General features: G+C 44.8%; 58 protein-coding genes and 1 riboswitch (2 of these 59 running past the window's edge). Of the genes, 19 read left to right on the plus strand and 39 right to left on the minus strand.

What is annotated here, in order from left to right; genetic code table 11:
- From AC27IJ_RS13215 to AC27IJ_RS13240, 6 genes are all read right to left on the minus strand, one after another.
- Nucleotides 1-998, minus strand: the 5' portion of a protein-coding gene (locus AC27IJ_RS13215) for a LysM peptidoglycan-binding domain-containing protein (RefSeq protein ID WP_312503880.1). Its footprint begins 307 nt before the window's first position; the window shows 998 of its 1,305 coding nt (coding positions 1-998); it begins with the start codon at nt 996-998; its stop codon lies off the left edge, out of view.
- Nucleotides 999-1,246: 248 nt separating this feature from the next.
- Nucleotides 1,247-1,435 carry a hypothetical protein gene (locus tag AC27IJ_RS13220; RefSeq protein WP_312447052.1) on the minus strand — a complete coding sequence of 63 codons (189 nt, stop codon included), beginning with the start codon at nt 1,433-1,435 and terminating at the stop codon, nt 1,247-1,249.
- A gap of 45 nt (nt 1,436-1,480) precedes the next feature.
- Nucleotides 1,481-1,816 (minus strand): hypothetical protein, encoded by a 336-nt coding sequence (locus tag AC27IJ_RS13225; RefSeq protein WP_487149263.1) that lies wholly within the window; start codon nt 1,814-1,816, stop codon nt 1,481-1,483.
- A 288-nt stretch (nt 1,817-2,104) separates the two neighbouring features.
- Nucleotides 2,105-2,668, minus strand: coding sequence for a DUF3793 family protein (locus AC27IJ_RS13230; protein ID WP_312447048.1), 564 nt, complete (start codon nt 2,666-2,668; stop codon nt 2,105-2,107).
- 420 nt (nt 2,669-3,088) lie between these two features.
- Nucleotides 3,089-3,541: an FMN-binding protein gene (locus AC27IJ_RS13235; protein ID WP_312503877.1), complete on the minus strand. Its 453-nt coding sequence runs from the start codon at nt 3,539-3,541 to the stop codon at nt 3,089-3,091.
- Nucleotides 3,538-5,520 carry a methyl-accepting chemotaxis protein gene (locus tag AC27IJ_RS13240; RefSeq protein WP_312447043.1) on the minus strand — a complete coding sequence of 661 codons (1,983 nt, stop codon included), beginning with the start codon at nt 5,518-5,520 and terminating at the stop codon, nt 3,538-3,540. The genes AC27IJ_RS13235 and AC27IJ_RS13240 overlap by 4 nt, the downstream gene beginning before the upstream one ends.
- A 303-nt stretch (nt 5,521-5,823) precedes the next feature.
- On the opposite strand from AC27IJ_RS13240, the gene AC27IJ_RS13245 reads away from it, so the two are divergent.
- From AC27IJ_RS13245 to AC27IJ_RS13310, 14 genes are all read left to right on the plus strand, one after another.
- Nucleotides 5,824-6,108, plus strand: coding sequence for a hypothetical protein (locus AC27IJ_RS13245; protein ID WP_312447041.1), 285 nt, complete (start codon nt 5,824-5,826; stop codon nt 6,106-6,108).
- A gap of 92 nt (nt 6,109-6,200) precedes the next feature.
- Nucleotides 6,201-6,569, plus strand: coding sequence for a carboxypeptidase-like regulatory domain-containing protein (locus tag AC27IJ_RS13250; RefSeq protein WP_312447039.1), 369 nt, complete (start codon nt 6,201-6,203; stop codon nt 6,567-6,569).
- 37 nt (nt 6,570-6,606) lie between these two features.
- Nucleotides 6,607-8,337 carry a motility associated factor glycosyltransferase family protein gene (locus tag AC27IJ_RS13255; RefSeq protein ID WP_487149267.1) on the plus strand — a complete coding sequence of 577 codons (1,731 nt, stop codon included), beginning with the start codon at nt 6,607-6,609 and terminating at the stop codon, nt 8,335-8,337.
- 29 nt (nt 8,338-8,366) lie between these two features.
- Nucleotides 8,367-8,594: a hypothetical protein gene (locus tag AC27IJ_RS13260; RefSeq protein ID WP_312447034.1), complete on the plus strand. Its 228-nt coding sequence runs from the start codon at nt 8,367-8,369 to the stop codon at nt 8,592-8,594.
- Entirely contained in the window at nt 8,551-8,853 is a 303-nt protein-coding gene (locus AC27IJ_RS13265) for a peptidase associated/transthyretin-like domain-containing protein (RefSeq protein ID WP_312447032.1), read from the plus strand. Before AC27IJ_RS13260 ends, AC27IJ_RS13265 begins: the two co-directional genes overlap by 44 nt.
- A gap of 20 nt (nt 8,854-8,873) precedes the next feature.
- Nucleotides 8,874-9,173: a hypothetical protein gene (locus AC27IJ_RS13270; RefSeq protein WP_312503874.1), complete on the plus strand. Its 300-nt coding sequence runs from the start codon at nt 8,874-8,876 to the stop codon at nt 9,171-9,173.
- Nucleotides 9,174-9,188: 15 nt separating this feature from the next.
- Entirely contained in the window at nt 9,189-9,446 is a 258-nt protein-coding gene (locus AC27IJ_RS13275) for a hypothetical protein (protein ID WP_312447029.1), read from the plus strand.
- 10 nt (nt 9,447-9,456) lie between these two features.
- Nucleotides 9,457-10,437 (plus strand): NAD-dependent 4,6-dehydratase LegB, encoded by a 981-nt coding sequence (locus AC27IJ_RS13280; protein WP_487149270.1) that lies wholly within the window; start codon nt 9,457-9,459, stop codon nt 10,435-10,437.
- A 27-nt stretch (nt 10,438-10,464) separates the two neighbouring features.
- A complete protein-coding gene (locus AC27IJ_RS13285) occupies nt 10,465-11,613 on the plus strand; it encodes a LegC family aminotransferase (RefSeq protein WP_312447027.1) in 1,149 nt (382 codons plus the stop codon).
- Nucleotides 11,614-11,634: 21 nt separating this feature from the next.
- Nucleotides 11,635-12,681 carry a nucleotidyltransferase family protein gene (locus AC27IJ_RS13290; protein WP_312447024.1) on the plus strand — a complete coding sequence of 349 codons (1,047 nt, stop codon included), beginning with the start codon at nt 11,635-11,637 and terminating at the stop codon, nt 12,679-12,681.
- Nucleotides 12,678-13,325 carry an acetyltransferase gene (locus AC27IJ_RS13295; RefSeq protein ID WP_487149273.1) on the plus strand — a complete coding sequence of 216 codons (648 nt, stop codon included), beginning with the start codon at nt 12,678-12,680 and terminating at the stop codon, nt 13,323-13,325. Before AC27IJ_RS13290 ends, AC27IJ_RS13295 begins: the two co-directional genes overlap by 4 nt.
- Nucleotides 13,318-14,313: an N-acetylneuraminate synthase gene (gene neuB / locus AC27IJ_RS13300; RefSeq protein ID WP_312447020.1), complete on the plus strand. Its 996-nt coding sequence runs from the start codon at nt 13,318-13,320 to the stop codon at nt 14,311-14,313. Before AC27IJ_RS13295 ends, neuB begins: the two co-directional genes overlap by 8 nt.
- A complete protein-coding gene (neuC, locus tag AC27IJ_RS13305) occupies nt 14,310-15,470 on the plus strand; it encodes a UDP-N-acetylglucosamine 2-epimerase (protein ID WP_487149275.1) in 1,161 nt (386 codons plus the stop codon). Before neuB ends, neuC begins: the two co-directional genes overlap by 4 nt.
- Complete coding sequence (locus AC27IJ_RS13310) at nt 15,470-16,198, plus strand: acylneuraminate cytidylyltransferase family protein (RefSeq protein ID WP_487149277.1); 729 nt, start codon at nt 15,470-15,472, stop codon at nt 16,196-16,198. The genes neuC and AC27IJ_RS13310 overlap by 1 nt, the downstream gene beginning before the upstream one ends.
- Here AC27IJ_RS13310 and AC27IJ_RS13315 read toward each other — a convergent pair.
- The 15 genes from AC27IJ_RS13315 to cysK form a co-directional block, all read right to left on the minus strand.
- Complete coding sequence (locus AC27IJ_RS13315) at nt 16,195-17,337, minus strand: M20/M25/M40 family metallo-hydrolase (RefSeq protein ID WP_487149279.1); 1,143 nt, start codon at nt 17,335-17,337, stop codon at nt 16,195-16,197. The genes AC27IJ_RS13310 and AC27IJ_RS13315 overlap by 4 nt on opposite strands.
- Before the next feature lie 35 nt (nt 17,338-17,372).
- The gene (locus AC27IJ_RS13320; RefSeq protein WP_487149281.1) at nt 17,373-18,389 is read right to left on the minus strand and encodes a glutathione S-transferase C-terminal domain-containing protein; all 1,017 of its coding nucleotides are present in this window, start codon (nt 18,387-18,389) and stop codon (nt 17,373-17,375) included.
- Nucleotides 18,390-18,401: 12 nt separating this feature from the next.
- Nucleotides 18,402-18,842 (minus strand): GNAT family N-acetyltransferase, encoded by a 441-nt coding sequence (locus AC27IJ_RS13325; RefSeq protein WP_312447012.1) that lies wholly within the window; start codon nt 18,840-18,842, stop codon nt 18,402-18,404.
- 13 nt (nt 18,843-18,855) lie between these two features.
- Nucleotides 18,856-19,812, minus strand: coding sequence for a glutathione S-transferase family protein (locus AC27IJ_RS13330; RefSeq protein WP_487149283.1), 957 nt, complete (start codon nt 19,810-19,812; stop codon nt 18,856-18,858).
- 32 nt (nt 19,813-19,844) lie between these two features.
- The gene (locus tag AC27IJ_RS13335) at nt 19,845-20,333 is read right to left on the minus strand and encodes a GNAT family N-acetyltransferase (RefSeq protein WP_312503861.1); all 489 of its coding nucleotides are present in this window, start codon (nt 20,331-20,333) and stop codon (nt 19,845-19,847) included.
- Nucleotides 20,326-21,348: a glutathione S-transferase C-terminal domain-containing protein gene (locus AC27IJ_RS13340; protein WP_487149286.1), complete on the minus strand. Its 1,023-nt coding sequence runs from the start codon at nt 21,346-21,348 to the stop codon at nt 20,326-20,328. Before AC27IJ_RS13340 ends, AC27IJ_RS13335 begins: the two co-directional genes overlap by 8 nt.
- 48 nt (nt 21,349-21,396) lie before the next feature.
- Nucleotides 21,397-22,161, minus strand: coding sequence for an amino acid ABC transporter ATP-binding protein (locus AC27IJ_RS13345; protein ID WP_312447007.1), 765 nt, complete (start codon nt 22,159-22,161; stop codon nt 21,397-21,399).
- Between the two features lie 17 nt (nt 22,162-22,178).
- A complete protein-coding gene (locus tag AC27IJ_RS13350; RefSeq protein ID WP_487149288.1) occupies nt 22,179-22,940 on the minus strand; it encodes an amino acid ABC transporter permease in 762 nt (253 codons plus the stop codon).
- 15 nt (nt 22,941-22,955) lie between these two features.
- Complete coding sequence (locus tag AC27IJ_RS13355) at nt 22,956-23,888, minus strand: transporter substrate-binding domain-containing protein (RefSeq protein ID WP_487149290.1); 933 nt, start codon at nt 23,886-23,888, stop codon at nt 22,956-22,958.
- Between the two features lie 73 nt (nt 23,889-23,961).
- The gene (locus AC27IJ_RS13360) at nt 23,962-24,786 is read right to left on the minus strand and encodes a MetQ/NlpA family ABC transporter substrate-binding protein (protein WP_487149292.1); all 825 of its coding nucleotides are present in this window, start codon (nt 24,784-24,786) and stop codon (nt 23,962-23,964) included.
- Between the two features lie 15 nt (nt 24,787-24,801).
- Nucleotides 24,802-25,470 carry a methionine ABC transporter permease gene (locus AC27IJ_RS13365; RefSeq protein ID WP_312447000.1) on the minus strand — a complete coding sequence of 223 codons (669 nt, stop codon included), beginning with the start codon at nt 25,468-25,470 and terminating at the stop codon, nt 24,802-24,804.
- On the minus strand, nt 25,463-26,512 hold the full coding sequence (locus AC27IJ_RS13370) for a methionine ABC transporter ATP-binding protein (protein ID WP_312446998.1): 1,050 nt from the start codon (nt 26,510-26,512) through the stop codon (nt 25,463-25,465). The genes AC27IJ_RS13365 and AC27IJ_RS13370 overlap by 8 nt, the downstream gene beginning before the upstream one ends.
- A complete protein-coding gene (locus tag AC27IJ_RS13375) occupies nt 26,505-27,686 on the minus strand; it encodes an amidohydrolase (protein ID WP_487149295.1) in 1,182 nt (393 codons plus the stop codon). The genes AC27IJ_RS13370 and AC27IJ_RS13375 overlap by 8 nt, the downstream gene beginning before the upstream one ends.
- A complete protein-coding gene (locus AC27IJ_RS13380) occupies nt 27,679-28,671 on the minus strand; it encodes a glutathione S-transferase family protein (protein ID WP_487149297.1) in 993 nt (330 codons plus the stop codon). The genes AC27IJ_RS13375 and AC27IJ_RS13380 overlap by 8 nt, the downstream gene beginning before the upstream one ends.
- 408 nt (nt 28,672-29,079) lie before the next feature.
- Nucleotides 29,080-30,012 (minus strand): cysteine synthase A, encoded by a 933-nt coding sequence (gene cysK, locus AC27IJ_RS13385; RefSeq protein ID WP_312446994.1) that lies wholly within the window; start codon nt 30,010-30,012, stop codon nt 29,080-29,082.
- A gap of 484 nt (nt 30,013-30,496) precedes the next feature.
- On the opposite strand from cysK, the gene rbr reads away from it, so the two are divergent.
- Nucleotides 30,497-31,090, plus strand: coding sequence for a rubrerythrin (gene rbr, locus AC27IJ_RS13390; RefSeq protein ID WP_312446993.1), 594 nt, complete (start codon nt 30,497-30,499; stop codon nt 31,088-31,090).
- A 142-nt stretch (nt 31,091-31,232) separates the two neighbouring features.
- Here rbr and AC27IJ_RS13395 read toward each other — a convergent pair whose 3' ends face one another.
- Both AC27IJ_RS13395 and AC27IJ_RS13400 read right to left on the minus strand, forming a co-directional pair.
- The gene (locus tag AC27IJ_RS13395; RefSeq protein ID WP_487149300.1) at nt 31,233-32,417 is read right to left on the minus strand and encodes a MalY/PatB family protein; all 1,185 of its coding nucleotides are present in this window, start codon (nt 32,415-32,417) and stop codon (nt 31,233-31,235) included.
- Nucleotides 32,410-33,564, minus strand: coding sequence for a trans-sulfuration enzyme family protein (locus AC27IJ_RS13400; RefSeq protein WP_487149302.1), 1,155 nt, complete (start codon nt 33,562-33,564; stop codon nt 32,410-32,412). Before AC27IJ_RS13400 ends, AC27IJ_RS13395 begins: the two co-directional genes overlap by 8 nt.
- A gap of 213 nt (nt 33,565-33,777) precedes the next feature.
- Between AC27IJ_RS13400 and AC27IJ_RS13405 the strand changes: the two genes are divergently transcribed.
- Nucleotides 33,778-34,209 (plus strand): RrF2 family transcriptional regulator, encoded by a 432-nt coding sequence (locus AC27IJ_RS13405; RefSeq protein ID WP_312446988.1) that lies wholly within the window; start codon nt 33,778-33,780, stop codon nt 34,207-34,209.
- Nucleotides 34,210-34,213: 4 nt separating this feature from the next.
- On the opposite strand, the gene AC27IJ_RS13410 is transcribed toward AC27IJ_RS13405, so the two are convergent.
- The gene (locus AC27IJ_RS13410; protein WP_312446987.1) at nt 34,214-35,122 is read right to left on the minus strand and encodes a LysR family transcriptional regulator; all 909 of its coding nucleotides are present in this window, start codon (nt 35,120-35,122) and stop codon (nt 34,214-34,216) included.
- A 111-nt stretch (nt 35,123-35,233) separates the two neighbouring features.
- On the minus strand, nt 35,234-36,541 hold the full coding sequence (locus tag AC27IJ_RS13415; RefSeq protein WP_312446985.1) for an O-acetylhomoserine aminocarboxypropyltransferase/cysteine synthase family protein: 1,308 nt from the start codon (nt 36,539-36,541) through the stop codon (nt 35,234-35,236).
- 223 nt (nt 36,542-36,764) lie between these two features.
- Between AC27IJ_RS13415 and AC27IJ_RS13420 the strand changes: the two genes are divergently transcribed.
- Nucleotides 36,765-37,400: a superoxide dismutase gene (locus AC27IJ_RS13420; protein WP_312446983.1), complete on the plus strand. Its 636-nt coding sequence runs from the start codon at nt 36,765-36,767 to the stop codon at nt 37,398-37,400.
- Between the two features lie 131 nt (nt 37,401-37,531).
- Here the strand turns inward: AC27IJ_RS13420 and AC27IJ_RS13425 are convergent, their stop codons facing one another.
- From AC27IJ_RS13425 to recQ, 13 genes are all read right to left on the minus strand, one after another.
- Nucleotides 37,532-37,723 (minus strand): hypothetical protein, encoded by a 192-nt coding sequence (locus AC27IJ_RS13425; protein ID WP_312446982.1) that lies wholly within the window; start codon nt 37,721-37,723, stop codon nt 37,532-37,534.
- Between the two features lie 106 nt (nt 37,724-37,829).
- Entirely contained in the window at nt 37,830-38,840 is a 1,011-nt protein-coding gene (locus tag AC27IJ_RS13430; RefSeq protein ID WP_312446981.1) for a GGGtGRT protein, read from the minus strand.
- Nucleotides 38,841-38,915: 75 nt separating this feature from the next.
- Complete coding sequence (locus tag AC27IJ_RS13435) at nt 38,916-39,608, minus strand: iron-sulfur cluster assembly scaffold protein (RefSeq protein ID WP_312446980.1); 693 nt, start codon at nt 39,606-39,608, stop codon at nt 38,916-38,918.
- 157 nt (nt 39,609-39,765) lie between these two features.
- Complete coding sequence (locus AC27IJ_RS13440) at nt 39,766-41,016, minus strand: C40 family peptidase (RefSeq protein ID WP_312446978.1); 1,251 nt, start codon at nt 41,014-41,016, stop codon at nt 39,766-39,768.
- 150 nt (nt 41,017-41,166) lie between these two features.
- Nucleotides 41,167-42,549, minus strand: a complete 1,383-nt coding sequence (locus AC27IJ_RS13445; protein ID WP_487149307.1) for an MATE family efflux transporter — start codon at nt 42,547-42,549, stop codon at nt 41,167-41,169.
- Between the two features lie 133 nt (nt 42,550-42,682).
- Nucleotides 42,683-44,071 carry an NADPH-dependent glutamate synthase gene (gene gltA / locus AC27IJ_RS13450; protein ID WP_312446974.1) on the minus strand — a complete coding sequence of 463 codons (1,389 nt, stop codon included), beginning with the start codon at nt 44,069-44,071 and terminating at the stop codon, nt 42,683-42,685.
- Complete coding sequence (locus AC27IJ_RS13455) at nt 44,071-44,961, minus strand: sulfide/dihydroorotate dehydrogenase-like FAD/NAD-binding protein (RefSeq protein ID WP_312503837.1); 891 nt, start codon at nt 44,959-44,961, stop codon at nt 44,071-44,073. The genes gltA and AC27IJ_RS13455 overlap by 1 nt, the downstream gene beginning before the upstream one ends.
- Nucleotides 44,962-45,223: 262 nt before the next feature.
- Nucleotides 45,224-45,715 (minus strand): dihydrofolate reductase, encoded by a 492-nt coding sequence (locus AC27IJ_RS13460; RefSeq protein ID WP_312446970.1) that lies wholly within the window; start codon nt 45,713-45,715, stop codon nt 45,224-45,226.
- A gap of 21 nt (nt 45,716-45,736) precedes the next feature.
- Entirely contained in the window at nt 45,737-46,360 is a 624-nt protein-coding gene (locus AC27IJ_RS13465; protein WP_312446968.1) for a hypothetical protein, read from the minus strand.
- A gap of 236 nt (nt 46,361-46,596) precedes the next feature.
- Nucleotides 46,597-46,670, minus strand: a riboswitch (Fluoride riboswitch).
- A 306-nt stretch (nt 46,671-46,976) separates the two neighbouring features.
- On the minus strand, nt 46,977-50,150 hold the full coding sequence (locus tag AC27IJ_RS13470; RefSeq protein ID WP_487149310.1) for an AAA family ATPase: 3,174 nt from the start codon (nt 50,148-50,150) through the stop codon (nt 46,977-46,979).
- The gene (locus tag AC27IJ_RS13475; RefSeq protein WP_487149312.1) at nt 50,147-51,316 is read right to left on the minus strand and encodes an exonuclease SbcCD subunit D; all 1,170 of its coding nucleotides are present in this window, start codon (nt 51,314-51,316) and stop codon (nt 50,147-50,149) included. Before AC27IJ_RS13475 ends, AC27IJ_RS13470 begins: the two co-directional genes overlap by 4 nt.
- A 609-nt stretch (nt 51,317-51,925) precedes the next feature.
- Complete coding sequence (locus AC27IJ_RS13480; RefSeq protein ID WP_312503831.1) at nt 51,926-52,828, minus strand: diguanylate cyclase; 903 nt, start codon at nt 52,826-52,828, stop codon at nt 51,926-51,928.
- 268 nt (nt 52,829-53,096) lie between these two features.
- A complete protein-coding gene (gene recQ, locus AC27IJ_RS13485) occupies nt 53,097-54,956 on the minus strand; it encodes a DNA helicase RecQ (RefSeq protein WP_487149314.1) in 1,860 nt (619 codons plus the stop codon).
- A gap of 233 nt (nt 54,957-55,189) precedes the next feature.
- On the opposite strand from recQ, the gene AC27IJ_RS13490 reads away from it, so the two are divergent.
- The gene (locus AC27IJ_RS13490) at nt 55,190-56,077 is read left to right on the plus strand and encodes a DMT family transporter (protein ID WP_487149316.1); all 888 of its coding nucleotides are present in this window, start codon (nt 55,190-55,192) and stop codon (nt 56,075-56,077) included.
- On the opposite strand, the gene AC27IJ_RS13495 is transcribed toward AC27IJ_RS13490, so the two are convergent.
- On the minus strand, nt 56,027-56,581 hold the full coding sequence (locus AC27IJ_RS13495) for a ClbS/DfsB family four-helix bundle protein (RefSeq protein WP_312446956.1): 555 nt from the start codon (nt 56,579-56,581) through the stop codon (nt 56,027-56,029). The two genes, AC27IJ_RS13490 and AC27IJ_RS13495, sit on opposite strands and share 51 nt — an antisense overlap.
- 264 nt (nt 56,582-56,845) lie before the next feature.
- On the opposite strand from AC27IJ_RS13495, the gene AC27IJ_RS13500 reads away from it, so the two are divergent.
- On the plus strand, nt 56,846-57,671 hold the 5' portion of the coding sequence (locus AC27IJ_RS13500; protein WP_312446955.1) for an ATP-binding protein. 692 nt of this gene lie beyond the right edge of the window; the window shows 826 of its 1,518 coding nt (coding positions 1-826); it begins with the start codon at nt 56,846-56,848; its stop codon lies beyond the right edge, outside the window.

Consider the following 57,671-nt stretch of genomic DNA (forward strand, 5'->3'; position numbering starts at 1 on the left):
CCCGGAACATAGGGGAGCGGCCAATCATATCCGAGTGTGGTAATTCCCAGGATAAAAATTTCAGGTGGCATAATACTAACTACGTAGTCTAATAATTCTCTTAAAACATTAACTGGAAAAATTGAGCTTGGGTAGCTATAAAATCTAGCCCAATCATAAGAAGCGAATAGAATTCCATCTACATATCCAGAAAGTTGTGAATAATCCAATTTTTCAAAACTGACGATAGGCCCATTAATATTCATAACTGGTGTTGTGGTAACTAATACTCTGTAACCTTCTGAATGAAATATCGCAGAAGCTTTTTTTATGTATTCTACAATATTGTTTATGTTGTCCGATGTGATATCTTCAATATACATATTTACTCCATAATAACCCTTTGTTTTCATCATTTGAAGAACATTATTAATGAGGCGATCTTGCACAGTAGGGTTATTTAAAATATTGTGGGTTACTTCACGAATAATTGTTCCTTCTTCCGTAATCGTAGAAACAAACATCATGGGCGCAACACCATAAGTTTTAGCCAACTGAATTACTTCAACGTCGTCAGCAATGGAGATAATTTCTCCTTCACTTGTGGCCCTATAATTGAATATAGTCAGATATGATAAAAAAGGAAGCGTTTTTATTAAAACAGATTTATCTATATATGAAAAGGTATAACCACTAGTGGCAATCGTTCTTAATTTATTCGTTTGATAATTAATAACAATAGTTTCACCGGTGTATAAAAATTCTCTATCGGAAAGATAGGGATTGTTTCTTAATAATTCCATTGGTGAAACACCGTGGTGCTCTGCAATACTCTCTAAAGAATCACCGGCCTGGACGGTATAAAGTGTTTCAGGTTGAACAATCACAATCGTTTGGCCTATTGCTAAATTGTCAGGATTTGTAATTCCGTTTTCCAATATTAATCTGTTAACAGGGATTTTGTAATACTCTGATATTGAATAGATGGTTTCACCGGGTTGGACAACGTGTATGATCATGGCTTCCCTCAAATGATCTAATTAATTCTATTATATGCTAATCCTACCTGTTCATAACATTTTAGTATAAATAAATATATACTTAGCCTAAGCAATCCTTGTTCAACAATTCTTAAAAATCTGTCCTTACATGAATGATTCTACAAAAAAGACTTAAAACTGAACTTTCGTCATAATTACATCAATCTTCTACATGTTATTGCATGGAACTCAGGCTACCTTCTCCTAATTTCAAAAGAAACCAGCCTTTATATCTTTTCTACAAGGCCACCACACACGTTGCTAAGTGGTTCAGCCTCCAACCCGTCTGGACTGGCAAAATAATTTCCGTCTATCTCTATGATTTTAACATCGGGTACTTCATTCCATATATCATTATACACTTTTTCTGTATCAATCTGCTTGCCATCTCTGTCTAAAAATAATTTTATTAACATTCTCTCAATCCTTTCTTCCGCATATTAACTGGTTTTTTATTCGAACTATTTTTTCAAATGTATATGTCCATATTGATCTATCTCAAATAAAATCTGCCCATCATTTACGTCTTTTCTAAACTGAACTGCTAATTTATCAGTCATTTGACTTCGGTTATAGTGTTCTAAAATTTCATTTTTCATATTAATCGTTTGATCCAAATCTCCATTTGTAAATGTTACTAATACCTGAGATGGTTTAGAAAACACTCTGTTTCTATTACAACTATCTATTTTATCATAACCATTTTTAGTGTGTTGTTTTGTTTTTTCTTCATTGCCTTGCAACCTAACTGTTTCTGATTTTATATATGACATGGTCTTCATTGTTATTTCTTCCATTATATTCTCCTCTTTTAAATTGCTATCTATCATTTCATAAATTTTACAAAATAATCATTCTATTCCATTTAATTGATTCTCTTATCTTCTTTAAAATACCCCTTCTTTCTTCAACACCTCCATTATACTATTTTCCCATTATAAAAGCCATCAGATTTTCGAAATCCAACGGCTTTATTTATCTTGTCATATTTATACTCTCCATTATTTATTAGGATATGCCATAACAAAATCGGGTAAGGGACTAACCATTTATTGATTAACCTCTTGCCCGATTTTCTTTTTTCTTTATTTTCCGGAAGAAGCCACGGTAAGCTGCCAGATAGTCCTGCCGTTCTGCCAGAGGTGTACATACATTGTCCTGCATTTCCGGTATCTGGCAAATAGTTTAACGGCCTCGCATTCATTGGAATACACCTTCCAGCAGCCAGTGCATTTGCAGTTCTTTCCCCCGTTTTGGATAAATCCCACCACATCTCCCAGAGGATAACCGAGAAAAACCCCGATCTCATGGGGAAATTCCCCTTCCTGGTTCAGCCTCTCCTTCAGCCTCTTAAGCGCCGCCTCCGCCTCTATATGCTCATAGCCGTAGGCCTGTAGAAACCTTCCCACTTCCGGCCGGCTTAAATCAGCCTGCAAATGAGCCTTCCGGTAGACATAGATAAGCGCTTTGTTCCCGCGCCTGCATAAGCACAGAAGGGATATTCCCTTCCCTCCCAGTTGTGTGTTCAAGCCTGCAATCTGGCTTTCCAGTTCCATTTCCGATAAAAAGGAATGGCTGAATAAGTTTGCCGTCTTAATGGAAGCCAGTGTGGGGGAACAATATTCAATTAGATTTTTTTCCAGAAGCATATCCGTACCTCCGCCTGCTTTCTTGCTCCATGAGCTTCCCTTCACAGGGATTTCTCTGTTATAAATATTATAAGCAGCATTGGCTTGGATACTTTTCCAATTTTTGTCAGAATTTCTTCATTTCTTTCATACTTTCTTTAGAACCTGGTCAAAATTCCTTCACAATTCTCCTGTAAAATAATATTATAAACATAAAAGCAAAAGAAAGCGGCCAGAGCGCTTACATATATGTTTTTACTAAGTCGGCAGAGTTGCCCTGAAAGGCCTCTTTGCCGGCTCAACCTAAAAACAAAAGCAGGAATTGCTGCCATTTCATTTCCGAAGCTTGAATAACACATATAATAAAAGGACCGCTGCCCCGTAGATGAGTAATCATCTGCGGGGCAGCGGCCTTTTTTTCTTTTGGCTTAAAACCGGAATTTATTTGTCAGATTCAACGATACCCAGAGAGTCATCTCCCTTTCTTGCCTTTTCCATGAGAAGGGAGGCCATTTTCTGAAAATTTCCTCCCGAAATCGAGGCTCCGGTTACAGCATCAATTCCCTTGTCGCTTTGGGCCGCCAGGAAATTAGCGGCATAGGTGCGGGTATAGCGGTTGGGGTATGTTCCTTTTTTATCGAGCATATTGCGCATATAGGGTATATCCCAGGATTTGATGAATCCGCTTGCATTCCTGGCATTGTACTCGACCGTAACGATTTTGTTGCCGCTGACCCGGATGGTAACAAATTCCTTCCAGCCATTGTTATAATCAGACATTTCTACTGTGTAAAATCCATCCTCCAGCCTGCTCTCCTGCTTTTTACAGCCGCTTAAGGAAAATACAAGCATAAGGACCAGACAAATCATTAAAAAGTGTTTTCTTTGATTCATTCTCCATCCCTCCCTTCGGAATCGGAACGAAGGCGGAAGCGTCCGGACATTTCTTCAAGACTTTGAGCCTGTTGTGCTAAATCCCCGCTTAAAGAAGCCACAGCGCCGCTTGATTCAAGGTTTTGACGGGCCAGCTGGGATATCTGGGATATGTCGAGAGACGCGTTTTCAAGACTTAGCTTCTCATTTCCTACAAGTCTTGCTAAGTCTTCTGTTATTTCATAGGTCTGCTTGGATATATCCGTCAGTTCATTTAAGAAATGGGCGGTAAGATTGGCATACCTGGCTCCCTCTTCAATGGCGTTTTGGGAATGTGCAATCATTTCGGCCGTACGCTTTGAGGAATCCGCACTTTTTTCGGCCAGGTCACGGATTTCATTTGCCACTACGGCAAAGCCTTTCCCGGCTTCGCCTGCATGGGCGGCTTCAACGCTGGCGTTAAGGGCAAGAAGGTTTGTCTGGAACGCTATTTCTTCAAGGAACTTTGTGATTTTAGTTATTTCAACCGCATTGTTGCTGATATTTTCCATTGCCTGAAGGGTATTATCCATATGTTCATCACCCATTGACAGCTTTTCCATGGACTGCCCCATAAGTTCACGGGCAGTTTTTGCATGTTCATCCACAATGATAATATCTTTGGATATAGAATCTGTCTCTTCCACAAGCCTGTCAATGGACATGGACTGATGGCCGGAAGATTCATTCATAAGGCGGGCGCTTTGGGATACCTCCTGAGCAGCTTGGTTCAAAGCTTCCGCCGACCGCTGAAGATCATTGATCAACTGGTTTAAGAAATCTGTAATATTATGAATGGAGTCCTTCATAACCACAAAATCTCCAGCAAACTGATCGTTTACGCTGACGTCTAAATTGCCGGCAGAAAGCCGTTCTAAGGCATTTTGAAGCTGGGAAATGTATCCGCTCACCTGTTCAATGGTATCCTTCAGAGAATTTGAAAGAGTCTGGGCCTCATCGTTTGTCATCATCACTTCCACAGGACTTGTCAAATCTCCCTGAGCCAGCTTCTGTATCCGCTCTGTTACACTTCCAAGGGATCTAGAAATTTTTCCTGCAAAGCGGGCAATAAATAAGATTGCAAGCAGGGTAAGGGTTATGGTGATTCCTATATTGATCATAACAGCAGTGTTTACTATATTCGTAAAGTCTGACTTGGGAGTTATGATGGCTAAATACCAGTTAGCGCCCCGTACAGGCGCATAAACTACAAGAGTGTCCTTTCCGTCCAAGGAGACAGAAGCTGATCCGATCCTCCCTGATTTCATCGCATCAAAAACTTCCAGAAGCTTTGCATTATCCTTATAAAGAGAATATACATTCTCTCCGCTCCTGATAAAATCCGTATCAGGGTAAGCCACCACCTGCCCGTTTCCATTCATAACAAAAGCGTGGCCGCTGTAGCCAATATGTATACTGCTGATCACATCGTCAAGCATATCATACTTATAACTTCCCACCAGATAATAGGTGTTATTCTTTTCTGTGGTTATGGGCATTCCCACGTATACTTCAAGTCCATTTTCTCCCACAGAAGTATCCCCGATCACAAGATTTTGGGTTTCTTCCATCATTTTAAATAAATCGCCGCCTGAAATATCGGCAGGGCTGTTTCGGTTACCAGTGTATCGTCTGCCATCCTGGGTGTAAAGGGCAAGCCAGACAAACTCTATGCCGGATGTGGCCTTGTCAAGAACCTGCTGTTTCTCCTCAAGAGTCGTTTCCTCCGATGATAATTCATGATTTTCCCCAATCATAAATATACGGTCAGCCATGATATGCAGATTGCTTTCAATGCTTTTTGAGGCAGTTTTGGCAAAAGGCATCAGGGTTTCCTTTAAGGTGACATTGGTCAAAGACATGGCGGATACTGACAATACAATGGTTGTAACCACGGAAATAATTATGGTAACAATCAATGTGTTTAAAATTATTTTCCGCCGAATTCCTTTTAAATTCATAAATCCTCCTTTGTACTGTTACAAATATAATTTATAACTTATAAAATAATATAACCCATTCTAAATAAAAAACAATAGTTTTGTTGAAATAAAAGCCATTATTGGGAAAAATTGTCACATTAGTTATAGAGAGCCGATAAATTAGATGTAAAAACTGAAAATTGTATCTCTTTTACCTTTGAACATCTAAAACACTGGTTCCCCCTACTCCACTGTCCCTCCTGACAGTCACTTCCTGCACCCGGGGACATACTATATATAAGAAATACGTATTTCTACAACTTGTTAAAAGGGGGCATTCTTATGGCTAATTATAAACCAATCGCGAAAACAATCTCAGCTGCTTCTGCTATTTCAGGAGTACTGGTTCCTGCTAATCTTTCTACAACAAGCTGGGGGTTACTTTTAGTAAGAGGTTCTGCATTATTCAGCAATACGATCTTAAAAAGCGGTGCTGTGGCAGTATGGGAAAGTACAAATCCTACCACTGCTGCTCCCAACCGGGAAACGTTTACTGATGCTAATGCGATTTATGGCATTACCTGCAGAGCCGGGGTAAAGCTGATATTTAAGTTCTATGCTCACTAACAATTAAAAAGAGTGCCTCAAAGGTTAAAAATCCAACATCACGCTCACCAAATACGAACAAATTCAAGCTAATATTAGAATATCTGGCATGTATGGGATTTGAAAAGGAACCTTTGAGGCGCCTTTCTTGCAATGAAACATCATTTTATAACAAAGGAGGGGGAAAATTGCTGCCAAAAATAATTTTAACAGGCTGTCAGATCATTTGCTCCGGAATAGTGACAGCAGATATTACCTTATCAAATAACGCGTATATATTAATCACAGGAACCGTATACAGCCCAACAGGAAAGCCTCTGCCAAATGCTGCTGTTGAAATACTTCTCGTAGATGATTCCCATATCCCTTCTGAGGAAAAAAGCTTAGGCGTAACCTTTACGCTTCATGATGGTACTTATGGAATATCGCTTCCCAGGATTGGTGAACAGCAATACAAACTTATTGCTTATTCGCCCGTATAAACGGGAAATAAAAAGGCCGATCAACACGGAGGTTATTATGAAAAAATATAAAACAATGGATGGATATCACGTATATCGGATAAAGAAAGAAAAGAAATTCTTTTATTTGGCAGACCGGCTTGATTACAGAAAAGAGATCAATCAATTATTGGCTACACTGGATGATTTAAAATTTGATTCCCTGATTTTTCTATTCGGAATTGATACAGGAGAATACCTTCATGATATGAAAAAATTATTATGTGATAAAAACAGAGTGATCATTTTTGAACCAAACCCTGCAATCTACAGAAAATTCGGTCCGAAAATAGCTGACAATATCAGCATTTTTCCGTTTGAAGAAAATCAGGTAAAACAAATTTTTGACAATACCATTCATTTTAAAAATATCAATAATATATACTTTCACGCATTCGGCAACTATTCCAGTGTTTATAAGGAAGAATACGACCGTTTGATTGAACATTTGGATTGGAACATAATCAATGCGGCTTCCCAGGTGGAACTTGCAAAGCGCTTTAAGAAAATTTTTATCCGGAATATGACTGCAAATATGAAGATTTTAAATCAGTGCACTCCCATTCACCACTACAGGGGTACCAATTTAAACGTCCCCGCACTTGTGGTATCCGGAGGCCCCTCCCTGGATTCAAACATTAAGGATATGCTCATTCATAAGAAGAAGCTGGACCAGTATTTTATCATTACCGGCAGCAGGACGGTTGAGGCTTTGACGAAAAACGGGATCCATCCTGATATGATCGTATCCGTTGATCCGGTTGATGCAAACTTTGATATGATGAAGAACTGCTTAAACTTAGAAGTGCCCCTTGCTTTTTATGAATACAGCAACAGGTATTTAGTAGGAAATTATAAGGGAGATAAAATCTTCATTTCACTCCTGTTCTCTCATACAGTGGAAGGCTTTGAACATTATCAGGGAGTGTTCTGCGGAGGTTCGGTTGCCCACGCCTGCATTGACATCGCAAATATGATGGGCTGCTCTCCCATCGTATTTCTGGGCCAGGATCTTGCCCATACCTATAACAAGCATCATGCGGACAGCGCGGTCTTTGATTATGATAAGAGCATTCCCTATGGGGCCACAGCCATTGTAAAGGATGTATACGGAAATCCGGTTGGAACGACCCTTACCCTGGATCATTACCGGCGAAGGCTGGAACATTACATTGCCATTTATAAGGACCAGAAACGGATCCGTTTTATCAATTGTTCCTATGGAGCGGAAATAAAAGGCGCTCCTTTTAAGGAGCTTTCGGAAGTTTTTAAGGAGGAAGCAGCAGGCAGTCCAAAAACGAATTGTATTCCAAATCAGGATATCCATATAGACAGCAGGAATACCATAGACTCCCTGCTTACTTTCATCGAAGAATACCGGATAAAGGCCAGTCAGGGTCTGGAATTATGCGAAATCATAAGCTCTGAGAACCTGACAAAATCCTTACTTAAGGTGGATGAAACGGACATTGATTTACAGCGGATCTTATATATCTTAAAGATTGTAAACGATTTCGAAAACGCTGCAAATACCAAATATTTCGGAGGCTATTTCAATGAATTCGTTTTTGAAATGAAGGAAAAAACATTTGATATGTCTGCAATGGATTATGAAAGACTGACCTCTGATCTGCAGCATCAGGCAAAGGCTTTTAAGATATATTTTGAAAAGATGAAAGAGATGCTGGAAGAAATAAAGGAAACCATTTTGGAAACGGTAACAGAATTCTATGGATCGCATATAGTTTAATAAAAAAAACCTAAAAAAGGGGATAGGCAATGGAAATCAATGATACCAAATACAAAGAGGTTGAAGTAAATAAAATGATCATCAATGGGAAAGAACAGGCGGGAAACATTATTAATGCTGAGGATACAAAGGATAAACAGGAATTAAACGTAACCGTATATACCCGCAGCATTACGGAAACAACGGAAAGCGGAGGGAGGCATAATAAATTATATGAACTGCTTCAGAAAGTCCTCTTTAAAAATAAACGGAGCTAAACTCCAGTCCCGCCCGGAATATCACTTTGACATCCAGCTGGAAAAGTCTATTTACCAGATCATCAATGGAACCGTATACAGCCAGGACCAGAAGCCCTGTGCAGGTGCCGTGGTCCAAATCACCCAGATCGACTGCAGGGATAACACCAGAAGCCTGTTAGGCTATACCCTGTCAGATGAAAACGGATACTATTTATTCTCTATTAAAGCAAAGGCCTGTATGAAGTATGAATTAGCGGTCTATGCTCCCCTTCTCTGATACAGAAAGGAGGAAACCCATTGAGCGGCTACACTGAGATCATCCTGTCACCAAAGCATTTTAAGAACCGGGACATTTTAAAGACAACCATTACCATGGAAAAATCCGATGAGGTTTTATTAACAGGCACTGTATATAATTCACGCCGGGAGGCTCTAGAAGGCGCGGTTGTCCGGGTCATCAAAATCACCGGGGAAGACCAGAGGGTGAGCAAAGGCTATGTGATCACCAACCAGTCCGGGGAATTTGCCATAGCCGTGGAAAAAGACAAGTATGCCTGTTATCAGCTGGATATTTACGAACCGCTGATAACCACTTAGGCGGGGTAGCGTATTATGGAACAGATTAATCATGAATATCATATGGAAGGTATATTAATAAAAGGTAGGGTCCGTTACAAAGATTCCTGCCCGGTTAAGGGCGCTGTCGTTATATTAGAAAAGCTTGTCCCTATATATAACCAACAGGAACAAGGATATGAAGGGACCTGCCTTGAGCATACGATGACCAATGACCGGGGAGAATTCTGCTTTTCTATTACAGATAAAATGAGCAGTTATAAAATAAAGGTTTTCGATAACCACCACAGGTAAGGGAGGAAACATGAAAAAGGTTCTGGTTACAGGAGCAGACGGATTTATAGGCAGTCACTTAACGGAAACACTTGTTGAACAGGGATATGAGGTAAGGGCGTTTACCTTTTATAATTCCTTCAATACCTGGGGATGGCTGGATTCTCTTCCAGATGAAATAAAGAAGGAAATCGAGATACAGCCAGGGGACATCAGGGATCCAAACGGCGTAAGAAACGCCATGACAGGAATGGAATCGGTCTTTCATCTGGCCGCACTGATCGCCATCCCTTTTAGCTACCACTCTCCTGATTCCTACGTGGATACCAATATAAAAGGAACGTTGAATGTCTTGCAGGCCGCAAGAAACCTTGGTACGGATAAAGTACTCATTACCTCTACTTCCGAGGTTTACGGCAGCGCCAAATACGTTCCCATTGATGAAGCCCATCCCTTTCAGGGACAATCGCCCTATTCCGCCACTAAGATCGGAGCCGACCGGCTGGCGGAATCCTTTTTCAGAAGCTTTTCCCTTCCGGTGACCATTGTCCGGCCATTTAACACCTATGGCCCCAGGCAGTCCGCAAGGGCTGTGATACCGGCTATCATCAGCCAGCTGCTGGCCGGGGCCAGGGAGATACGCCTTGGCAGCCTGACTCCCACCAGGGATTTTAACTATGTAAAAGATACGGTAAACGGTTTTATTGAAATAGAAAAGTCAGAAAAAACCATTGGGGAAGAAATCAACATTGCCAGCCAGAAGGAAATTTCCATTGGAGAGCTTGCATCGGAGCTGATCCGCCAGATCAATCCTCAGGCCGGGATCGTCTGCGAGCCGGAAAGACTGCGTCCTCAAAAAAGTGAAGTCAACAGGCTACTTGGATCTAATAAAAAACTAAAGGAGCTTACGGACTGGAACCAGGAATACACTCTTTCCCTTGGCCTTAAAAAGACCATTGACTGGATGGAGAAAAACTTGGATAAGTATAAAGCAGGCATCTATAATCTATAGATGCAGACCAGGAGCGGAGGAACGAATATGATACCTTTATCTGTTCCCAACTTAAAAGGGAACGAAAAAAAATATATATCAGATGCCCTTGACAGCGGCTGGATATCAACAGCCGGCAGCTATGTGGCAAGATTTGAGCAGGACATGGCCTCTTATTTAAACACCGCCGGCGCAGCGGCTGTTCAAAGCGGGACTGCCGCGATCCATCTGGCTCTGCTCTTATCCGGTGTCAAACCGGGGCAGGAGGTGATCGTCCCCACCCTTACTTTTATTGCCTCAGTCAATCCAGTGGCCTACATAGGTGCTTTCCCTGTTTTTATGGATTGTGACGACTCTCTGAATATAGACTGCGATAAGCTTGAGGAATTCTTGAAAAAGGAATGTGCCATGACCTCTTCCGGGCTGGTAAACAAGAGCACAAACCGGGTCATTAAGGCGGTCGTTGCGGTCCATATCTTTGGCAATATGGCGGATATGGAACGGTTAAAAGCATTGTCTGAACAATATGGAATTCATTTGATTGAAGATGCTGCGGAAGCATTGGGGACCTTCTATAAACAGGGGAAATACCAGGGACAATTTGCAGGGACAATCGGCGATTTCGGTGCCTATTCTTTTAACGGCAATAAGATCATCACCACAGGGGGAGGCGGGATGCTGACAGCAAAGGATGGCAGCGCCCTGGAAAAAGCGAAATATCTTGCCGCCCAGGCAAAAGACGATCCCTTCTATTATATTCACAATGAAGTGGGTTATAACTACCGCATGACCAATTTACAGGCAGCCCTGGGAGTTGCCCAGTTAGAATGTCTGGAGGATTTTATCCGGATCAAGGAAATCAATTATGATTACTACGAAAATGCCATAGCACCAATGGAAAATTTTGAACTGCTTAAGTTTAACCTTAATGCAAGAAACAACCGGTGGTTCTATTCCCTGTTCTTAAAAAATCATGGATTGGACCGTAATACAGTCATGAAGCAGCTAAAGGAAAAGGATATTGAAACAAGGCCCATCTGGCAGCTTGCCCATACCCAGAGGATGTATGAGAACAGCCAGGCTTATTTCATAGAAAAGGCTCCCTTTTACTGGAACCGGGTAATCAATATCCCATGCAGTACCAGTCTTTTAAAAAAGGAGATGGATCATATCATTCAAGCATTGAGCCGCATTTAGCAGTCTGAAAGAGGGATAGGCATGGAAGTTGGTAAATTTATTATTGCACCGGATGTTTCTATTCGGGATGCAATCAGACAATTGGACCAGACAGCAAGAAAAATCCTTGTTGTTGAAGAAGATAATAAGCTGGCCGGTGTTCTCACAGATGGGGATATCAGGCGGTGGATTTTAAAGAATAAGGATATTTCCATGCCGGTGAGCCTGATCATGAATACCGCTCCTGTTGTTATAAAAAAAGAAAAAAGCCATCTGGCCCTGGAGATCATGAAAGAAAAACAAATCGAAGGGCTGCCCCTGGTAAATGATAACAATGAGGTGACTGATATCCTGTTTTGGAATGAACTGAACGATCATGAGCCTGGACGACAAAAGAAGACCCAGACACCGGTAGTCATCATGGCAGGCGGCAGGGGGTCCCGGCTGTATCCGTATACAAAAATTATTCCAAAGCCTTTGATTCCGATCGGCGACACCCCCATTGTAGAACGGATCATGAATCAGATGATGGAGTACGGGTTTTATGAATTTTATCTTACCATAAACTATAAAAAGGAACTTATAAAGGCTTATTTTAATGATGATCATCCTTATCATCTGCACTTGATTGAGGAGGATCAGCCCTTAGGGACAGCCGGTTCCTTGAACCTGGTGAAAAAGGACATAAAGGGGAGCTTTCTTGTAAGCAACTGCGATATTTTAGTGGATGTCAATTTTACCAAGCTTCTCATCCATCACCAAACCCATAAAAACAAGATCACCGTTGTCACCGCCATGAAAAGCTATGAGATTCCTTATGGGGTGGTTACCTTGGGGGAAAGCGGATCCATTGATGCCTTAAACGAGAAACCCAGATATGAGCTGTTAGTGAGCACCGGGCTTTATGTATTGGAGGAGGAAATACTAAAATACATCCCTCAGGATCAATATTTTGATATGACAGACTTAATCCGCAGATGCTTAAAAAACGGCGAACTGGTGGGTGCCTATCCGGTCATGGACAGCGCCTGGCTGGATATGGGAGAATTCAGTGAAATGAAAAAAATGGCTGAGAGAATGAAACTATGAAAGAGGAACTGATCCTGATCGGCGGGGGCGGTCATGCGGAAAGCATCATAGATACCATCAGAGGACAGGAAAAATATAAGATCACCGGCATTCTGGACCGCAGCAAAAAAGCTGGTACAGAGGTTCTTGGCATAAAGATCATAGGAAGTGATGAGGATCTGGCCGACTGTTTTAACCGGGGAATTAAGAAGGCGGTAATTGCTATAGGAAGCATGGGAAACCCCGGCCCAAGGCGGAGGCTGTACGAACAATGCAAGAAAATAGGCTATGAATTTCCCAATATCATGGATAAAAGCTCCATCGTTTCCGAGCCCCTTAACATCGGGAAAGGGAACTTTATTGGAAAGGGAGTCCTCATCAATACCGGAGTTACCATAGGGAATGGAACCATCATCAATACGGGCGCCATCATCGACCATGGCTGCAGGATTGAAGATTTTGCCCATATCGCTCCCGGAAGTGTCTTATGCGGAAATGTCTGGATAAGGGCTAATTCCCATATTGGAGCCCATTCCACCATCCTACAGGGCTTAACCATTGGAAATGACACCATGATCGGCGCAGGAAGCCTTGTCTTAAAAAGTATATCGTCAAATAAGCTGGCCTATGGAAGTCCGGCAAAGGAGGTAGCTTTCCATGAGTAACGTCATGATAATCGCAGAAGCAGGGGTAAACCATAACGGCGATTTAAACATTGCCAAACAACTGGTGGATGCCGCAAGCGTCATAGGTGCAGACGCCATCAAATTCCAGACCTTTCGGGCAAAGCACCTTGCAGTGCCGGATGCGAGGAAAGCAGACTACCAGATTGAGAATACCGGCCAGACCATGTCACAATACGAAATGTTAAAAAGCCTGGAATTATCCTGGCAGGAGTTTGAAGAACTGTTTCAGTACTGTTCCTTCAGGCGCATTCAGTTCCTGTCCTCTCCTTTTGATGAGGAAAGCATTCTTTTTCTTGACCGGCTGGGAGTGGATCTCATAAAGATCCCTTCCGGAGAGATCACAAATTATGGCTATTTAAAAAAAATAGCTTCATTAAAGAAGCGGGTCATTTTATCCACGGGAATGTCCAATGAGGAAGAGGTGGGGGAAGCACTGGAAATCCTGGAGGAAGGCGGACAGGAAATCATACTGCTCCATTGCTCCAGCTCCTACCCTGCCCTGATGCAGGATGTGAATTTAAATGCCATGGATACGTTGAGACGTAGGTTTCAAAAGCAGGTGGGTTATTCCGACCATACGCCAGGAATCGAGGTTGCCATTGCCGCTGCCGCCCTTGGTGCCTGTGTCATCGAAAAGCATATGACCCTTGATAAAACCATGCCCGGACCAGACCACAAAGCCAGTTTAGAGCCAGATGAATTCCAGCAAATGGTGGACAGCATCAGAAATATTGAGCTGGCCCTGGGTGACGGAGTGAAAAAGCCCACACAAGCTGAATTAAAAAACAGGGACTATGTGAGAAAATACCTGGTGGCTTCCAGGGAAATTAAAAAGGGGGAGCCCTTTACCCTTCAAAATCTATGCGCCAAACGCTGCGGATATGGGATCTCTCCCATGGAGATGCACAGCCTGTTGGGAAGAGCCGCTCAAAGAAATTATCTGAAAGACGAAAGGATCGGCCAATGATCAAATTATGCGTAGTGACCGGAAACCGGGCGGAATACGGCTTATTAAAGCCGGTGATGGACCGCGTCATACAGGACCCGGATTTTAAACTGCAGGTCATTGCCACAGGAAGCCATCTGGATACCAGATATGAACAAGGTGAGGACATTGAAAAGAGCGGCATAAACATCGATGAAAAAATAGAGATGAACCTGGCCTCAGACACCTCCCTTGGAATATGCAAATCCATGGGCTTAGAAATGATCAGCTTATCTGAGGCTTACCATCGGTTAAAACCGGATATGGTTCTGCTTCTTGGAGACCGGTATGAAATCTTTACAGCAGCAAGTGCTGCCCTTATCTGTAAAATTCCCATTGCCCATATTCACGGCGGGGAAATAACAAGAGGCGCATATGACGACTCCATGAGGCATGCCATCAGTAAGATGAGCTATCTGCATTTCACCAGCACAATAGAATACCGGAATAGGGTCATCCAGTTAGGGGAAGCCCCTGACAGGGTTCATTGGGTGGGTGCTCTTGGGATTGAAAACATGAAGACCATAAAGCTATTAAACAGACAGGAATTGGAGGAAAAACTAAAGATTTCACTGGTTCCGCCCATTGCCCTTGTCACCTTTCATCCTGCCACTTTGGATCATGACAGCGCCCCGGCCCAGTTTCAGCCCCTGGAAGAGGCTCTTTTACATTTTCCGGATTTATTTGTTGTCTTTACAAAGAGCAATACCGACACAGGGGGAAACCAGATCAATGGAAGGATTGGCGCTTACGTAAGCAGGAATCCGGAGAAATCGGCAGTGTTCCCCTCTCTTGGCGTACAAAACTATTTAAGCCTTATGAACTGCTGCCAGGCAGTAATCGGAAATTCTTCCAGCGGAATTATTGAAGCACCTTTCCTTAAGGTGCCTTCCGTCAACATCGGAAGCAGGCAGGCTGGAAGGATAACTCCTTCCTCTGTCATAAGCTGCGGCTCTTCTGTAAGCGATATTGTGGCTGCGGTCCAGAAAGCCCTTACCTTTGACCGGCATAAAGAAGAAGCTCCAAACCCCTACGAGGGCCAGGAAACCAGCAAACAGATCGTCTCGATTATTAAGGAGTCATTTGAAAAGGGAATTAATTTAGAAAAGAATTTTTATGATGTGGAATGGAGGCTGTAATGTATAAGAATAAGACTTTTTTGGCAATCATACCAGCCCGAAGCGGCTCAAAGGGGATCATCGATAAAAACATCATAGAAATTAATCACAAGCCGCTTATGGCGTATACGTTGGAAGCCTGCAAACGCTCTGGAATATTTGATGATATCGTGGTATCCACGGACTCCGAAAAATATGCAGGGATTGCGAAACGTTTTGGCGCCAGCGTGCCCTTTCTGCGCCCAAAAGAGCTGGCATCAGATCAGGCTTCCTCCAATGACGTCATACTGCATGTCATCAATGGGCTGCAGCATCTTGGAAAAACTTTTGATTGCTTTATGCTTTTGCAGCCTACTTCTCCTCTTAGAAACGAAAAACATATGATAGAAAGCGCCGGTATCCTGCTAGAAAATAATGCGGATTCTGTCGTCAGTATCTGCAAATCAGATTCCAGCTCCTACTTAACCGTTGAGCTTTCGGAGGAAGGAAGAGTAAAAACCCTGTTTTCAGACAAAAAACAGGTCAGAAGACAGGATATGCCGCCGGAATACAGAATAAACGGGGCTATATATCTGGCTCTGACCAGTTATTTTGTAAAGAATAAAAGCTTTTATGAAGGCAAAACCCTGCCCTATTTCATGAGTGCCTTTGATTCCATTGACATTGATGATGATTTTCAGATGAAAATAGCGGAATTACTTATGCTTGATAAAAACTTGTCAAATCCGTCCCAGCAAGAATGTAACTAATTTCCTTCCCTGATCAGTCCAAGGGCCAGGAGGGCACTTTTTTCAAGCTCATCTTCCGTTGTAAATTCATTTGGCGTATGAACCTCATTCATTCCGCAGGCCACTACGATTCCCCGGATTCCGCCTCGGACAAAGTGATTATTATCACTGCCTCCCAGAGTATATTGGGTGGAGCATTTTAAGCCAAGGGACCGGCAGACGCGTTTGAACCGTTCCACCACTTCTTCGCTGTCACTTATTTCATAGGCTTCGATCTGCTTTTCAACAGCGATCTCCAGGCTTCCGCCATATCCGGCTGCAGTACCTTCAAAGGCATCCTTTAACCTGTTCCATTCCGCCAGGGCTTTATGATCCTTTAAGCTTCGGATCTCTCCCGCTACAACGCATTCGTGGGAAACAATGTTGGTCTGTTTTCCTCCGCTTATTTTTCCAATGTTTACAGTCGTTTCATCGTCAACCCAGCCCTGCTTTAACTTGGAAATTGCATGGGCCGTGATCTCAATCGCATTGATTCCCAGCTGAGGACAAAAGCCTGCATGGGCATTCTTACCCTTCACCCTGATCTCAAAAGAAAGGATGGTAGGCGCTGCGGTTGCGGCCAGGCCGATCTCTCCGCTTAAATCAAATACATAAGCCTGTTTTGACTTTATTTTGGAATAATCGATGAGCTGGCTTCCTTTTCCGTAATTCTCTTCCGCAACCGGGAACAGGATCTCAATATCTCCATGGGGAAGGTTGTTTTCCTTAATCACCCGGACCGCTTCCAATATGGCCGCAATTCCGGAAAGGTCGTCGGCTCCAAGCACGGTATTCCCTTCCGAGGTGATTCTTCCCCGCTCATCTAAGACCGCGCGTTTCCCTATGCCAGGCTTTACCGTATCCATATGAGCCGACAGTAATATTGGGGCGGAACCTGTGGTTCCCTTTAAAAAACCGTAAAGGTTCCCTGTGGGAGCGGCGGTTCCATATTCGGGAAGCTTTTCTTTCAGCCGGTGACCGGCATCATCTTCCAACACCTCAAAACCAAGCTGTTTTAATTCGTCTGTCAAATAGTCCGCAATTTCCCGTTCCTGATAGGTTTCGGAATCAAATTCCACCATTTTTTTAAATTGGCTTACCAGCCTGCTTCTATGAATCATATTGCCACCTGCTCTTTTCCTATGGGTTCGTTTTTTTAATTATCATATCTTTTAAATTTTTCTTCCGGTGTCTTGCTTAAATCCTTCCGGTCTTGCGGTGCAGACCAGATGCCTTCGTAATCGATCTGATTCACGAAACGGGAATTAAAATCCTGGAAAAAGGACTTGTTTTCCGACTGGGGCGCCGCTATATCCCGGAAGTAGGTATTGTTACTGAATGCGGGTATCTCATATAAATCCCTGCAATATCCCCAGATGTTTTTGTAATCAACAATCCTGTGCTTAATGGGCCCTAAATTCCGGTAATAATGGGTATCAAACCTTGCCAGGGTGACAAAAAGCCTCACATCGCTGTCAGTCACATAATCTCCAAATAAGAAACGGCTTTTGGAAAGGCGCTCTTCGATGAGATCCAGTGCATGATAAAAGTCTTCAAATGCTTCTTCATAGGCTGTGATGGACTGGGCAAACATCATCCGGTAGGTCCCGTTATTTACATTGGGAAAAAGCCAGTCGTTGTAATCATCGATCTCTTTTCTCAGCTCTTTAGGGTACAGATCAGGGGCCTCCGGACTCTGGAAGGGGCGGAACGCTGTTTCAAAGTAGTTGGTCAGCCTGTGGTAATCATTATTTACCACCTTTTTCGTGGTAACGTCCACAAGGGCCGGTACCGTACAGCGCCCTGCATAGTCCGGGTCCGCATTATAGTAAAACTCGTTTAAGTACTGAGCGCCAAGGACCGGGTCTTTTCTGTCCTCATTATACACGAATTCCCAGCCATATGCACTATTTTCTTTGCTGTGGCCGACTAAATTAATGCCGATGGCATCCTGAAGGCCCAGCAATTCCCGTACAATAGAGGCCCGGTTGGACCAATGGCATCCTTTTGCCCAGAACAGCCGGTACCGGCCCTTTTCTGCCTTTAAATCCTTCTCCCCATCTCCAAAGGGAGTGGTAAACCGGTTGGGCTGACGAATGAATGCGCCTCTTTCGTCAATTTCCTTTTCTATTTCTTTTGGGCGTACCTTTTGCCCGTTATTTTGATCTGCCATGAAAATCTCCTCCTATTCCTTCCATATTTTCTCCGTATAGATGATCTTAAAGACACCTGCATCCATCTTCCTGCCATAATCCGCTTTATAGCCCAGGGCTTCATAAAAGCCTACCGCCTCATCCCGGCTGGTAATGCAGATTTTTTTAACCCCGGATTCCCTGATCCAGTTCTCAGCCTCTTCTATCAGCAGCCTCCCCACGCCCTTTTTCCGGTATTCCTTAAGGACGCTGACCCGTTCAATTTTGGCCGTCCCGCCCTCGCCAGGAAAATGGATTCTGCAGGCAGCTACCGGATATATGTCATCAAGCACCAGCACATAGGAATACTGTTTTAAATCCCCTTCATCAAATTCCTTATCTAACGGAATATGGAACCCTTTTACCATGGTTTCCGTCCTTACATAATGAACCCCTGCAAGCTGCCAGTGTTCTTTTACCCTTACTGCCTTCATCCTGCCACTCCCCTTATTTAAAATTGATCCGGTCTCTTCCATGAGGTGTTTTCCAGATGGAAAGGTCCGGCCCCTTTGGTACCAGACTATAGGGGTTACTGGAAACCGCACACAAATGATAGTGTTTTTTGATAGCCTCGAAGTCTGTGGTATCTCCAAATCCCGGCTGTGCATATAAGTCCCTGACATATCCCCAGAGATTGGGAAAATCGGAAATAAGATTTCTGTTTAAATGAAAACCATTGTAATAGGCCACATCAAAACGGGTCAGTGTCACATACAGGCGGATATCGGATTCCGTGATCTTATCTCCAAACAAATAACGGCCGCGGCCCAACCGCTCTTCCAGCCAGTCAATGCGGTGGAAAACCAGCCGGTACGCCTCTTCGTATGCCTCCTGGCTTCTGGAAAATCCTGCCTTGTAAACCCCGTTGTTGATTTCATGAAACAAAATTTCATTTAATTCATCGATTTCTTCTCTCAGCTCTTCCGGATATAAATCCGGCGCTCCCGGCTTTTGGTATTTCTTCCATTCCACTTCCCAGTACCTGGTTAAGTTAAAATAATCGTTATTTACCACTTTCCCCGTAGTTAAGTCAACTACAGCAGGCACGGTAAACCTTCCCTTGTAATCCGGATCTGCCTTTAAGTAGGCTTCACTTAAATATTTAATCTTTAATACCGGATCCTCCCCATGTTCATCCAGAGTAAAGGCCCAGTCCGTCCGTTCCACATCAGGCCTTATTGGATCCAGGGTACCCAGGCTGACCGCATCCTGAAGGCCAAGTAAGCTCCTTACGATAACGGAACGGTGGGCCCATGGGCAGGCCGGAGACCAGAACAGGCGGTACCTGCCAGATTCTACAGGCAGATTTCCTTCCTCTGCCCCAAAGGCTGTTGTAAACTGGTTTTTCTGCCGTTTAAATTTCCCACTGGTTTCAATCTCATCCGTAATAAACTTTTTTGACATGGCAATTTCCTCATTTCTTTCTCAAAGCCTTCCTAACCCTTCATATCCTCCCTGCCATATTCATCAGCAAAGCGGTATTTTTCCGGAAGCAGGAAGCCTTCCTTATCCATCCAGTTAAGAGATTCTTCCGATCCGCAAAACCGGCACATGGCCGTTTTATTCCTTCGGAATCCCATTTTTTCATATAGGGCAACCGTCCTGGGATGGGTATACAGGATCACATTCTGGCCCCTGACCTGATCAAGCAGCAGCTGAATCAGCTTTCTTCCGATCCCGTATCCCTGATATTCTTCATCAAGAGCGATGTTGTAGATGGCCGCCTGGCAGACGCCGTCGGATAAGGCTCTTCCGACACCAACGATCCTCTCCTTGTCATAGACAAACACTACGGCATAGCTGTTTGTAAAGATGGTCTCCTGATCCTTTGCAGACCGGTCTGATAATCCGGAACGCCGAAGCACATCGGAAACTTCCTGCCAGTGAATCTCTTCCCTTGTTATCTTGTATGAAATATCATTCATGGGAGACCTCCTGGTACTTAAATTTCTTATCCGGGTCTCGGCTCAAGTTCTCCCGCCCCGGCGGCATCTCCCAGCCGCTGACGTCTGGCCCCTTGGCAACTATGGAATATACATTACCCCACAGGGGTTTTAGATGAGGCGATAACTGATAGTGTTTTTTGTATACATCAAAATAGGTGCTCTCTTTTATCTCCGGTACCTGGTATAAATCTCTGGCATAAGGCCACAAGTTCCTGTACTCCACCAGCCTCTTTTTGTTTGCATGAAAAACCTGATGGTAAACTACGTCAAACCTTGCCAGAGTCGGATACAGCCTGATATCGGAGTCTGTGATATAATCCCCGAATAAAAACCTCTTTGTTTCCAGTCTTTGATCCAGGAGATCCATAGCCTCAAAAAATGCTTCGAATGCCTTTTCGTATGCTTCCTGGGATCTTGCAAAGCCAACGTCATAGACGCCATTGTTGATTCTTTCAAATATGAAATGGTTGAGTTCATCAATTTCCTTCCGAAGTTCAGCCGGATAAAGCTCCGGTGCCTCTTCCTTATGATATGGCTTCCATGCAGTCTCAAAATAGACCGGGATCCAGAAGTGGTCATTGTTCACGCCTCTGCCAGAGGTTGTATCTGCCAGTATGGGAACGGTGGGCCGTTCCCTGTAATCCCCCTTAAGAGAATCCCTGTCATAAATTTCTTTTAAATAATGGATTCCCAAAACAGGATCCAACTCATCCGGATCCTCTGTAAATACCCATCCTTTTGGATCGCGGAAAATTCCCGTTGTTCCAAGGCTGATCACTTGATCAAGTCCCAAAAGCTTTCTGGCTATTACAGCCTTATGTGCGTGAGGGCAGGCCGGCATCCACAGCAGCCGGTACCGGCCGGCTTCCACCGGCCACTCCCCTTCTTCCTTTCCAAATTTCTTTTTAAAGATATTATCCTGGATCTTGATTTCTCCATCCGCCTGAATCTGATGGCGGAATGTGCTCTCAAAAACCTCGATTCCTTCTGCCATATCCTTCCCCCTGTCAAGCGGATATTCGCAATCCGCTTCTTGATTCGGTTAAATCGCATAATCAGTGCCTTCCAGCATATGAATCTTTACTAAAAACTCCTTTAACCGTGGGTTTTTGGGATTATCAAAGATTTCTTTCGGTGTCCCGTCCGCTACGATTTTTCCGTTTTCCAGGAAAATGATCCGATTGGCCACGTTCCTCACAAAATTCATCTCATGAGTAACGAGGAGTATGGTGTTACCCTCCTGGGCTGCCTTTTTTATGGTCACCAGCACTTCGCTTACCAGCTCCGGATCCAGAGCCGAGGTTGGTTCATCCATGAGAAGCAGTTTCGGGTCCATGGCCAGTGCCCTTGCAATAGCCACTCTTTGCTGCTGCCCTCCGGATAAATGCCTGGGATAATGGGAAAAACGGTCCCCCATTCCCACCTTCTGCAAATGCTTTTCCGCAATGCTTCTGGCCTCGCTTTTCTTTAACTTTTTTACCACCATCAGCCCTTCCATCACATTTTCCAGGGCGGTCCGGTTCTTGAAAAGATTAAACTGCTGAAATACCATTTCCGTATTTTTCCGCAACTCCAGCTTTTCCCTGGCTGATTTTGTGGTAAGGTCGATTACCTGATCATTTATTTTAATGGTTCCCTTTTCCGGCTTTTCAAGCAGATTGATGGAACGGAGCAAGGTGGATTTACCGGTCCCTGATGGTCCGATGATGGCGACCACATCACCTTCATGAATGACCAGATCAATGTCATCCAGTACCACGTTATCGCCGAATTTTTTACTTAATCCCTGAATTTCTATAACGCTCACACTTATGCCTCCTTTCCCTATTCCTGCCCATGCTTTTTTGGCATAAAGGTATGCCCAAAAGACGTTTCTGCAGAAACCATTTCCGGTACACTCATCTTTTTCTCAAGGTATACAAACAGCCGTTCAATAAAAATTGTCAATACCCAGTAGATGAGAGCCAGAGAACAGTAAGCTTCAAAATACCGGTAGCTGTTTCCGGCAAGAATCTTGCCCTGTGCTGTTATTTCAACGACTGAACAGGTAAATGCAAGGGAGGTTCCTTTTATCAGACTTATGAGGGAGTTCCCTAATGAGGGGAGGGCCACTGTCACCGCCTGGGGGAACAATACCCTCCGGAATATCTGGAACCCTGTCATTCCAAGGGACTTGGCTGCCTCAACCTGCCCTTTTTCCACGGACTGTATGGCCACCCGTATGGTTTCCGAATCAAAAGCAGATTGATTAAGCCCCAATGCTACGATCGCAAAAATAATAGGCGGTATTCCATTTACGTTATAAGAAGTTCCATTGTAAAAGTTATAATATTTTAAAGCGATAGGAATTCCAAAGTACGTAAGATACAGCTGGACGATAATCGGAGTTCCCCGTACGACCGAAACAAATAAGGTACATAATTGCCGAAGGACCGGGATATTGTGAATTTTTACTACTGCGATCAAAAGCCCTGCCACCCAACCGATGATTAGGGCAATTGCCGTCAGCTGCAGCGTAACGGGCAAGTATTTCAGCAATGCGGGGATTTCCGTAAACACCAGCTGCCAGTCAAATATTTTGCTCATCTTGTTCCTCCGGTTTTATTTATAGGATGGGGAATAATCGGATCCAAACCATTTTAAGTTGATTTCCTTGGAAGTTCCGTCCTGGATCACTTCTTTTAACGCCTTGTTGATATCCTCTACCAGTTTCTCATTCCCTTTGCTGACAATTAAATAGCTGAAGGGTTCTTCCATTAAGTCCTTTGATAGGGTGTTGCTGATGGAAACTCCGTCCACATTAAAATTAAATTCTTTCTGATAATACTCAAACATTGGTTTATCCATTAAAACGAAATCATATTTCCCAGCTTCCACATCCTGGATCTGCAGCACAAGGTCCTCATCGCTGTATTCGATGGCAATGGGATTCTGGGGATTGGAGGTGTTATAGTTTTCCAGGGCTGTGGTAATATTGATTCCCGCCGAGGAAATGGTCTTTAAGCCTGCAAGGTCATCCCATGTCTCTATGCCTGCTGCTTTATCATTGTTCTTCGCAAAGATGGCAACGTACTCATTGGCAAAGATCGGGTCGGTAAATAAATACTTTTCTTTTCGTTTTTCATTCTTTGCAAAATTATTTACACCGATCTGGTACCGGTCGGAATCCAGACCTGCAAAAATAGATGGGAAATCGGTCACTTCGATTTCAAGCTTATATTGGGGGAGCCGGTCAAAAACGGCTTTGATCAGTTCAATGTTGTGACCGGTCAGCTGATTGCTGCTGTCCACAAAGGTGAACGGCTTTGGGGAACCGCCTGTTGCCGCATGAACGACCACCGGTTCCACCGTGGCGGCAGCCTCACTGCTCTCCTCCTGTTTTGTCGGTTCTGCTGAACTTTCTGTTTTTGTTGTTTCTTCAACTGCTTTGGTGGCTGACGCATTGGCACTGCTCTTGCATCCGGTCAGGGCTCCTAATACGGCCACTGCCGTAAGCACCCCTACGATTGATTTGCCTGCAATATTTTTCTTCATAATTTTCTCTCCTCTTTATAAAAATGATTTCCTTGGTTCTGTTATCTCCTTCCTCTGCCGGATGGAGTCTATGTTATTGCAATTCCTGGGGAACGAACCATAAGCCTGAGTTATTCTTTTTCATATACTCTTTCAATTCGTCTGAGTGATAAGCAGCTGCGATATCCTTTGCCCATTTTGTGTCTTTGTTCTCTTCTTTTACAACCACCTGTAAAATCAAATGATCCAAAATATCTTCTTGTAAAATGGCGGTAGAAGGATCGATGCCTGCATTGTAAACAATGCTTCCTGTGATCACTGCAAAATCAAAATCATCCAAAGCAGGCGGGATGTTTAACGAATCCATTTCCACAAAATTGATGTTGTACTTGTTTTCAATGATGTCGGATTGTTTTACCGTTTCAAGGGGAACATCCGGGTTAAGCTTAATCCAGCCAGCCTTTTGTAAAAGTGCATAAGCACGTGCCGTGTTGGATGCATCATTTGGCACTGCAACAATGGCACTATCCGCTATCGCATCCAAAGATGTATGCTTTGCAGAAAACAGACCGGCGGGAACGGTGGGTATGGGGGAGATGGGAACAAGGTTTCCATTTTGCTTATTGTTGAAATTTTCGGCATAGGCAGTATGCTGTTCCACGTTGAAGTCAATTTCACCTTCATTCAACGCTGTATCGTTCTGCAAAAGGTCTGAAAAATCAACCACTTCAAGCTTATACCCCTGCTTCTCCAGGATGGGCTTTACTGCATCTTCAAATAATACCGTATAGGGTCCTGCAGCCTTTCCGTATTTCAATGTTTTTTTGTCCTGGCCCAGCTTACTTTCGTTATTGGCTGAGCAGCCGGCGACAGTGACGGCAAGTAAGGCAGCGATGATAATTAATCCAATTTTTTTCATAAACAGGTTCCTCCTTTATTCACGTGCTCTGACACGTTTTGACAAATAATTTCCAATCCCCTGAATCAGCTGGACAAACACGATTAAAACGATTACGGTTGCAACCATTAAGGGAGTGTTAAATTGCTGATAACCATAGGTTAATGCCAGGTTACCGACACCGCCTCCGCCAATGGCTCCCGCCATGGCGGTTGCACCAAGGAGGCCGATAGTACCTGTGGTCAGGGACAATATCAGCGAGCCCAATGCTTCCGGCAGCAAAAAGTGCCAAATAACCTGCACAGGGGTTGCACCCATGGCCTCCGCCGCTTCGATGATGCCCTTATCAACCTCTAGCAGCGAGCTTTCTACCAGGCGCGAAAGAAATGGTGTTATGTAAAACACCAGTGAAACCAAAGCGGCCTGGGTGCCGATCCGGGTGCCCACAATGATTTTTGTTAAAGGCATTATTGCCACCAACAGAATAATATAGGGGACCGAGCGCACGATGTTGATTGTATAATTGATCAGTGCATAGACGACTTTGTTTTGCAGGATGCCGCCCTTACGTGTAATGGTAAGCAATATGCCGAGGGGAATGCCAAGAAATGATCCAAGCACCAGCCCCCAGAACAGCATATAAACGGTCTGGCCGGCTGCAATTACCATCTGATCGCTGGTAATGCCTAAATATTGCTCAATCATTGCGATCCTCCTCTCCCCCGGTTAAACGTAAGACTTCCACATAGACTCCGGAATCTTCTATAAATTGCTGCACCTCGTCAAGCCTTTGGGCAGGACCAAACACCTGCACAATCATAACGCTGAACACAACTCCCTGAAGTTCGCAAACAGTGGCAAACAAAATGCTGTTCTCCATGTGGTATTCCGCACTTATGCGGTACAGCAGCGGTTTTCCGGCAATATTTCCTTGAAAACGCAGACGGAAAATCCGGTTTTCTCCCTGATATTTAAGAATTTCCCGGGCGAGGCTCCCTGGTATGCTATCGTCAATCACAGTCTTTACAAAACTCCTGGTGATTATATGCTGGGGATCACCGAATACTTCAAGCACTGTCCCCTGCTCTAACACCCTGCCGTTATCCATAACCGCAACTTTGTTACACACATCACAAATGACGTTCATTTCGTGAGTGATCAGGAGAATCGTAACATTCAGCTCCCTGTTTATTTTTTTCAATAACTCCAGAATAGAATCCGTGGTCTTTGGATCCAGAGCACTTGTAGCCTCGTCGCAAAGTAAGATGCTGGGATTTGTGGCTAGGGCGCGGGCTATGCCGACCCTTTGCTTTTGACCGCCTGAAAGCTTTGACACATTGGTGTGAATTTTATCCTCAAGCTCTACAAACTGCAAGAGCTCTTTTACCCGCTTTTCTATGTCCTTTTTTGGCACTTTGTTTAATACCAGCGGCGCCGCTATGTTCTGAAAAACAGATTTGGACTGCAGCAAATTAAATTGCTGGAAAATCATGCCGATATTTTTCCTCAGCTTTCGTAAGTCCGGTTTTGACAGGGTGGTGATGTCCGTGCCGTCAACCAGCACGCGCCCTTCTGACGGACGCTCCAATAAGTTTACCAGGCGTACCAGGGTTGATTTACCTGCTCCGCTGAATCCTATCACTCCGAAAATATCGCCCTTTTCAACCGTAAGGCTGACCTGCCGCAAGGCATGGACCTCGCCGGAAGCAGAAGCAAACCGTTTACTTACGTTTTGAATTTCAATCATCGGATGCCTCCTCTTGCATAAGTATCAATTCACCGCTTTTTATAGAGAAAAGGGTCTTTTGTGCTAATGCTGCAAAATAATCAATGGCCGGCTTCAATGCATTGGTGTCAATTTGAAATTTCGGATGGTGGTTGGGATAGGACTCACCAGTTCCTATGCGAATGAAGAAACCCGGAATTTTTTCCTGGTAAAAGGCAAAGTCTTCTCCGCCGAGAGACGGTGAAGATGGTTTGACCTTCAGTCCCTGTTCTTTTGCAACAGCGGCAGCGACAGGCTCAAAACATGGAGCATTGTTTGTGGCAGGAGGCCCTGCAAGCCAATCTATTTCTGCTGCTGCACCTTGTGACAGTGCAATATGCTGAACCAGCGTGCGGAAGCGTTCTTCTATCAGCTTGCGATTGTGTCTGCCCATGGTGCGTACCGTTCCTTCAAGCTCTGCTGTCTGCGGGATTACATTCCATGTATTTCCCGCCGTGACACGGGTTATGCTGAGCAACCCCTGAGAAAACGGATCAATATTACGGCTGACGATGCTTTGGGCAAGGGTTACAATCTGTGAGGCCGTAAGTACAGGATCGATTCCGTCCTGAGGGTGAGCCGCATGAGTGCCTTTTCCGGTGAGCTTAATTGTAAACCGGTCAACAGCAGCGGTTACACTTCCGGAAACAATTCCTACTGTTCCCACCGGGAGAGTGATATCGGTATGCAGGCCGTAAATCCCGTCAACATCATCAAGAACCTTCGATTTGATTACTTCCAAGGCACCGACAGAGGATTCCTCGGCGGGTTGAAACAGGATTTTCACCTTTCCGTGCAAATGTTCCCGCTGCTCCTGTAATTCTTTTGCCACATACAGCATGACTGTGGTATGAAAATCGTGGCCGCAGGCGTGCATTTTTCCCGTTATGGCAGAGGCATAGGGTAAGTCGGTTTCTTCCTGCACGGGCAGAGCGTCGATATCGCAGCGCAGCGCTATCACAGGTCCGTCGTTTGCACCTTGTATTTCTGCTGCCAATCCTGTTTTTAAATCCAAATCCAGGATACGGATATTGTAATATTCCAAAAACTCACGTATTCGGCCAGTTGTCTCGTATTCCTCAAAAGAGAGCTCTGGATTTTGGTGAAACCAATGAAAGGTTTCTGTAATCTGGTGATAAAACGTTGAATCAGACATGAACAATCCTGCCTTTTCCAAATTTTACGTCTCTGTTATTAGGTTCATCCCAGATGGAAACATCCGGTCCCAGGGGAAGAATGTTGTATGGATTATGTCCATGGCTTCCCAGAAGATATCCTCTTTTTATGGAGTCAAAATCCGTGGCCTCTTTAAATGCCGGAATCGTATACAAGTCCTTTGCATAATTCCACAGATTATCAAAATCCGCAATGCGGTTCCTGTTTGTCTTATGGCTGAAATAGTACGCCACGTCAAACCGGGCAAGGGTTACGTATAACCGGATATCAGAATCAGTGAGCCGGTCTCCAAACAGATATCTCCCCTTTGAAAGCCGCTCTTCCAGCCAGTCAAGCCTTTGAAACAGCACATCATATGCGGTTTCATATTCTTTCTGGGACTGGGCAAATCCTGCTTTGTAGACCCCGTTGTTCACTTCATGGAACAATATCACGTTGAGCTCATCAATTTCCTTCCTTAAATCCTGAGGATACAGGTCCGGTGCTCCCGGCTTATGAAATGGCTTCCATGCGGTTTCCCAGTAATTTGTCAGACGGTGGTAATCGTTGTTGACCACTTTCCTGGTCTTTAAATCTACCACAGTGGGTACGGTTGCCCTTCCTTCATATTCCGGGTCCGTGGCTGCATAGATTTCCGGGAGATAGCGGATTTTTAAAACCGGATCCACGCCGCCCTCGTCAAGGGAAAATTCCCAGCCGTTCTCAGTCCTTACGGGACTTACCTTGCCGACGCTGATCACATCTTCCAGCCCCAGAAGCTTTAGGGCAATGACCTGTCTCGTGGCCCACGGGCAAAGGGGCGTCCATATGAGCCGGTAACGCCCGGCTTCCACAGGAAGCTCTCCCTCCCCTTCGCCAAAGGGTGTGACAAAATGGTTATCCTGCCTTACAAAAGCGCCGGTTTCAGATACTTCGTGGGTATCTTCCGTGGTCGCTACCTTTCCGAATCTCTCTTCTATTGCCATATTTTCTTCCTTCTTTCCTAAATTTGAGTACAAAAAAAGCAGATGCCCTCTGACACCTGCCTTCTATGCATAAAAGCCATGCACAGGAGTTTCAGGTTTCAAGACACAAGTAAAATGACCATTCCTTACGCACTTACAGCAACAACACATTGGCACCATCTTAACTCCTTTCCAAGCATTCTTATTTCTTCGTAGTGATATCATACCATTCCTATAGGTTTTTGTATAATATGAAAAAAATACAGCTGGTAATAAGATTATCTTATAACCAGCTGTTTCCCAAACCACCAGTCATTTTATTTCATGATGAAGATTTAACCAAGTCAGATACCGCGCAGAAAAATGCGTGATATCTGACTCCGAGGGCAGTCGCCAAAGTCAAGCTTGCTTGACCTTGACTCGTTGCCTTCACGAGAATAAGGGAGTGGACAGATACCGGTCACCGGAATCCGGAAGCAGGACCACAATGGTCTTTCCCTTGTTTTCCGGTCTTTCCGCCAGCAGCTTTGCGGCTTTTAATGCAGCGCCGGAAGAGATTCCCACAAGAATTCCCTCTGATACTGCAAAGGCCTTACCTTCCTTAAATGAATCCTCATTCTCAACGGTAATTATCTCATCGTAAATTCCGGTATCCAGGACTTCAGGCACAAAACCTGCGCCGATTCCCTGAATCTTGTGAGGCCCTGGTTTGCCTCCGGAGAGTACCGGACTGCTTGCCGGTTCTACCGCTACGATTTTGACATCCGGTTTCTTTTCCTTTAAATATTGGCCCACACCTGTAATGGTTCCGCCTGTGCCTACGCCAGATATAAAAATATCCACTTCACCAGCCGTCTGTTCCCAGATCTCCGGACCGGTGGTTTCCTTGTGCACTTTGGGGTTTGCCTGGTTTACAAACTGTCCCAGGATAATCGAACCAGGTATGCTGTTTTTCAGCTCCTCGGCTTTCTCAATGGCACCCTTCATGCCCTTTGCTCCTTCGGTCAATTCCAGTTCCGCACCATAGGCTTTTAATAAGTTTCTTCGTTCCACGCTCATGGTATCCGGTAGCGTCAGAATGGTCCGGTAGCCTTTGGCTGCCGCAACGGCTGCCAATCCGATTCCGGTATTTCCTGAGGTCGGCTCAATGATGGTTGCTCCAGGCTTTAGTATTCCTTTTTCCTCGGCATCCTCAATCATCGCAAGTGCGATCCGGTCTTTTACGGAACCGGCCGGATTTAAGTATTCCAGCTTCGCCAGGAGCGTAACGCCCTGGATTCCTTCCTTTGCACTGTATCTGTTTAATTTGAGTATCGGTGTTCCTCCAATGAGCTCCACTGCGCTTTCTTTAATTGTTCCCATATTCTTTACCTCCGTTTTTATATGATATTTAATATTTTGCTTATAAAATAAAAAGAAGCGGCTGCCAATTACGGCACCTGCTCCTTTGTTCCGCTGATAATATGAAAATTTCTCATATTCCAGGCCGTCAGGTATCATAACAAGCATTACAATAAAACTATATCATTATTCATACATACAGCCTGACAACAGCATTTATTATATAATCCATGATTTCCTGCTATCTTGATTTCCATCATAATGATCATCTCTTTTCATCACCTATATGTTTAATAGGTTTATATGTTATAATTATATTAATACACGAAGAGAAATGTGTCAATACCTTTTTACGATATTTTTGCAGATTCCCTTACCGGGCATTACTCATATTGCTATTTTCATGACATCGGTTTCTGGGGGATTCTCCTCTTTTTCCATTTTTTCTTATAAATCAGGAGAAATATGGTAACACTAATGGTAAACAAATTAGGAGGAATTAAAAATGGTCACATTAAAAGACAGCGTTACAAAAGAGAACCTTTTAAAAGCTTTTGCAGGAGAATGCCAGGCATGGCGCCGTTACGAATTTGCCGCGTCTCAGGCGAAAAACCAAAATCTTCAGGTTTTATACTGGCTTTTCCATTATACCGGAAGTCAGGAAAAAGAACACGCTGAGATATTTTATAATCACTTAAGAGAGTTTCATGGACAGGAAATCTCCATAAGCGCCGACTATCCCATTGACAATTCCAATAACATCCTGGAGCTTTTGCAGCTTTCCGCACAGCATGAAGCTGCAGAGCACGACACAATTTACAAATCCTTCGGCGATAAGGCTAAGGAGGAGGGATTTTCCAATATCGCAAATTCCTTTTATATGATTGCTGAAATAGAAAAAGTGCACAGCCAGCGTTTTGACCAGTATGCACAGCTGGTTCAAAACAATAAACTATTTGAGAACGATACGCCCACTGAATATATCTGCTTAAACTGCGGCCACATCCATAAAGGTACCAATGCACCGCAAGTCTGTCCGGTCTGCAGCCATAACCAGGGGTTTTTTGTCCGCAGGGAAGACTCTCCATTCGGAAAATAAAAAAGGACTTGCAGTATGGGCAGCCTAGCCTGGAAAAACGCCAAAAACCCGCATAAACATAATGTTTATGCGGGTTTTTAGCATGATTCATAACAGGAGCTGGTTCAATATCTCGGCTGGTGAAAGAGAAATTCCACCTTTTTTACAACGTCTTTATGGCTTTCTCTAAGTTCTCCAAAGCCTTTTCCAGAATAGACCGGGGGCATGCTGCATTGATTCTTTCAAATCCCTCTCCCACCGTACCGAACATGGCGCCGCTATCCAGCCAAAGCCCTGCTTTTTTTATGATTAGGTCTTCTCTCTCCCCTTCTGTCAGGCCCAGTTCCCGAAAATCCAGCCAGACAAGATAGGTTCCTTCCGGTTCTATAAGCTTGACCTTGGGTATTCTTTCTTTTAAAAATTCCCGTACATAGGAAATGTTCGCTCTTAAATACACCATAAGCTGATCATACCACTCTTCTCCATGGCGGTACGCCGCTTCGCATGCGGTTAAGCCCAGGGTATTAAGCTGACTGTATCCGGCTGCGGCTACCTGCCTGCGAAACCTTCGCCTCACCTTCTGATTTGCAATAAATATATTGGAAATCTGCAGACCTGCCAGATTGAAGGTCTTACTAGGCGAGGTGCATGTAATGGTCCTGTTTTTCAGTTCTTCGCTTAGATTGGCAAATACCAGGTGCTCTCCCTCAAACACAAAATCCTGGTGAATCTCATCGCTGACTACCAGAATATCTCTTCGGATGCAAATTTCCCCTAATTTCTCCAATTCCTCACGGCTCCAGACTCTACCTACCGGATTATGAGGATTGCAAAACAGGAATAACTTCACATGGAACTCCTCTGCTTTTCTTTCAAAGTCCTCAAAATCTATGTGATACCTGCCATCTTCTCCAAGATACAGAGAGTTATCCACGAGCACCCTGTCATTATCCTCAACGACTTCGCTGAAGGGATAATACACAGGCTGCTGGATCATGACTCCATCCCCGGGATCCGTAAAAGCCTGGACAGCCATGGCTAATGCAAATACAACACCCGGTGTTTTGACCAGCCACCTGCTTTCCACATTCCAGTGATGCTTTTTTTCCATCCAGTCCCGGATGGCCTCAAAATATTCATCCTGGACTTCACTGTAGCCGAAAATCCCATGGTTGACCCGCTCATGAAGGGCGTCCAGAATCTTTTCGGATACCTTGAAGTCCATATCCGCCACCCACAAAGGCAGCAAATTTTCCGGTTTCCCCCTTCGCAATGCAAAATCATACTTGATGCTGTTTGTATTTTTACGGTTAATGACCTCGTCAAAATTAATCGTTTCCTTACACATAAAATATCCGCTCCAATTCCCTTATCAAATCTTCCGCTTCCTCGATTCCCACCGATAACCTTAAGATCCGGTCGGTGACGCCGTTGGCCTCCAGAACATCTTTGGGCACATCGGCATGCGTCTGGGTAATGGGGTAAGTGATAAGTGTTTCTACGCCGCCTAAGCTTTCTGCAAAGTGGATCAGTTTTACTTCTTTTAAAATCCGATGGGCCAGCTCCTTTGACTCCACCTCAAAGGTAACCATGCAGCCGAACCCTGTTGCCTGCTTTTTACAGACCTCGTGACCGGGATGTGACTGGATTCCGGGGTAATATACCTTTGTGATCTTCTTTTCCTGGCATAACCACTCCACAAGCTTCCTGGCATTCTTCTCCCCGCGCTCCATCCGGATTGCAAGGGTTTTAATCCCTCTTAATATAAGCCAGCTGTCAAAGGGAGCCAGCCCGGAACCTACCGTTTTAATGATAAACCTGAGTTTTTCGGATATCTCCTCCGAGGAGGTGACCAGAAAGCCTGCGATGGTATCATTATGGCCGCCTAAATATTTGGTTCCGCTGTGGACCACAATGTCCGCTCCCAGCTTCAGCGGGTTTTGAAAATAAGGAGACAAAAACGTATTGTCCACGATTAAAAGCAGATGATGCTTTTTTGCAATCTCTGCCAGCTTGCCAATGTCTATGACATTCATCATAGGATTTGTCGGAGTCTCAATATATATTGCTTTTGTATTTTCACCTATCAGGTTTTCAAATTCTGCCAAGTCCCCGTGGGAACAGTCTACAGAACTGATTAAAATCCCGTTCTTCTTGCTGATATTATCGAACAAACGGATGCTGCCGCCATATAAATCACAGTCGGTTATTATATGGTCTCCTGGCTGAAACAATTCCATTAAAGCTGTGATTGCAGCCATTCCGCTGGAAAATGCAAGGGCATCCACCCCATTTTCAAGGGAAGCCACCACCTTTTCCAACTGCTCCCTGGTTGGATTCTGAAGGCGGCTGTAATCATAACCGGTGCTTTCCCCGATTCCCTTATGAGCAAAGGTAGCTGTCTGATAAATAGGAAAACTGATGGCTCCAGACTTGTCTGTAGTAACCCCTTCCCCATTGCCGTATAAACATTTTGTAGAAATCCCGTATTCCATATTCATTCCCCTCTTTCTCATGTTTGGAATCATACTTCTATTCTATCCATAAGTATACCAATGGAATACTGTCAATGGTTATTACTTAAAAACAATCACCTGCTATAGTTTATTTCTATTGCAAAAAGAATTTCATTTCATGGGTTGAATACCTATTCAACCCATGGTAAAATAGGTATTGATACACAAAATTGTTTTGTAAGGTGGTATACTATGAAAATATCGACTCGCGGACGCTACTCTCTTCGGATGATGATTGATTTAGCCGAGCATTATAACGAGGAATTCATTGCCTTAAAAGATATTTCCGAAAGGCAGAGCATCTCAAAAAAATATTTAGAACAGATCGTTCCTTTTTTAAACCGCAGCAATCTGCTCACAACCTACCGGGGCCACATGGGAGGTTATAAGCTGGCAAGGCAGCCCTCCCAGATAACCATCGGAGATATTTTACTCAGCTCAGAGGGCAGCTTAAATCCTGTCAGCTGCATGGACAATGACCCCAACGTATGCTCCAGGCAGGCAGACTGTCTGACCCTTCCTATATGGCAGGGGCTTTCAGAAGTCATTACAAATTATTTAAACAGCATTACCTTACAGGACATTCTTGACAGGTGTCAGGAGTCTCCTGAATATTATATTTAGCTCATCAGAGCACTTCATTTTCATACTTTTTCAGTTCCGCAATATATTGTTCGCCAAGGATACTTAAGGGCATTTTCCTCTTTTTTATATAACCGATCCTCATTTTATCATCGGTATTAAGAGGAATTGCCCTGTATTCATTTCCGTTTAAATCTTCACAGATAATCCCGGAACACAGGGTATAGCCGTTTAATCCTACCATAAGATTTAAAAGCGTGGCTCTGTCATCTGCCTTTATGATCTGCTTATATTCATAAGTGCTGAACACTTCCTCCGCCAGATAAAAAGAATTATTGTTTCCCTGCTCAAAGGACAGGCAGGGGTAATTCTTTAAATCTTCAAATTCAATCCGCTCTTTTTCTGCCAGTGGATTGCCCTTCCACAGAAAAACATAAATTCCGCACTGAAATAATTCCACAAACTCCAGCTCATTATCGTAAAGGATCTTTTCAATAGCTTTCTGGTTAAAATCATTTAAGTACAGGATCCCTAATTCACTTTTCTGGTTCCTTACATTTTCAATGACCTCAAAGGTTTTGGTCTCATGGACGGCGAACTCGTAATCATCCATACCGAATTCTTTTGCCATATGGATGAAGGCCTGGACGGCAAAGGTGTAATGCTGCATGGATACACTGAATTTCTTTTTGAATTTTTCCTTCTTTACGAACCGCTCTTCCATCTGGCGGTACTGCTCCAGCATCTGTCTGGCGTATCCAAGGAACTCCTCTCCTTCCGGGGTGATCACGATTCCCCGGTTTGAGCGCAGAAACAGCTTTAAGCCGATCTCTTCTTCCAGATCCCGGATGGTGCTTGACAGGCTGGGCTGCGTGATAAACAGCTCGGCAGCCGCCTTGTTCATGGATTTTTGATTTGCAATGCATATAGCATAGCGAAGCTGCTGTAATGTCATGGTTTCTCCTTTCCTCATAAAGGTATACCCGAATAGTATTCCCTGGGTTTAGCGCTCAAAGGGCTGCCATAGGAGTATGGCAGCCTGTTATTGGCCCTTTTGACCTGACGGCTATTGAACCGCCTTAAATGCTTCTTCTAAATCTTCTATGATATCAGCCGCATGTTCTGTTCCGATGGATAACCGTATGGTGTTCTGTTTGATTCCTGTGTCTTCCAATTCCTCTTCCGACATCTGGGAATGGGTCGTGGACGCCGGATGAATGACTAAGGATTTTACATCCGCTACGTTGGCTAACAGAGAGAATAATTCCAGCTGGTCAATAAAGTCTTTTGCTTTCCTGGCATCTCCCTTGATTTCAAAAGTAAATATGGAGCTTCCGCCATTTGGGAAATATTTGCCGTATAATTCCTGCTGCTCCGGATCTTCTGAAACGGAAGGATGGTGCACCTTCTCCACCTGAGGATGATCCTTTAAATACCGGGCCACCTTCAGTGCATTCTCCACATGGCGTTCTACACGAAGGGATAAGGTTTCTAAGCCCTGGAGGAATAAAAACGCATGGAAGGGTGAAAGGGCTGCTCCTGTATCACGGAGTAATATGGCGCGGATCTTTGTTACATAAGCGGCCGCTCCTACTGCCTTGGTAAAGCTGATTCCATGGTAGCTTGGGTTCGGCTCCGTAAGGGAAGAGAATTTTCCGGAAGCCTCCCAATCAAAGGTTCCGCTGTCAATGATGACGCCGCCAATGGAAGTGCCATGGCCCCCGATATATTTTGTGGCGGAATGGACCACAATATCAGCTCCGTATTCAATGGGCCTCACCAGATAAGGGGTTGCAAAGGTATTGTCCACAATCAGCGGGATTTTATGTGCATGTGCGATGCCAGCCAGCTTTTCAATATCAACCACGTCGGAATTAGGATTGCCCAGCGTCTCAATGAATACCAGCTTTGTATTCTCCTGAATGGCTTTATCAAAGGCTTCGTAATCAAAGGGATCCACAAAGGTCGTTTCAATGCCGTATTCAGGCAGGGTATGTTCCAGCAGATTATAGGTGCCGCCATAGATATTCTTGGCCGCTACGATATGATCCCCGTTTTTTGCAATATTTTCAATGGAATAGGTAACTGCAGCCGCGCCGGACGCAACTGCCAGGGCTGCTACTCCGCCTTCCAGGGCTGCGATCCTGCGCTCGAAGACGTCCTGAGTAGGGTTTGTCAGCCTTCCATAAATATTGCCTGCATCAGATAAGTTGAATCTTGCCGCAGCATGATCGCTGTTATGGAACACATAGGAAGATGTCTGGTAAATAGGAACTGCTCTTGCATCAGTGACCGGATCCGCCTGTTCCTGCCCAACATGTAATTGTAATGTTTCAAACTTTAAACTTCTCTCAGCTCTCGTCTTCTTAGCCATATGAATTTCCTCCCAAATATTTTATGTTTATTTATTCATATCTTCTTAGTAGGTATTATACCTTGTTTCATGCCTAAGTGTTAATAGATAGAATTATGACCTGGTTATAGGAAAAACCTATAACAAAGTCAGTATAGACTTCTGTTCCAAGCTTCCTGCTTATCCATCATATATCCATGAGTTTTGAATATACATATACAAATAATAATGAGGACAATAACCTATGAATGAACATTATCCCTTTGTGAACCTGCCGCTGCCGTATCCATATGATGCACTGGAACCCTACATAGACACGCAAACCATGTACCTGCACCACGACAGGCTGCAGCAACGGTATGTGGCGAATCTTAACGGGATCCTGGCGAATTATCCCCAGCTGCAAAACAAGTCTTTGGAGGAGCTGCTTTCAAACACGGAAAGCCTTCCTTCGGAGGTCCGTCAGGGCATCATTAATAATGCTGGAGGAGTTTATAATCACACCATCTATTTCTTTGGGATGACCAATTCCATGACAAGGACCCAGGCTGAAGTATTGTATCCTGCCATTATACAATACTTTGGAACGGTGGAACAGTTTTTTGATGAATTCAAAAGGTATGCACTGGCTATATTTGGATCCGGATATGCATGGCTGGTGGTGGATTCCAACGGCGTGCTGAAAATCGTAACAACACCAAACCAGAATTCTCCTATCTCAGATGGCCTTTGTGTCATTGCATGCATCGACTGCTGGGAGCATGCCTATTTTTTGAAGCGGTTCAACGACAGGGCCGCGTACATAGAAGACTGGTTCCATGTGGTAAGCTGGGAGGCAGCGGACGATCGTTACAAAGCATGCGTCAACGCTACATCTTAATATTGACGGGCCGGATTATAAAATTCAAACATTTTCAATTGCTGTATTAAAACCTTCAAACCGATGATTTTTGAGATTGTCTGTTTGAAGGTTTTCATTTATCCTCAGAGATTCTATTTCCCATAAAATAATTACTGGTTCATTTCTGCGACAAAATCCTGGCTTTTGGCGGTTAACTCAATCCAGGCCGTACCGTTAAACGGAACCTTACCCCTGTCTAAAACCTCCAAAGCCAGGCGGCTGGTCAATGCACCACCGGCCTGGCAGTTGGCATCAATTGCAGACTGGCGCATTGCGATTTCTAAAATTCCTTCATTGGTCATATAACTTCCTCCTGACCGGACATTCTAATAATCAAAAAGAGGAACCGGCAAAGCGACTCCTCTTTCCTTTTCTAATGTAAAATCCCTTGACAGATCAAGGCTTTCCTTAGAATTTACCTTCTCTTGCACTTTCCTCGATCCCTACAGCCACAGCTACGGTAGCTCCGACCATAGGATTATTACCCATACCGATCAGACCCATCATTTCCACGTGAGCCGGAACGGAAGAAGAGCCTGCGAACTGAGCATCAGAGTGCATACGTCCCATGGTATCAGTCATACCGTAGGAAGCTGGACCTGCTCCCATGTTATCCGGATGAAGGGTACGTCCTGTACCGCCGCCGGATGCTACGGAGAAGTACTTCTTGCCCTTCTCTGAACATTCTTTCTTATAGGTTCCTGCTACCGGATGCTGGAATCTGGTTGGGTTGGTGGAGTTTCCTGTGATGGAAACGTCAACGCCTTCCTTCCACATAACTGCAACACCTTCTGTTACATCGTTTGCGCCGTAGCAGTTAACTTTTGCTCTTAAGCCTTCTGAGTAGGACTTTCTCCAAAGCTCTTTTACTTCGCCTGTGTAATAATCCATCTCTGTTTCTACATATGTAAATCCGTTGATTCTGGAAATGACCTGAGCCGCATCTTTTCCTAAACCATTTAAAATAACTCTTAATGGATTCTGGCGAACCTTGTTTGCCTTCTCAGCAATACCAATTGCGCCTTCTGCCGCTGCAAAGGACTCATGACCTGCTAAAAAGCAGAAGCACTCTGTCTCTTCTTCCAGAAGCATCTTTCCTAAATTACCGTGTCCCAGACCTACTTTACGCTGGTCGGCAACGGAACCTGGAATACAGAAAGCCTGAAGGCCTTCTCCAATCGCTGCTGCTGCGTCTGCCGCTTTTCTGCAGTCTTTCTTGATTGCAATAGCTGCGCCAACGATGTAAGCCCAACAGGCATTTTCAAAGCAGATCGGCTGGATCTTCTTCACCTGCTCGTATACATCCAGACCTGCATCTTTTGTAATCTTTTCAGCTTCTTCAATAGAAGCAATGCCATAGCTGTTTAATACAGAATTGATTTTGTCAATTCTTCTCTCATATGATTCAAATAATGCCATTATCTTGTCCTCCTTATTATTGACCAAATATCTTCGCTTTGATAACCGATAACCGACAGGCTTTTGCCAATCCGATTATTCATGTCTTGGGTCAATGATCTTAGCAGCTTCGGCAACGCGTCCGTACTGTCCTTTTGCCTTTTCCCAAGCAGTCGTCGGGTCATCACCCTTTTTGATAAAGTCAGTCATCTTTCCAAGGCTTACGAACTGATAGCCAATGATCTGATCTTCTTCATCCAGAGCGATACCGGTTACATAGCCTTCTGCCATCTCTAAGTAACGAGGACCTTTCTTTAATGTTCCGTACATGGTACCAACCTGAGAACGGAGACCCTTTCCTAAGTCTTCCAGTCCTGCACCTACAGGAAGTCCATCCTCAGAAAATGCACTCTGTGTTCTGCCGTATGCGATCTGTAAGAATAATTCTCTCATAGCGGTGTTGATAGCGTCACAAACAAGGTCTGTATTTAATGCTTCTAAAACGGTCAGTCCTGGCAGAATCTCTGCTGCCATAGCAGCGGAATGTGTCATACCGGAGCAGCCGATAGTCTCTATTAATGCTTCCTGGATAATACCCTCTTTTACGTTAAGAGTCAGCTTACATGCACCCTGCTGAGGAGCACACCAGCCAACGCCATGTGTCAGACCGGAGATATCTTTAACTTCTCTGGATTTCACCCATTTTGCTTCTTCCGGGATTGGAGCAGCGCCGTGATGAACGCCCTGTGCCACTATGCACATCTCTTCTACTTCCTGTGAATAAATCATGTTAAAACTCCTTTCGAATAAGTAATAATTGTGAACAGTACTTTGTTAAATATATCACATCATACTTGATTACATTTTCTCATATAATGTCGAATTCCGCAAGCATTATTTAAGGAAACAGGGGGGATACGCGGATCCCCCCTGTTTTCCTGATTCCCTATACAATTCTTCTGACAGAAAGAATCGTCCGGTAGGTGGCAGTCCCTACTTTGATTCCTGTTGCCGGGGAACTTGCATGAACAATTTGTCCATTGCCGATATAAATCCCTATATGGCCTGCATAGCAGATAAGGTCTCCAGGCTGGGCCTCGGAATAGGATACCTCACGGCCTGCGGAGCGCTGCTCCGAAGAGCTTCTTGGAAGGGAGTAACCGAAATGCTTGTAAATAGACAGAACAAACCCGGAGCAGTCTGCACCACTGGTTAAGCTGGTTCCTCCAAATACATAGGGATTCCCCACAAACTGAAGTCCGTAATCTGCAACCGCACGGCCTTCCGCTGTTCCGCCGTTGCTCTTGGCGGCAGTCGGACCGGTATACTTGTTGTTGGCATTGGATGACTTGGGCTTTGAGCTGGTGTTTGCCGCCGCCTTCTTTCTGGCCTCTTCCTCCGCCTTTTTCCTGGCTTCTTCGGCTGCCTTCTTTCTGGCCTCCTCTTCTTTCGCCTTGCGGATCTCCTCATTCTTCTTTGCTACCGTCTGGGCAAAAACAGCCGCATCCTGCTTGGCCTGTGCAAGCTGGCTGTCGAAATTAGAAACTTCCTTTTTCTTCGTGGAGATCAGCGTCTCAAGCGCGGACTGCTGTTCCTTGTACTCCAGTTCCATGACCTCCATCTCAGCCTTGTCCTCTTCCAGGTTTGACTTATAATCGGCCACTTTCTGCTTTGTCTCCTGGTAGGTGATCAGCATATCCCGGTCATATGTATAAATTCCTTCTACGTATTCCGCCTTATTAAGAAGATCAGACATGTTCTTCACCTGAAGGAAAATATCCAGGTATTCCGTATCTCCCTTCTCGTACATGTACTGGATTCTCTTTTTCATGGAAGCATACTGCTTTTCTTCATCTTTCTTAGCCGCTGCATAGTCCAGCTCTGCCTGCTTGATCTCTGCTTCCTTGTTGGCCATATCAGTTTCCAGAACCTTGATATCAGACAAAAGAGCAGTCAGATCAGATGTCAGCTTGGACACCTGATTCTGGGCAGCGCTTTTTTTGCCTTCTGCATCCTGGGCTTTTTTATTTGCCTCTTCCAGCTTTTTTTGCGCTTCCTGTTTTTCTTTTTCCGCTTTTGACGTGGCCCAGGCGGGAACAGTCTGGCCGCAGACCATTGCACTTACCAACAGGCCGCAGAGAAGCCTTTTAAGCATTCTCCTGTTACTTTCATACATATTCTGTATTTTTCGTTTCATCGTCAGTTCCTTTTCCCCTTTTTTCTACCTTATATGTTAACGTATAACCTGGGTAAAATTCAAGTCCTAAATTGTTAATTTTTGATATATTTATGTAATAATTGGATTTTTCGCCTTATCAACCCTCACTCACTTTCATTCCCTCATCGTTCACAGATCATTATTGGCTTCCATACGGGCCAGGTGATTATCTCCGGGCAGTTTTCGTGACACGATAAGGAAAGAGAGAAAGAATAAAATTCCTTTGATGATGCTTGAAATGGAGAACGCCCACCAGACTCCGTCCAGCCCAAGGGCCGTGCTGCTTAAAACCATGGCAAGAGGTATCCTTGCGGAAGTAAACACAACGCTGATGACCGAGCAGAGAAGGGTCCTGCCAAGGCCGGAGAGGGCCCCTACTGTTGTCAGTTCAATGCACATGAACATCTGGCAAACGCCCAGGATCACCAGATATCGCACTCCCATGGGAATGACCTCCGGTTCATGGATGAACAATCCGAATATATGCTCCGGAAGACCGACCAGAAGAACCGTGCAGAACAATCCCCATACAAACATAACTCCGATTGCCGTAAAATAGCCCTTTTTCACTCTTCCATACTGTCCGGCTCCATAATTTTGCCCCACAAAAGAATTAATGGCTGCTGCAAATCCATCTGCCGTCATCCATGATATTGATTCGATCTGGCCGCCCACCCGGAGCACAGCCACAGCAGTATCTCCAAAACCGGTCACAAACCGGGTCAGGATCATGGAAATGCTGGTATAGATAAGGTTCTGAACAGAAGCAGGGAAACCAATCCGGATCATAGCCTTCATATAATCCCAGGGAACCTTACAAAGCACCTTCACCTTATCAAACACCACCTGGTCCTTTCGTATGGCTATGAGGAATACTGCGGTAACTACTGCCTGGGCCATGACTGTAGCAATGGCCGCCCCCGCCACTCCTGAGCCTTTCAGAGGACCTACCCCAAAGATCAGGACAGGATCCAGTACCATATTCAAAACCAGGCCGATGAAGTTAGCAAACAGCGGTGTTCTGCTGTCCCCCATAGCTGTCATGATCCCGGTAATAATCGTATTCATAAAGGAAAATACAATCAGCCCACAGGTGATCTTTAAATAAACCTGGGCATCTTGGGCAATGGAAGCATCGTTCAGCCCGAAAAAACCGATCAAAGACCTTGCCCCGAAAAATGACACCACCCCATACAGCAGTGCAAACAAAAGTCCCATCTGAATCGATCCGGAAGCATAGATTGCCGCTTCCTCCCTGTTGCCCTTTCCAAGAGAATGGGCTACCTTTACCTGCCCGCCCATTTTAGCCAGAGCGACAACGCCCTGGGAAAGCCAGACGTACATGCCCCCTGCGCCGACCGCCGCAACAGCAGGAGAACCGACAAACCCAATCCAGGCCATATCTGTCAGATTATAGGCCATCTGAACCAGGGCCGTGACCATAATAGGAAGGGCCAGACCGGTCAGCGATGTAAAAATATGTCCTTTTAATAAATCAATTTTCTTATTCATAAAATATGTGTCACGACCTTTCAAAAGGGCCGCCAGTGAAATGGCGGCCCTTTATTTCTGCAGGCTTTGAATCCGGCGCAGGAATGGTTGCATTCCTGCACCGGCGAATGCTGCGGATATTTGAATATCTGGATTATTCCTGGGAAGAAAGGTATTCATCAATCCCTCTTGCTCCAGCCCGTCCGGCTTCCATAGCCAGAATAACGGTTGCGGCACCTGTTACCGCATCTCCTCCTGCATAAACGCCTTCCTTGCTGGTCTTTCCTGTAGATTCCTCAGCAATGATACATTTGCGCCTATTGATATCCAGTCCTTTTGTTGTATTTGAAATCAGTGGGTTAGGTGAAGTACCCAGGGACATGATAACGGTATCCACATCAATGATGAATTCAGATCCTTCTATTTCCACAGGTCTTCTTCTGCCGGAAGCATCCGGCTCGCCAAGCTCCATTCTGATGCATTTCATTCCGTTTACCCAGCCCTTTTCATCGGTGAGGATCTCTAATGGGTTGGACAAAAGGTCAAAAATGATTCCTTCTTCCTTCGCGTGATGAACCTCTTCCACTCTTGCAGGTAGCTCTGCCTCACTTCTTCTATATACAACGTGTACCTCTGCACCAAGACGAAGGGCTGTCCTGGCCGCATCCATAGCAACGTTTCCGCCGCCTACCACTGCAACCTTATTGCCCGCTACGATAGGTGTATCGTAATCACTGCGGAATGCCTTCATCAGGTTGCTTCTGGTTAAATATTCGTTGGCAGAAAATACACCGTTTGCATTTTCTCCGGGAATTCCCATGAACATGGGAAGACCTGCTCCGGAACCGATGAACACGGCCTGGAATCCTTCTTCATCCAAAAGCTCATCAATGGTCACGGACTTACCGATTATCACATTGGTTTCAATCTTAACGCCAAGTTTTCTTACGTTGTCAATCTCCGGCTGAACTACCCCTTCTTTTGGAAGACGGAATTCCGGAATGCCGTAGGTCAATACGCCGCCCGGCTCATGAAGAGCTTCAAAGATAGTAACCTCATAGCCCATTTTAGCCAGGTCGCCGGCACAGGTTAAACCAGAAGGACCGGAACCGATGACTGCCACCTTCTTGCCATTGGTCTTTTCCGGGGCAGCCGGTACGAAACCGTGCTCTCTGGACCAATCAGCCACAAAACGCTCCAGCTTTCCGATGGAAATGGGTTCTCCCTTGATTCCGCGGATGCACTTGCCTTCGCACTGGCTCTCCTGTGGACATACCCGGCCGCAGACAGCAGGAAGTGCAGAGGACTGGGCAATAATCTTGGCAGCTTCCTCGTGGTTTCCATTTTCCACTTCCTTAATAAAGCCGGGAATATTAATGGATACCGGGCAGCCTGCTACGCATTTCGGGTTTTTGCAATTAATGCAGCGGCTGGCTTCCACTTTTGCCTCTTCCTCATTATATCCAAGACAAACCTCTTCAAAGTTCGTCGCTCTTACCTTTGGGTCTTGTTCTCTTACTGGTACTTTCTTTAATACATCCATTACTCGTTACCTCCACACAATCCGCAGCCGCCGTGATGAGTATCGCCTTCACGATCTTTTAAAACCGCGCGCCCTTCTTCTGATTTGTACATCGTCTGGCGCTTCATGGCCTCATCAAAATTAACCAGATGGCCGTCAAACTCCGGTCCGTCCACACAGGCAAATTTCACTTCACCGCCGACCGTGACACGGCAGGCGCCGCACATGCCGGTTCCGTCTACCATGACTGGGTTTAAGCTGACAACGGTAGGAATACCCAGCTCCTTGGTCACAAGGCAGGTGAACTTCATCATGATCATCGGTCCGATGGCTACGCACACATCGTATTTCTTTCCCTGGTTCTGAACCAGGTCCTTAATTACCTCAGTTACCAGGCCCTTTCTTTCATAAGAGCCGTCATCCGTGGTTACATATAAATTTCCGGCCTGCTCTCTCATAGCATCTTCCAAAATCAATAAGTCCTTGGTCTTTGCCCCCATGATGACATCCACGTCTATGCCGTGCTCTTTCATCCATCTTACCTGAGGATAAACAGGAGCTGTTCCAACCCCTCCGGCTACAAATAAATATTTCTTTTTCTTCAGTTCTTCTATGTCATCGTGCACAAATTCGGACGCATTGCCCAGAGGCCCCACCACGTCTTCAAAGCTGTCGCCTGTCTTTAATCCACCCATCTTTTCTGTGCTTGCGCCTACTGTCTGGAATACAATGGAAATGCTTCCCTTCTCACGATCATAATCACAGATGGTCAGGGGAATTCTCTCTCCTCTGTCATCCATCTTGACAATAACAAATTCTCCGGGCTGGCAGGCTTTGGCAATCCGAGGTGCTTCCACATCCATCAGATAGATCTTGTCAGCTAACATCTCTGCTTTTAAAATCTTATACATCTTCATCCTCCTAATGTCTTCGTGAATATACCTGTACACCTTTCCTGATTGCCTTCCCCAACGATCAGGTGAAATAGTACTCGTATCATACTACCATTTTTAATGGGTACTGACAACATTTTTTAAAAAAATATCAATAAAATTTTATAGATACAGGCGAATTTTGCCTGTTTTTTGCCAGATCTTGTATCCTGATGAATCAACTGGATAAGCTTGTATATCCAGTTGATTCACAAGCAAATGGCCGAAAAACGCCTGAATTTTAACCTTTCCTCTGATACATGCGGTAAGTATAGCATAAATCAAAATAGGTCTGTTCATCGCTTTCCGCCGCCATTTCCCATGATGGATCCTGGTCCAGATTGGGAAAATGGGTATCGGCACTGTACATATAGTCGATATAAGTCACATGGGCCGTATTACAATATGGGAGGAACTGCTCATAAATGCTTTGTCCTCCTATGATAAAACAATCTTCCTCAGGATATTTTCCAAGTTCTTCCAGGACCTCTGAAAGGCTGTGGCAGACAACTGCTCCCTTTACTTTGTAATCCGGGTTTCTGGTCAATACGATGTTGGTTCTTCCATAGAGCGGCTGCTTTCCGGGAAGGCTCTCAAGTGTCTTTCGTCCCATGACGATCACCTTACCCAAAGTTTCCTCCCGAAAAAGCTTTTTATCCTCTGGGATGGAAACAAGAAGCTGGCCCTGATTGCCGATAGACCAGTTTTTATCCACTGCAACAACAATGTTCATAGGTCAACCCCTCCTTTTCCTTTATTCTTCTTCCCCAATGATCAGTTCTTTTGCATAAGGAAGAGTTTCAATCCACCGGCAGAAGGCATGCCATTCTTCCAGCTTGTGGCTGCGCCTTGCAAAATATATATTGATCAGGGTTTCGTAGTTTAATGTGCATGTCCTCATCTGGTTGTAGCTGGAGGGAAGGAGCTGGATTAAATCATACCAGTCCTCTTTTTTCTTAGTCTCTATGTAACGGAGACGGATCTTTTCCAATTCAGCCACCACGGTTTCCATAAAAGCCAGCGTCCCCTCCGTCATACGGTCATGGCTGAAATCTTCCAGCTCAAAAGACTTGCTGTGAATCTTGTGCATGGTGCTGGTAGAATTGGCCACGGTGGCAACTTTGTAGGTATCGTATTCTTTCCACCAGTAAAGAGGGGCCGTAATATCTACAGACACCAAGATCTGCCGGATGTATTTGCGGTGGTCGCCTCCTGCTTTTCTCAGCCGTTTTGCAAGGCCAAGGTCATTGGGTCCAAGGATGTATTCTCCCTCCTCATTATATTCGCTGTCCATCCGGTTCCAGCTGTTCATGGGATTTCTTGCGCCCCTGATGGCATTTTCTATGTTCATGACACTGGTTCTTTCGCAGTTTAACATGGTATCTTCCTTTCTGTTTGTGTTAATCCTTGTTTCATGGCTCTATTCATTATAGAGCAAAATACCCGTTTCATCCATTGATTTATTTGTTAAGAAGTCTTATGTTGTACAATTTCTTTTGAGCTGTATAAATGGATTTGTTTCCATTAAATATATACGCAATGCTGCAAACCACAAAAAAATATGGCATATAGGAATAGCCGAAAACCAGCTGATAGTTTCTGCATATTCAAATTAAATATACAGAAGCCATCAGCAAATTGCGGTTTTGATATTCCTATCAAGGGAGCGCTTCATTCCCATTTCAAATTTATTATACAGGTTTCTCTTTTCCTGTCAAAGTTTTAATTGTCCCATTGGAATTGCTTCTTTGGAATTATCCTGTTAGCCTAAAAAATGATCCTTTAACTACCAATATTGTAGTACCATTATTATCCATAATGATATCTTCATTTTATCATTCTTTTCTGAAACAGCGACTATTAAAATGGCTAGTGAGCTATAGGGCTTGCCAGATGCTTTTAATTCAGGACACTTAACAAGACCACCGCTTCTATTAAAAATTTTCGTGGCTCTATCTTGAGCTGCTCATATGGAACCTCCCCCTAACCTCCTGTCACACACCGCCGGGAAGGGCATCCATGTCCCACAAAATCCTGCTTCCCTTTTCCGTCTTTTTTACCACCAGCTTCTTTCCGATCTGTTCCTTTAATTCTGTCACATGGGAAATGATCCCGATCAGCCTGTGTCCTCCGGCAAGCTCCTGAAGGATACGGACTGCCTTCAGCCTGGATTCCTCATCCAGAGAACCAAAGCCTTCATCAATGAAAAGCGCATCCATACTCACATTCCCTGCAGTGCGCTGGATGATATCCGTCATGCCAAGGGCCATGGCCAGAGCTGCCATAAAGGATTCTCCACCGGAAAGGGTTTTAACATCCCGCACCTTATCCGTTGCCATACTGTATACATCAAGATCCAGGCCAACCTCCCCCTGCTTTCCAAGGGTATCTATATCCCTGCACTGAAGCAGAAACTGTCCGTCTGTCATGACATCCAGCCGTTTGTTTGCCGCATGGATCATCTGGCTAAAATACTGCCTCTGGACATAGGTCTGAAAATCCAGGCTAACGGTACCTGCCATTTTCCCGTTGGCAGCCTGAAACAGGGTATGATACAGCCGGTATTTCTCTTCCAGCTGTTCTCTCTCCTCCCACAGCCTGCCCAGATTTTCCGCAGCCTGAATAGCCCGGCTGCCAATGGCTGTGACCTTTGCCTCCCTGGTCTGCATCTGCCTCTGTTCCTCCTTAAGAGCTTCCGCCTGTTCCTTCCATTGTATCGTTTCTATCCTTTCACGCCCCTTTGTCTGCTCCTTATACTGGCTGCAAACGGTGCGGGCCTTTAACAGCTCCTTTTCATAATTCCCGGTTTCCTGTTCCCACCGCCTTACGGTTTCCGGCGCCTGCTTTGCCTTGTGGTAATCCTCTTCTCCGGCAAATCCCAGCACCTCCAATGCGGACTGATAGGCGGCATATGCCTGCTCTAATGCAAGCCTTCGTATCTCTTTATTTTCCTCTTCTGAGGCCAGACGTCCTTTTCCTTCTTTTTCCTTTTCTATAATCTCCCGGAGCCGTTTATCCGCCCGTTCCTCTGCTCTTAATAGCTCTTCCTTCCTCTTTTTAGAGTTTGCCAGCATTCCCATGGCCTCCTCTTCCTCAGGGTATGGAAGAAGCTTCTTTATATGATCTGCCTCTGCGAAAGCAGCTGCCCTATCCAGCTGTTTCTCCTGCCAGACCTTCATGGCCGCTTCTTTTTTAAGTTCCAACTCCTCAAGTCTCCCCCGGTCCGCTTTCCTTTCCTCCAGGAGCTCCTTTAGCAGGCGGTCCAATTCCAAAGCTTCCTGCTCTTCCTTCTCCGCCTCTCCCAGAAGCGTGCCGGTCCGTTCTCTCTCATCAGACAGGCGGGCATGCAGCTGGTCCTGAGGGAAAGTAGTCCCAAGCCATTTTTCTTCCTCCCCCTCCAGTAGCTCCTTTAAGTGACGGCAGGCTTCCAACGCCCTGACAGCAGCCTGGAAGGCCTGTGAACGCCGTTCTTCCGCATGGTTTCTGGCTTTCTTCGCCTGTTCCACTTCTTCCTGGGTAACAGCGCCATCCGTCAGCTCCGCTGTCCGGGGATGATCAGTAGAGCCGCAGACAGGGCATGGCTTTCCCTCGGTCAGCTCCTTAGCTATAATTCCGGCCTGCAATGCCAGAAACTCCCGGAACCTGTTATTATAAAGCATTTCAGCCTGTTCATAATCTCTCTGGGTACATAATGCCGCTTTCTGGCATTCTTCTTTTCTGTTTTCTGCAGCCTCCCCGGCCCTGGCCGCCGTTTCAAGGCTTTCCATGGCATGCTGCCGCTCCAGGAGCACCGCCTTCCTCTGTCTTATTTCCGGAAGATTCCTTGTCCCTTCTTCCAGCAGCTCCTGCCTTGTTTCGTTTGCAGACAGACGTTCCTTTATCCGGGACAGCTCTGTCTCAATACTATGTAAGCCTTTTCCTGCTTCCTCTTCTTCTCGTTTCTTTTTTAGGGAAGCCATTTCCATGGTTTTCCAACGGCCATAGAGCGGCATGGCCTCCTGCATCCGGTCAATGAAGACCGACAGCTTAGGCACTTCTGCCTCAGAGATTTCCCTGCTTGCCTTTGCCTCTTTTTCCGCAGATGCAAGGACAAGGGTCATATCTTCCAAATCCTTTTTAAGCTGACCGGTTCTCTTTACAGCAGTCTCATATTCCTTCTTTTTATCTAAAAACTGGGTTTCCGGGCTCTTTGCCTTTTCCGCCCGGGCAGCTTCCTTTAACTGCTCCTCTATTTCCAGCCATTGCCCCTTCTGGTCTTCCAGAATATCCAGATGAGCCTTTGCCTGCATAAGGCCGTCAAAGAGACGGTTCACCTCCTGAGCCAGGCTTAACTGCACTTCCACTTCAGAAAGAAGCTTCCCCTTGTGATCCCGTTCCTCACGAAGCTTCTGTTCCTCTTTATCTATCTCTTCCAAAATGGAGCCTAAAAGGCTTTGGATCTCCTCCGTCTTTGTTTCCTTAAAATCCAAAAGCTCTTGCCACGGTTCCTGATAAGTACTTTCCTCCAAAAGAACCACATGATCCAGTTCATGAAAACACAACCTGCGGTTATTCTCCAGGCTGTCATAAAAAAAATTGTTCTGTTCCTTTAACTTCAACTGGATGCGGCTGTAAATTCCGGTGTTAAATATCCTGGAAAATATCTCCTTCCGTTCCCTGGAAGATGCATGAAGAAGCCTTAAATAATCTCCCTGGGCGATCATGGCGATTTGGGAGAACTGGTTCTGGTCCACACCTATAATTTCCTGGATCTTCTGGTTAATATCCCGGAGACTTCCTGCATATTCTGACCCATCAGGCAAGAGTAGAGCTGCCTTTGCCGGAACAGGAACAGCGGAATATTCCCCGTTTTTATTTCTTCTTTTGCTGATCCTTGTATAGGAAGGGCTTCTTGTAATTTCATACCTCCCACCCCTTTCAGAAAATTTTAGGGAAACATAAGTCTCCTGGTCTTCTGCCGCATACTGGCTGCGCATCATGGAGGGTTCCCGCTTTTGTCCGCTGGTTTCCCCGAACAAGGCAAATGACACGGCATCAAAAATGGTGGTCTTTCCTGCTCCCGTATCTCCTGTAATAAGGAAGATGCCGTGGCTGATTTTCTCAAAATCCACGGTTTCCGTTCCTCCATAGGAACCAAAAGCCGACATGATCAACTGCAATGGCTTCATAATCCCTCTTCCTCCTTTGCTTCCTGCACGATCCGCTCCATAGCCTTTTCTTCCTCCTTTGTCATCTCTTCCCCCCTTACCGCCTTGTAAAACTGCCGGAATGCCTCCAAAGGCTTAAGGACAGGCACCGCCTCTCCCTCTTCCAAGCGCTTTTGTCTGGTCCGCTCATTGTCCACCCGAAGCTCCAGCAAATGATCGAACACTTCTTCCAGACGTTCTCTGACCCGGTAAGGCTCCTCTTCATCAGTAAGCGTGACACTGACAAAATCATGGCGGTTTTCTTCCGTGGCTCTTTTAAGGATTTCAGACAAGGTTCCTCTTTCCCGCCTTACATCCTGGATTCCCCGGAGCGGAAGGAATTCAAATTCCGGTTCCTCTCCTTTTTTTCCTATATTCACCACAGTGACTGATTTTTTATGGTTCTCTTCGCTGACGGAATATTTATAAGGAGTCCCGCTGTAACGGACCGAAGCCTTGCCAACCTTTTGGGAACCGTGGAGATGCCCCAGGGCAACGTAATCAAAGGCAGAAAGAAGGTCTGCCTCCACCCGGTCTAAACCGCCCGCCATAATGACCGCCTGTTCCGATTCGCAGGTTTCCGGATCCTTATTGCCTGCCGCATAGAATTGATGGGATAATAGGATGTTGCGCTCTCTGGCATCAATGGTTTCCCTCTCCAAAACAGTTCTTACGGCGCTCTCGTACCCATCCGGCTGGTTGTCAGGAAAAAGCTGCCTTACGTATCCTGGCTTTAAAAAGGGCAGAAGATAGAAATTCACCGGACCGTTTTCATCCCGTAATACCACCTTTTTTAAATACTCCTCCCGGTTCCTGGGCGGAAACACGGATAAAGGGATATTGTGCCGTTCCAGAAATGCTGAAGCATAGGACAGGCGTTCCGGCGAATCGTGGTTTCCTGCTATGATCAGTACCGAAATCTGAGGCTTTATCCCGGAAAGGGCTTCCAGGAAATTGCCGAACATGGTGTAGGCCTCCCCAGAAGGTGCCGTTTTATCATAAATGTCACCACAGATCAGGATCGCATCCGGATGATGGGCCAACCCATAATCCACAATCTGATTTAAAACCGCCTCCTGGTTTTCCTTTAAACTGTAACCGTTTAACTGTTTTCCAATATGCAGATCAGACAAATGAAAAATCTTCATGTTTTCCTCTTTCCTGCCCATGCTTTTTGGGCATGTAGGTATACCCGCAGGGTGCTATCTCCCAGGCATTTTTATCTCAAATGTTTAAAATATTCTACCAGTACATGTTTTATATAATAATACCGACTTGCATAAGAATCTTCCACCCTGGTCACACCTTTAAGGTTTTCTTCTTTGCATGAATGCCGTGAACAGCGATCCAGTATTTGGTTATCTCATCTTTTTTATTCCTGCATTCAATGCCCAGCCACTTTCCCTTCCTTTGCTCTCTGTACCTGTGATCTGGTTTTTTTCAATCATACCATAATTCTAAAGCCCTGAACAGAGAGAGACAGGAGGTTCCGGCAGCAGAAAGGGATTCCCTTTCGATTGCGCCCTTCTAAAAAAAGGCAGCCGCTTGTGAGAACAAGCAGCGCCTTTTTTCATTTGTTTACATTTTTTCATTCTTTTTCTTGTATTCTATCCAGTTTCAGGCGCCGATCCACAATCTTATCTAATCCGCTTTTCAGCCTCAATTCCCAATCCCTAGTGTTTGATCATCAACCAATTGAACGTGATTCCTTCACACAGACTAAATACCGCTCTTCATGTTTCTCATAGGTTAAACAGTTAAAACCGTATCCGGTTTCTGCCTTCTTTTTTAGCTTGATACAAGAGACGGTCGGCGCTTTCAAGGAAGGATTCCAGTTGTTCGCGTTGATATGGGATGGCGGATATCGCACTAATACTGGCAGTTATCCTTGTAATTTCATCCGAATTATTCCTGGGCACTTCCATAGCCTCGATGCTTGAACGTATTTTCTCCGCAATTAATGATAATTTATCCAGACTGGTTTCCGGTATGAGAACAGCAAATTCTTCACCGCCCCAACGGCACGGTAAGTCACCGGCCCGATTTAAAGTTTTTTCCAAAACCCCTGCCACAGCTTTTAGCATGGTATCTCCTTGCCTGTGGCCATATGTATCATTGTAATTCTTAAAGTTATCCAAATCCAGCAGCAGCAGCCCGATGGTAGTCTTTTTCCGAAATGCCCGTTGCCATTCATATTCCATATGATAATCAAACTTACGGCGGTTCGCAAGGCCGGTCAAAGCGTCATAAAAACTAAGTTTTTCGATGGTAAGCAGTTGTTCTACGATTTTAATATGGATTTTCACGCGTGCATTCACCAAAACTTTGTTAAAAGGCTTCCGTACATAGTCGACCGCACCTAAACACAGTGCTTTCTCCTCGTCCTTATCGTTATCCAGTCCTGTGATAACGATAATGGGAATGTTCTGAGTGGATTGGGTTCCTTTCAGTTCCTTTAGAACATCGAACCCGTTGGTATCCGGTAATATGATATCAAGCAAAATTAGATGCGGACGAAATTGTTTGACCATTCGCATTGCTTCTGTTCCAGTCGAGACGACCCTGACATTAAATGTATCTTGTAAGGTATCCACCAACACTTTCTGGCTTACTTTTCCGTCCTCAACAATGAGTATTTTATATATAGTTTCACCTTCCATGATAATCTCCCTGTGCTATCGTCGAACTAAAATGGCCAGAAACAGCCAATGTACAAATACTAATAAAATACTGGCGGCAGCCATTAGGATGCCGTCCATTTAGACATGTACATTGGCAAAACTTTTGTTTTACAATTTTACCCTGTGACGTTTATATTGTCAAGGCAAGATTATCTACATTACGCCTCTTTTCGCAGCTATCACGTAAAAGATTCACACCATCGTCTTTATGGCCAGGCACTTTATATCTGCCTTGGTTTTCTTAGATTCAGAAATCTCCGCTCAATTCCTTCACACAGGTTAAAAACCGCTCCCCATACTTCTCATATTTAAATTCACCCACTCCGGACACCGACAGCATTTCCTCTTTTGTCTTCGGCTTTACCATACACATATGTACCAATGTCTTGTCAGAGAAAACAATATAAGGAGGTACCTTTTCCTCTTTGGCGATTTCCATGCGAAGTGCCCGTAAGGTTTCAAACAGCTCTTCATCTGATTCTGAGAGAGTAGAACCGGATGCAGCTGATATTTTGCTTCTCTTTGATTTCTTCTCTTCCTTTGCTTTCACCGGATGTTCCTGTTCCTTTGCCATTTTCATGACAATCGCCTCACCATCCGCTAAAACTTCCTTTGATTTCCCAGACAGTTTCACAATAGCATACTCGTCATTTGTGATTGTCAGGAATTCATTTAACATCAAATAATTCATGACCTGTCTCAGCTTGTAAGTAGGAACCTTTGCCAACACTCCATAATAGGCATTCTGATCCATCCGATAATTCCGTATTTTCGCAGTATTAGCTCCATGAACGGTATCAATGATCACATTCACGCCATACCGCTGCCGGCAAGACTCCACACAACCTATCAGTCCCTTCGCAATATCCGTCACATCCACTGTTTCAAACTGGCTTAAGCAGTTGGAACAATTGCCGCAGTAATTCTCTCCATACTCCCCGAAGTACCGCAGAATGTAATCCCTGAGGCATTCATTGGTAAAGGAATAAAAGGTCATCTTCTTAAGCCGTTCACGGTCCCGTTCCATAACCATCTGGTGGTTAAGGGAATCCAGCTCTTGATTATCCTGGTTGTTGTCAATAAACATCTGATTGGTCATCACATCCTGGCCGCTGTATAACAGGATGCATTCCCCCGGTTCCCCATCTCTGGAGCATCTGCCCACCTCCTGATAGTAGGATTCCAGGTTCTTCGGCATATTGTAATGGATAACAAACCGAACATTGGATTTATCGATCCCCATGCCAAAAGCATTGGTCGCCACCATAATCTGGCTTCTGTCATAGATAAAGTCATCCTGGTTCTTCCGCCGCTCCTCATCGCTTAACCCTGCGTGATACCTGGTTGCCGAAAATCCCTCCTGATTCAGCCGTTCACATACCTCTTCCACCAGCTTTCTGGTCAGACAGTAAATAATCCCGCACTGATCCGGGTGACATTCCACATAGTTCTTTAAAGTGGCATACTTATCCTTGGGAGATTGGACGCCCAGATAGAGGTTGGGCCTGTCATATCCCGTAGACACTACGGCAGGCTCCCTGAGCATTAGAATATCAATGACGTCTTCACGGACCTCTTTTGTAGCAGTGGCCGTAAATGCGCTGATGACCGGACGTTTTGGAAGCTTATCAATAAAATCCACAATTTTTAAATAGCTGGGTCTGAAATCCTGTCCCCACTGGGATACACAGTGAGCCTCATCCACCGCTACCATGGAAATGTTTGTGTTCAATGCAAAATCCAGAAATTCATCCGTTACAAGACGTTCCGGTGCTACATAAATAATGGGATATCGCCCTTCCCGCGCATAGGCCAGGGCCTTATAATACTGACTTGCAGTCAAAGAACTGTTAAGATATGCGGCATGAATGCCTGCCTGATTGAGAGTTGTTACCTGATCTTTCATGAGGGAAATCAGGGGAGAAATTACCAGTGTGATTCCTTCCATCATGAGGGCCGGTATCTGGAAGCACAGGGATTTTCCTGAACCGGTGGGCATGATTCCCAGGGCGTCTCTTCCGGACAAAATGCTGTCGATAAGAATTTCCTGCCCTTCCCGGAAATTGTCGTAGCCGAAATAGTGCTTTAATGCTTGAAATTTATCCATATAACTTTGTTTCTGCTCCTTATCATTTGTTTTTTCCATTATACCATTTAACCTTCAAATATTCCACCGGTATTCTTTCATAATGTTGTCAATTTAGCAGCACACCATTTTGGGATTGGGATCTATCTTCCGGAATTGTGAAATAAAGCTGGCTTTTCCCAAATGATCATACTATAATAACTAATGCATTTGATTCCATTATAAATTTTATCTTACAACATAGGAGAATAACCTTGAAAACGAATATTGGACTGTACCTGGCTCTTCTTTTCGGTGTCTTTTCCCTTTCCACTTCCGCTATTTTCGTGCGCCTGGCAAATGCCCCCTCCGCCATAACGGCATTTTTCCGGTTATTTTTTGCCGCTTTGCTTCTTTTGCCATTTTTACTGACCAGCAAGGAGAATAAGCGTCAACTGCTGTCCCTGTCGAAAAAGCAATGGACACTGGGGATTTTGTCAGGACTGCTTTTATCCGCCCATTATATGCTATGGTTTGAATCATTAAGACATACGTCGGTGGCAAGCTCCACCGTTATTGTAACACTGCAGCCCCTATTCTCTATTGCCATCGGATTTGTTTTTCTAAAGGAACGATTCCATAAATTGGCCATCGGAGGCTGCCTGATCGCCATTGCCGGCTGCTTTCTGATCGGATGGGGAGATTTTCAAATAAGCTCCCAGGCCCTGTTTGGGGATCTGCTGGCATTCCTGGCGGCAGGATTTATCAGCATCTACTTTTTTATCGGCCAGGCAATTAGAAAGGAATTATCCGCGGTTCCATATTCCGTCATAAGTTATTTAAGCAGTTCTTTATTCCTGGGCTGCTGTGCCATAATGGAGCGCAGTTCTTTTTCCGGTTATCCCGCAGCCACCTGGATGGCCTTTGGGGGATTAGCTCTTATATCAACTATATTTGGTCAATTTATTTTTAATTGGCTGTTAAAGTGGATTCCTGCAACCGTTATATCCATGAGCATTTTAGGTGAAACCATTGGCACATGTATTCTGGCTTATTTTATTTTAAATGAAGCAATCTCCTTTCAGCAGGGGGTGGGAATCACTGCGATTCTGCTAGGACTGGTGCTGTTTTTCCTCAGCCCGCCCATACAGAGAGACCGGTGACAGCTTCTTCCATTTTCTGATTTTACTTCTAAATGACTGGAAAGGCGCTACCGTATTGATGTGGAGCCATTTCCAGACAGGCCAATTGGAAGGAGTGGAAGCAGCCCACCTCCTGCCTCCGGGCTGAAAAAGCTCAGAATCTGAGTAACTTTCTGTCATATCCATAATCTTTTGAACCGTTTCGTTAAACATGGCACATAATTCCTGTAAACTGCATGTTTCGTATTGCCTGTAAAAGCTCTCATACAAGCCACCCAGGTTATTCCATTTATAATCAGGATGAGGGGTGATCACTGTACTTCCCTGCTGCTCCTGCTCTTCCCAGCGAAGAAGGAGGTTCAACCACCCTAATTGATATGCCACCATTTGCGCCGGTGTCCTGTCCACACCATCCATTGGCTTATCCTTGTCAGCATCCCGGATATGGGAAAATTCTTCTATAAATAACTCCGCCCGTTTTGAAATTTCATCTATCAATTCCTGCTTATCTTTATATTCTATCATATGACACTTCCTTTCCTATTCCTATCTTCTATTGCTGCCAGCCGGTGATACAAAAAACAGATTTTCTTTTAGATGCATTATACTCCCATCCTGACGAATCAGCAATGAATGGTTTTGCTGTTGCAATTATTTATTCAGACAATTATAATTATATGAATCAGTTATGGGAAGGATAAAACATATGTACGCCCGGAAACAATGATCAGCGGTACATGTGCAAACAAAAAGCCTGTTAACAGACGTACATCGCAAGGAGGCGGCAAAATGGCAGAAAATAATCGGGATGAGCATCGCAGTTATATTCTTACCGTCTTTCTTTTTATAGCAGCGGCTACGGGTATCTGCTTGCTGTTCCGCTTTCTTCGCTTTCCTGAAACAAATATTGTTGTTGTTTATATTTTGTCCGTATTGCTGACGGCACGGTTTACAAGAGGATATGCCTATGGCATTACTGCCACAGTCATTGCGACTTGTATGTTCAATTATTTTTTCACCGAACCGTATTTTACACTTTCAGTTAATGACCCCACCTATTTTGTCACCTTTGGAATCATGACCGTTACTTCTATTATCACTAGTGCCTTGACTACAAAAGTAAAGCAAAATGCATTGGAGGCACGGGAAAAAGAGGCGGAAGCCAGTGCCCTGTACCAGCTTACAAGTCATTTATCCGATGCGGCAGACATTTCCGACATTGCAGGAATCACCGTTAAAACCATCAGCGATATTTTGAACTGCCGTGCCGCCTGCCTTTGCTTTGATGAAAACGGCCAACCGGAACAGAGCTTTATCCAACAGAAAAACACAAATGAACAGATTCGCCGGAACGTGGAAGACAAGGAATCCCTCCTCCGCCGCATGGAGAACCTGAAGGCAGCTTACGTTGTGGGAGCAGAATTTTATGACTGGCCCATTAACGGCCGAGAGGCGATACTTGGTATATTACGGATTCCCAATGAAGCAGCGGAACAAATGAGCGATGCCCAGCTGCGTCTGCTCCGTTCCATGTTGGAAAGTGCTGCACTTGCTATGGACAGTTTCAGAAGCGCCCAGGAACGGATCAATTCTAAGGAAGAAGTCGCTCAGGAAC

The sequence above is a fragment of the Lacrimispora sp. YZC11 genome (assembly GCF_057543815.1).

Bases quoted from the DNA above. Each gene is read 5' to 3' on its own strand.
- AC27IJ_RS13220 (WP_312447052.1), bottom strand. From the start codon at position 1,435: ATGTTAATAAAATTATTTTTAGACAGAGATGGCAAGCAGATTGATACA.
- AC27IJ_RS13225 (WP_487149263.1), bottom strand. From the start codon at position 1,816: ATGGAAGAAATAACAATGAAGACCATGTCATATATAAAATCAGAAACA.
- AC27IJ_RS13230 (WP_312447048.1), bottom strand. From the start codon at position 2,668: ATGCTTCTGGAAAAAAATCTAATTGAATATTGTTCCCCCACACTGGCT.
- AC27IJ_RS13235 (WP_312503877.1), bottom strand. From the start codon at position 3,541: ATGAATCAAAGAAAACACTTTTTAATGATTTGTCTGGTCCTTATGCTT.
- AC27IJ_RS13240 (WP_312447043.1), bottom strand. From the start codon at position 5,520: ATGAATTTAAAAGGAATTCGGCGGAAAATAATTTTAAACACATTGATT.
- AC27IJ_RS13245 (WP_312447041.1), top strand. From the start codon at position 5,824: ATGGCTAATTATAAACCAATCGCGAAAACAATCTCAGCTGCTTCTGCT.
- AC27IJ_RS13250 (WP_312447039.1), top strand. From the start codon at position 6,201: ATGGGATTTGAAAAGGAACCTTTGAGGCGCCTTTCTTGCAATGAAACA.
- AC27IJ_RS13255 (WP_487149267.1), top strand. From the start codon at position 6,607: ATGAAAAAATATAAAACAATGGATGGATATCACGTATATCGGATAAAG.
- AC27IJ_RS13260 (WP_312447034.1), top strand. From the start codon at position 8,367: ATGGAAATCAATGATACCAAATACAAAGAGGTTGAAGTAAATAAAATG.
- AC27IJ_RS13265 (WP_312447032.1), top strand. From the start codon at position 8,551: ATGAACTGCTTCAGAAAGTCCTCTTTAAAAATAAACGGAGCTAAACTC.
- AC27IJ_RS13275 (WP_312447029.1), top strand. From the start codon at position 9,189: ATGGAACAGATTAATCATGAATATCATATGGAAGGTATATTAATAAAA.
- AC27IJ_RS13280 (WP_487149270.1), top strand. From the start codon at position 9,457: ATGAAAAAGGTTCTGGTTACAGGAGCAGACGGATTTATAGGCAGTCAC.
- AC27IJ_RS13285 (WP_312447027.1), top strand. From the start codon at position 10,465: ATGATACCTTTATCTGTTCCCAACTTAAAAGGGAACGAAAAAAAATAT.
- AC27IJ_RS13290 (WP_312447024.1), top strand. From the start codon at position 11,635: ATGGAAGTTGGTAAATTTATTATTGCACCGGATGTTTCTATTCGGGAT.
- AC27IJ_RS13295 (WP_487149273.1), top strand. From the start codon at position 12,678: ATGAAAGAGGAACTGATCCTGATCGGCGGGGGCGGTCATGCGGAAAGC.
- neuB (WP_312447020.1), top strand. From the start codon at position 13,318: ATGAGTAACGTCATGATAATCGCAGAAGCAGGGGTAAACCATAACGGC.
- neuC (WP_487149275.1), top strand. From the start codon at position 14,310: ATGATCAAATTATGCGTAGTGACCGGAAACCGGGCGGAATACGGCTTA.
- AC27IJ_RS13310 (WP_487149277.1), top strand. From the start codon at position 15,470: ATGTATAAGAATAAGACTTTTTTGGCAATCATACCAGCCCGAAGCGGC.
- AC27IJ_RS13315 (WP_487149279.1), bottom strand. From the start codon at position 17,337: ATGATTCATAGAAGCAGGCTGGTAAGCCAATTTAAAAAAATGGTGGAA.
- AC27IJ_RS13320 (WP_487149281.1), bottom strand. From the start codon at position 18,389: ATGGCAGATCAAAATAACGGGCAAAAGGTACGCCCAAAAGAAATAGAA.
- AC27IJ_RS13325 (WP_312447012.1), bottom strand. From the start codon at position 18,842: ATGAAGGCAGTAAGGGTAAAAGAACACTGGCAGCTTGCAGGGGTTCAT.
- AC27IJ_RS13330 (WP_487149283.1), bottom strand. From the start codon at position 19,812: ATGTCAAAAAAGTTTATTACGGATGAGATTGAAACCAGTGGGAAATTT.
- AC27IJ_RS13335 (WP_312503861.1), bottom strand. From the start codon at position 20,333: ATGAATGATATTTCATACAAGATAACAAGGGAAGAGATTCACTGGCAG.
- AC27IJ_RS13340 (WP_487149286.1), bottom strand. From the start codon at position 21,348: ATGGCAGAAGGAATCGAGGTTTTTGAGAGCACATTCCGCCATCAGATT.
- AC27IJ_RS13350 (WP_487149288.1), bottom strand. From the start codon at position 22,940: ATGAGCAAAATATTTGACTGGCAGCTGGTGTTTACGGAAATCCCCGCA.
- AC27IJ_RS13355 (WP_487149290.1), bottom strand. From the start codon at position 23,888: ATGAAGAAAAATATTGCAGGCAAATCAATCGTAGGGGTGCTTACGGCA.
- AC27IJ_RS13360 (WP_487149292.1), bottom strand. From the start codon at position 24,786: ATGAAAAAAATTGGATTAATTATCATCGCTGCCTTACTTGCCGTCACT.
- AC27IJ_RS13365 (WP_312447000.1), bottom strand. From the start codon at position 25,470: ATGATTGAGCAATATTTAGGCATTACCAGCGATCAGATGGTAATTGCA.
- AC27IJ_RS13370 (WP_312446998.1), bottom strand. From the start codon at position 26,512: ATGATTGAAATTCAAAACGTAAGTAAACGGTTTGCTTCTGCTTCCGGC.
- AC27IJ_RS13375 (WP_487149295.1), bottom strand. From the start codon at position 27,686: ATGTCTGATTCAACGTTTTATCACCAGATTACAGAAACCTTTCATTGG.
- AC27IJ_RS13380 (WP_487149297.1), bottom strand. From the start codon at position 28,671: ATGGCAATAGAAGAGAGATTCGGAAAGGTAGCGACCACGGAAGATACC.
- cysK (WP_312446994.1), bottom strand. From the start codon at position 30,012: ATGGGAACAATTAAAGAAAGCGCAGTGGAGCTCATTGGAGGAACACCG.
- rbr (WP_312446993.1), top strand. From the start codon at position 30,497: ATGGTCACATTAAAAGACAGCGTTACAAAAGAGAACCTTTTAAAAGCT.
- AC27IJ_RS13395 (WP_487149300.1), bottom strand. From the start codon at position 32,417: ATGTGTAAGGAAACGATTAATTTTGACGAGGTCATTAACCGTAAAAAT.
- AC27IJ_RS13400 (WP_487149302.1), bottom strand. From the start codon at position 33,564: ATGGAATACGGGATTTCTACAAAATGTTTATACGGCAATGGGGAAGGG.
- AC27IJ_RS13405 (WP_312446988.1), top strand. From the start codon at position 33,778: ATGAAAATATCGACTCGCGGACGCTACTCTCTTCGGATGATGATTGAT.
- AC27IJ_RS13410 (WP_312446987.1), bottom strand. From the start codon at position 35,122: ATGACATTACAGCAGCTTCGCTATGCTATATGCATTGCAAATCAAAAA.
- AC27IJ_RS13415 (WP_312446985.1), bottom strand. From the start codon at position 36,541: ATGGCTAAGAAGACGAGAGCTGAGAGAAGTTTAAAGTTTGAAACATTA.
- AC27IJ_RS13420 (WP_312446983.1), top strand. From the start codon at position 36,765: ATGAATGAACATTATCCCTTTGTGAACCTGCCGCTGCCGTATCCATAT.
- AC27IJ_RS13425 (WP_312446982.1), bottom strand. From the start codon at position 37,723: ATGACCAATGAAGGAATTTTAGAAATCGCAATGCGCCAGTCTGCAATT.
- AC27IJ_RS13430 (WP_312446981.1), bottom strand. From the start codon at position 38,840: ATGGCATTATTTGAATCATATGAGAGAAGAATTGACAAAATCAATTCT.
- AC27IJ_RS13435 (WP_312446980.1), bottom strand. From the start codon at position 39,608: ATGATTTATTCACAGGAAGTAGAAGAGATGTGCATAGTGGCACAGGGC.
- AC27IJ_RS13440 (WP_312446978.1), bottom strand. From the start codon at position 41,016: ATGAAACGAAAAATACAGAATATGTATGAAAGTAACAGGAGAATGCTT.
- AC27IJ_RS13445 (WP_487149307.1), bottom strand. From the start codon at position 42,549: ATGAATAAGAAAATTGATTTATTAAAAGGACATATTTTTACATCGCTG.
- gltA (WP_312446974.1), bottom strand. From the start codon at position 44,071: ATGGATGTATTAAAGAAAGTACCAGTAAGAGAACAAGACCCAAAGGTA.
- AC27IJ_RS13455 (WP_312503837.1), bottom strand. From the start codon at position 44,961: ATGTATAAGATTTTAAAAGCAGAGATGTTAGCTGACAAGATCTATCTG.
- AC27IJ_RS13460 (WP_312446970.1), bottom strand. From the start codon at position 45,715: ATGAACATTGTTGTTGCAGTGGATAAAAACTGGTCTATCGGCAATCAG.
- AC27IJ_RS13465 (WP_312446968.1), bottom strand. From the start codon at position 46,360: ATGTTAAACTGCGAAAGAACCAGTGTCATGAACATAGAAAATGCCATC.
- AC27IJ_RS13470 (WP_487149310.1), bottom strand. From the start codon at position 50,150: ATGAAGCCATTGCAGTTGATCATGTCGGCTTTTGGTTCCTATGGAGGA.
- AC27IJ_RS13475 (WP_487149312.1), bottom strand. From the start codon at position 51,316: ATGAAGATTTTTCATTTGTCTGATCTGCATATTGGAAAACAGTTAAAC.
- AC27IJ_RS13480 (WP_312503831.1), bottom strand. From the start codon at position 52,828: ATGGAAGGTGAAACTATATATAAAATACTCATTGTTGAGGACGGAAAA.
- recQ (WP_487149314.1), bottom strand. From the start codon at position 54,956: ATGGATAAATTTCAAGCATTAAAGCACTATTTCGGCTACGACAATTTC.
- AC27IJ_RS13495 (WP_312446956.1), bottom strand. From the start codon at position 56,581: ATGATAGAATATAAAGATAAGCAGGAATTGATAGATGAAATTTCAAAA.